54 protein-coding genes are annotated in these 56,218 nt (G+C 65.6%); 44 read left to right on the top strand and 10 right to left on the bottom strand.

Annotation, left to right across the window (positions count from 1 at the left end; all coding sequences use genetic code 11):
- From ACXJL8_RS00585 to ACXJL8_RS00575, 3 genes are all read right to left on the bottom strand, one after another.
- Positions 1-815: alanine racemase (locus ACXJL8_RS00585; RefSeq protein ID WP_456684466.1), on the bottom strand; the 815-nt coding region annotated here is incomplete at its 3' end.
- A 375-nt stretch (positions 816-1,190) separates the two neighbouring features.
- Positions 1,191-2,615 carry a methyl-accepting chemotaxis protein gene (locus ACXJL8_RS00580; protein WP_456620691.1) on the bottom strand — a complete coding sequence of 475 codons (1,425 nt, stop codon included), beginning with the start codon at positions 2,613-2,615 and terminating at the stop codon, positions 1,191-1,193.
- Between the two features lie 199 nt (positions 2,616-2,814).
- Entirely contained in the window at positions 2,815-4,563 is a 1,749-nt protein-coding gene (locus tag ACXJL8_RS00575) for a methyl-accepting chemotaxis protein (RefSeq protein ID WP_456620690.1), read from the bottom strand.
- Positions 4,564-4,771: 208 nt separating this feature from the next.
- On the opposite strand from ACXJL8_RS00575, the gene ACXJL8_RS00570 reads away from it, so the two are divergent.
- The 7 genes from ACXJL8_RS00570 to ACXJL8_RS00540 all read left to right on the top strand — a co-directional run bounded on the left by ACXJL8_RS00570 (position 4,772) and on the right by ACXJL8_RS00540 (position 10,197).
- Positions 4,772-5,518, top strand: a complete 747-nt coding sequence (locus tag ACXJL8_RS00570) for a YebC/PmpR family DNA-binding transcriptional regulator (protein WP_456620689.1) — start codon at positions 4,772-4,774, stop codon at positions 5,516-5,518.
- 250 nt (positions 5,519-5,768) lie between these two features.
- Entirely contained in the window at positions 5,769-6,296 is a 528-nt protein-coding gene (ruvC, locus tag ACXJL8_RS00565; protein ID WP_456620688.1) for a crossover junction endodeoxyribonuclease RuvC, read from the top strand.
- Positions 6,293-6,910, top strand: a complete 618-nt coding sequence (ruvA, locus tag ACXJL8_RS00560; protein WP_456620687.1) for a Holliday junction branch migration protein RuvA — start codon at positions 6,293-6,295, stop codon at positions 6,908-6,910. Before ruvC ends, ruvA begins: the two co-directional genes overlap by 4 nt.
- Positions 6,911-7,037: 127 nt before the next feature.
- Positions 7,038-8,087 (top strand): Holliday junction branch migration DNA helicase RuvB, encoded by a 1,050-nt coding sequence (ruvB, locus tag ACXJL8_RS00555; protein ID WP_456684465.1) that lies wholly within the window; start codon positions 7,038-7,040, stop codon positions 8,085-8,087.
- Between the two features lie 128 nt (positions 8,088-8,215).
- Positions 8,216-9,133: a metallophosphoesterase gene (locus ACXJL8_RS00550; protein ID WP_456684464.1), complete on the top strand. Its 918-nt coding sequence runs from the start codon at positions 8,216-8,218 to the stop codon at positions 9,131-9,133.
- A gap of 112 nt (positions 9,134-9,245) precedes the next feature.
- A complete protein-coding gene (gene ybgC / locus ACXJL8_RS00545; protein ID WP_244550181.1) occupies positions 9,246-9,650 on the top strand; it encodes a tol-pal system-associated acyl-CoA thioesterase in 405 nt (134 codons plus the stop codon).
- A gap of 79 nt (positions 9,651-9,729) precedes the next feature.
- The gene (locus ACXJL8_RS00540) at positions 9,730-10,197 is read left to right on the top strand and encodes a nuclear transport factor 2 family protein (protein ID WP_456620684.1); all 468 of its coding nucleotides are present in this window, start codon (positions 9,730-9,732) and stop codon (positions 10,195-10,197) included.
- A gap of 120 nt (positions 10,198-10,317) precedes the next feature.
- Here the strand turns inward: ACXJL8_RS00540 and ACXJL8_RS00535 are convergent, their stop codons facing one another.
- Positions 10,318-11,037 (bottom strand): type 1 glutamine amidotransferase, encoded by a 720-nt coding sequence (locus tag ACXJL8_RS00535; protein ID WP_456620683.1) that lies wholly within the window; start codon positions 11,035-11,037, stop codon positions 10,318-10,320.
- Between the two features lie 29 nt (positions 11,038-11,066).
- Positions 11,067-11,993, bottom strand: coding sequence for a LysR family transcriptional regulator (locus ACXJL8_RS00530; RefSeq protein ID WP_456684463.1), 927 nt, complete (start codon positions 11,991-11,993; stop codon positions 11,067-11,069).
- Positions 11,994-12,144: 151 nt separating this feature from the next.
- Between ACXJL8_RS00530 and ACXJL8_RS00525 the strand changes: the two genes are divergently transcribed.
- From ACXJL8_RS00525 to ACXJL8_RS00485, 9 genes are all read left to right on the top strand, one after another.
- A complete protein-coding gene (locus ACXJL8_RS00525) occupies positions 12,145-13,101 on the top strand; it encodes an N-carbamoyl-D-amino-acid hydrolase (RefSeq protein WP_456620681.1) in 957 nt (318 codons plus the stop codon).
- Positions 13,102-13,177: 76 nt separating this feature from the next.
- Positions 13,178-14,002, top strand: a complete 825-nt coding sequence (locus ACXJL8_RS00520) for an ABC transporter substrate-binding protein (RefSeq protein ID WP_456620680.1) — start codon at positions 13,178-13,180, stop codon at positions 14,000-14,002.
- A complete protein-coding gene (locus ACXJL8_RS00515; RefSeq protein ID WP_456684462.1) occupies positions 13,999-14,856 on the top strand; it encodes an amino acid ABC transporter permease in 858 nt (285 codons plus the stop codon). Before ACXJL8_RS00520 ends, ACXJL8_RS00515 begins: the two co-directional genes overlap by 4 nt.
- On the top strand, positions 14,853-15,617 hold the full coding sequence (locus ACXJL8_RS00510) for an amino acid ABC transporter ATP-binding protein (RefSeq protein ID WP_456620678.1): 765 nt from the start codon (positions 14,853-14,855) through the stop codon (positions 15,615-15,617). The genes ACXJL8_RS00515 and ACXJL8_RS00510 overlap by 4 nt, the downstream gene beginning before the upstream one ends.
- A 14-nt stretch (positions 15,618-15,631) precedes the next feature.
- Positions 15,632-16,447 carry an ABC transporter substrate-binding protein gene (locus tag ACXJL8_RS00505; RefSeq protein WP_456620677.1) on the top strand — a complete coding sequence of 272 codons (816 nt, stop codon included), beginning with the start codon at positions 15,632-15,634 and terminating at the stop codon, positions 16,445-16,447.
- Positions 16,434-17,318 (top strand): polysaccharide deacetylase family protein, encoded by an 885-nt coding sequence (locus tag ACXJL8_RS00500; protein ID WP_456620676.1) that lies wholly within the window; start codon positions 16,434-16,436, stop codon positions 17,316-17,318. The genes ACXJL8_RS00505 and ACXJL8_RS00500 overlap by 14 nt, the downstream gene beginning before the upstream one ends.
- 8 nt (positions 17,319-17,326) lie before the next feature.
- Complete coding sequence (locus ACXJL8_RS00495) at positions 17,327-17,977, top strand: aspartate/glutamate racemase family protein (RefSeq protein WP_456620675.1); 651 nt, start codon at positions 17,327-17,329, stop codon at positions 17,975-17,977.
- A 22-nt stretch (positions 17,978-17,999) separates the two neighbouring features.
- Positions 18,000-19,583 (top strand): ABC transporter substrate-binding protein, encoded by a 1,584-nt coding sequence (locus tag ACXJL8_RS00490; protein ID WP_456620674.1) that lies wholly within the window; start codon positions 18,000-18,002, stop codon positions 19,581-19,583.
- Positions 19,580-20,953, top strand: coding sequence for an amidohydrolase family protein (locus ACXJL8_RS00485; RefSeq protein ID WP_456620673.1), 1,374 nt, complete (start codon positions 19,580-19,582; stop codon positions 20,951-20,953). The genes ACXJL8_RS00490 and ACXJL8_RS00485 overlap by 4 nt, the downstream gene beginning before the upstream one ends.
- 254 nt (positions 20,954-21,207) lie before the next feature.
- Here the strand turns inward: ACXJL8_RS00485 and ACXJL8_RS00480 are convergent, their stop codons facing one another.
- Positions 21,208-22,107, bottom strand: a complete 900-nt coding sequence (locus ACXJL8_RS00480; protein ID WP_456620672.1) for a LysR substrate-binding domain-containing protein — start codon at positions 22,105-22,107, stop codon at positions 21,208-21,210.
- 276 nt (positions 22,108-22,383) lie between these two features.
- Between ACXJL8_RS00480 and ACXJL8_RS00475 the strand changes: the two genes are divergently transcribed.
- Genes ACXJL8_RS00475 through ACXJL8_RS00435 form a run of 9 tightly spaced genes read left to right on the top strand, consistent with a single transcriptional unit; the run spans position 22,384 to position 30,546 of the window.
- Positions 22,384-23,418 (top strand): ABC transporter substrate-binding protein, encoded by a 1,035-nt coding sequence (locus tag ACXJL8_RS00475; RefSeq protein ID WP_456620671.1) that lies wholly within the window; start codon positions 22,384-22,386, stop codon positions 23,416-23,418.
- 23 nt (positions 23,419-23,441) lie between these two features.
- Positions 23,442-24,482: an ABC transporter ATP-binding protein gene (locus ACXJL8_RS00470; RefSeq protein ID WP_456620670.1), complete on the top strand. Its 1,041-nt coding sequence runs from the start codon at positions 23,442-23,444 to the stop codon at positions 24,480-24,482.
- Positions 24,479-25,378, top strand: a complete 900-nt coding sequence (locus ACXJL8_RS00465) for an ABC transporter permease (RefSeq protein ID WP_456620669.1) — start codon at positions 24,479-24,481, stop codon at positions 25,376-25,378. The genes ACXJL8_RS00470 and ACXJL8_RS00465 overlap by 4 nt, the downstream gene beginning before the upstream one ends.
- Positions 25,375-26,181 (top strand): ABC transporter permease, encoded by an 807-nt coding sequence (locus ACXJL8_RS00460; RefSeq protein ID WP_456620668.1) that lies wholly within the window; start codon positions 25,375-25,377, stop codon positions 26,179-26,181. Before ACXJL8_RS00465 ends, ACXJL8_RS00460 begins: the two co-directional genes overlap by 4 nt.
- Before the next feature lie 8 nt (positions 26,182-26,189).
- The gene (locus ACXJL8_RS00455; protein WP_456620667.1) at positions 26,190-27,326 is read left to right on the top strand and encodes an NAD(P)/FAD-dependent oxidoreductase; all 1,137 of its coding nucleotides are present in this window, start codon (positions 26,190-26,192) and stop codon (positions 27,324-27,326) included.
- Positions 27,327-27,353: 27 nt separating this feature from the next.
- The gene (locus ACXJL8_RS00450) at positions 27,354-27,650 is read left to right on the top strand and encodes a (2Fe-2S)-binding protein (protein WP_456620666.1); all 297 of its coding nucleotides are present in this window, start codon (positions 27,354-27,356) and stop codon (positions 27,648-27,650) included.
- Positions 27,647-29,065: an FAD/NAD(P)-dependent oxidoreductase gene (locus ACXJL8_RS00445; RefSeq protein ID WP_456620665.1), complete on the top strand. Its 1,419-nt coding sequence runs from the start codon at positions 27,647-27,649 to the stop codon at positions 29,063-29,065. The genes ACXJL8_RS00450 and ACXJL8_RS00445 overlap by 4 nt, the downstream gene beginning before the upstream one ends.
- Complete coding sequence (locus ACXJL8_RS00440) at positions 29,062-30,183, top strand: NAD(P)/FAD-dependent oxidoreductase (RefSeq protein WP_456620664.1); 1,122 nt, start codon at positions 29,062-29,064, stop codon at positions 30,181-30,183. The genes ACXJL8_RS00445 and ACXJL8_RS00440 overlap by 4 nt, the downstream gene beginning before the upstream one ends.
- A gap of 15 nt (positions 30,184-30,198) precedes the next feature.
- The gene (locus ACXJL8_RS00435) at positions 30,199-30,546 is read left to right on the top strand and encodes a RidA family protein (RefSeq protein ID WP_038951035.1); all 348 of its coding nucleotides are present in this window, start codon (positions 30,199-30,201) and stop codon (positions 30,544-30,546) included.
- A 5-nt stretch (positions 30,547-30,551) separates the two neighbouring features.
- Here the strand turns inward: ACXJL8_RS00435 and ACXJL8_RS00430 are convergent, their stop codons facing one another.
- Positions 30,552-31,484, bottom strand: coding sequence for a LysR family transcriptional regulator (locus tag ACXJL8_RS00430; RefSeq protein WP_456620663.1), 933 nt, complete (start codon positions 31,482-31,484; stop codon positions 30,552-30,554).
- A 111-nt stretch (positions 31,485-31,595) separates the two neighbouring features.
- Here ACXJL8_RS00430 and ACXJL8_RS00425 point away from each other — a divergent pair, with 111 nt between their 5' ends.
- The 4 genes from ACXJL8_RS00425 to ACXJL8_RS00410 all read left to right on the top strand — a co-directional run bounded on the left by ACXJL8_RS00425 (position 31,596) and on the right by ACXJL8_RS00410 (position 36,471).
- Positions 31,596-32,954: an MFS transporter gene (locus ACXJL8_RS00425; RefSeq protein WP_456620662.1), complete on the top strand. Its 1,359-nt coding sequence runs from the start codon at positions 31,596-31,598 to the stop codon at positions 32,952-32,954.
- Complete coding sequence (locus ACXJL8_RS00420) at positions 32,951-33,448, top strand: GAF domain-containing protein (RefSeq protein ID WP_456620661.1); 498 nt, start codon at positions 32,951-32,953, stop codon at positions 33,446-33,448. The genes ACXJL8_RS00425 and ACXJL8_RS00420 overlap by 4 nt, the downstream gene beginning before the upstream one ends.
- 17 nt (positions 33,449-33,465) lie before the next feature.
- A complete protein-coding gene (locus tag ACXJL8_RS00415) occupies positions 33,466-34,713 on the top strand; it encodes an amidohydrolase family protein (RefSeq protein WP_456620660.1) in 1,248 nt (415 codons plus the stop codon).
- A 132-nt stretch (positions 34,714-34,845) separates the two neighbouring features.
- Positions 34,846-36,471 carry an ABC-F family ATP-binding cassette domain-containing protein gene (locus tag ACXJL8_RS00410; protein WP_456620659.1) on the top strand — a complete coding sequence of 542 codons (1,626 nt, stop codon included), beginning with the start codon at positions 34,846-34,848 and terminating at the stop codon, positions 36,469-36,471.
- Here ACXJL8_RS00410 and ACXJL8_RS00405 read toward each other — a convergent pair.
- Positions 36,466-37,359 carry a LysR family transcriptional regulator gene (locus ACXJL8_RS00405; protein ID WP_456620658.1) on the bottom strand — a complete coding sequence of 298 codons (894 nt, stop codon included), beginning with the start codon at positions 37,357-37,359 and terminating at the stop codon, positions 36,466-36,468. The two genes, ACXJL8_RS00410 and ACXJL8_RS00405, sit on opposite strands and share 6 nt — an antisense overlap.
- A 121-nt stretch (positions 37,360-37,480) precedes the next feature.
- Between ACXJL8_RS00405 and ACXJL8_RS00400 the strand changes: the two genes are divergently transcribed.
- Both ACXJL8_RS00400 and ACXJL8_RS00395 read left to right on the top strand, forming a co-directional pair.
- Positions 37,481-38,221, top strand: a complete 741-nt coding sequence (locus ACXJL8_RS00400; protein WP_456620657.1) for an SDR family oxidoreductase — start codon at positions 37,481-37,483, stop codon at positions 38,219-38,221.
- A 45-nt stretch (positions 38,222-38,266) separates the two neighbouring features.
- Positions 38,267-39,166, top strand: coding sequence for an SDR family oxidoreductase (locus ACXJL8_RS00395; RefSeq protein WP_456620656.1), 900 nt, complete (start codon positions 38,267-38,269; stop codon positions 39,164-39,166).
- Positions 39,167-39,344: 178 nt separating this feature from the next.
- Here ACXJL8_RS00395 and ACXJL8_RS00390 read toward each other — a convergent pair whose 3' ends face one another.
- Positions 39,345-40,679 carry a dicarboxylate/amino acid:cation symporter gene (locus ACXJL8_RS00390; protein ID WP_456684461.1) on the bottom strand — a complete coding sequence of 445 codons (1,335 nt, stop codon included), beginning with the start codon at positions 40,677-40,679 and terminating at the stop codon, positions 39,345-39,347.
- Between the two features lie 124 nt (positions 40,680-40,803).
- Between ACXJL8_RS00390 and ACXJL8_RS00385 the strand changes: the two genes are divergently transcribed.
- Both ACXJL8_RS00385 and ACXJL8_RS00380 read left to right on the top strand, forming a co-directional pair.
- Complete coding sequence (locus ACXJL8_RS00385; protein WP_456620654.1) at positions 40,804-42,123, top strand: solute carrier family 23 protein; 1,320 nt, start codon at positions 40,804-40,806, stop codon at positions 42,121-42,123.
- A 73-nt stretch (positions 42,124-42,196) separates the two neighbouring features.
- Positions 42,197-43,033 carry an SDR family oxidoreductase gene (locus tag ACXJL8_RS00380; RefSeq protein WP_456620653.1) on the top strand — a complete coding sequence of 279 codons (837 nt, stop codon included), beginning with the start codon at positions 42,197-42,199 and terminating at the stop codon, positions 43,031-43,033.
- A gap of 52 nt (positions 43,034-43,085) precedes the next feature.
- On the opposite strand, the gene ACXJL8_RS00375 is transcribed toward ACXJL8_RS00380, so the two are convergent.
- The gene (locus ACXJL8_RS00375) at positions 43,086-43,346 is read right to left on the bottom strand and encodes a DUF1488 domain-containing protein (RefSeq protein ID WP_456620652.1); all 261 of its coding nucleotides are present in this window, start codon (positions 43,344-43,346) and stop codon (positions 43,086-43,088) included.
- A gap of 565 nt (positions 43,347-43,911) precedes the next feature.
- Between ACXJL8_RS00375 and ACXJL8_RS00370 the strand changes: the two genes are divergently transcribed.
- The 11 genes from ACXJL8_RS00370 to ACXJL8_RS00320 all read left to right on the top strand — a co-directional run.
- Positions 43,912-44,688 carry a sensor histidine kinase gene (locus tag ACXJL8_RS00370; protein ID WP_456620651.1) on the top strand — a complete coding sequence of 259 codons (777 nt, stop codon included), beginning with the start codon at positions 43,912-43,914 and terminating at the stop codon, positions 44,686-44,688.
- Positions 44,689-44,776: 88 nt separating this feature from the next.
- Positions 44,777-45,181: a hypothetical protein gene (locus ACXJL8_RS00365; RefSeq protein WP_456620650.1), complete on the top strand. Its 405-nt coding sequence runs from the start codon at positions 44,777-44,779 to the stop codon at positions 45,179-45,181.
- A 189-nt stretch (positions 45,182-45,370) separates the two neighbouring features.
- Positions 45,371-46,177 (top strand): NAD-dependent protein deacetylase, encoded by an 807-nt coding sequence (locus ACXJL8_RS00360; RefSeq protein ID WP_456620649.1) that lies wholly within the window; start codon positions 45,371-45,373, stop codon positions 46,175-46,177.
- 141 nt (positions 46,178-46,318) lie between these two features.
- Positions 46,319-48,403, top strand: coding sequence for a hydantoinase/oxoprolinase family protein (locus ACXJL8_RS00355; protein ID WP_456620648.1), 2,085 nt, complete (start codon positions 46,319-46,321; stop codon positions 48,401-48,403).
- Between the two features lie 2 nt (positions 48,404-48,405).
- A complete protein-coding gene (locus ACXJL8_RS00350) occupies positions 48,406-50,064 on the top strand; it encodes a hydantoinase B/oxoprolinase family protein (RefSeq protein ID WP_456620647.1) in 1,659 nt (552 codons plus the stop codon).
- A 44-nt stretch (positions 50,065-50,108) separates the two neighbouring features.
- Positions 50,109-51,107, top strand: coding sequence for a TRAP transporter substrate-binding protein (locus ACXJL8_RS00345; RefSeq protein WP_456620646.1), 999 nt, complete (start codon positions 50,109-50,111; stop codon positions 51,105-51,107).
- Between the two features lie 9 nt (positions 51,108-51,116).
- A complete protein-coding gene (locus tag ACXJL8_RS00340; protein WP_456684460.1) occupies positions 51,117-51,710 on the top strand; it encodes a TRAP transporter small permease subunit in 594 nt (197 codons plus the stop codon).
- A gap of 34 nt (positions 51,711-51,744) precedes the next feature.
- Positions 51,745-53,049, top strand: a complete 1,305-nt coding sequence (locus tag ACXJL8_RS00335) for a TRAP transporter large permease (RefSeq protein ID WP_456684459.1) — start codon at positions 51,745-51,747, stop codon at positions 53,047-53,049.
- A gap of 335 nt (positions 53,050-53,384) precedes the next feature.
- A complete protein-coding gene (locus tag ACXJL8_RS00330) occupies positions 53,385-55,103 on the top strand; it encodes an outer membrane protein assembly factor BamB family protein (protein ID WP_456620643.1) in 1,719 nt (572 codons plus the stop codon).
- Between the two features lie 88 nt (positions 55,104-55,191).
- Positions 55,192-55,542 (top strand): c-type cytochrome, encoded by a 351-nt coding sequence (locus ACXJL8_RS00325; protein ID WP_456620642.1) that lies wholly within the window; start codon positions 55,192-55,194, stop codon positions 55,540-55,542.
- Positions 55,543-55,580: 38 nt separating this feature from the next.
- The coding region (locus tag ACXJL8_RS00320) for a substrate-binding periplasmic protein (protein WP_456684458.1) at positions 55,581-56,218 on the top strand (638 nt) is incomplete at its 3' end.

The following is a 56,218-nucleotide window of genomic DNA, read 5'->3' as shown; positions in this document are numbered from 1 at the left end:
ATCACGAACAGCGCATGCTCAAACAGGTTGGCATTGCGCGTCCCGTCGGCGACGTTTTTCGCGTAGTCGGCGTCCATGAAAATATAGGAGCCGGCCTGCAATTCGTTCCAGACGCCGCTAGCGCCTTCGAGTTCGAACGTCCCGGTTCCCGCGCCTCCAATCGTCCGGCATTGAAAGCCTGCCTCCTTGAGGACGCGAAGTGTTTCCATGGTCGCGTTCGCGGCACTGGCGATGGCAGCGCGCCGCTCCTCCGGCGTGCGCAAGTGCTGGGCGGAGCCGTGGTAGGCCTGTAAGCCGCCGAACGACAGGAAGCGCGAACCCGCCGCCTGCCGCGCCAGGCCGGCTGCGGCTGGCCCCGGCCTGACGCCGCAGCGACCGGCACCGACGTCGACCTCGACCAGGACTTCGATCTGCGAGCCGGCCCGTTCCGCGGCGAGCGCCAGTTGCTCAAGAACGATCGAATTGTCGACGCAAACGCTGATGCGCGCGTGGCGCGCGAGGGACGCGAGCCGTTCCAGCTTCCGCAGACCCACGACCTCATTGCTGACGAGGACGTCACTCACCCCGCCCGCCACCAGGATCTCGGCCTCGGCAACCTTCTGGCAACACATGCCAACCGCGCCGCGCGCGATCTGCTTGGCCGCGATGATCGGTGACTTATGGGTCTTCGCATGCGGACGCAACCGAACGCCGAGCTTGCCGACCGCTGTCGCCATCGTGTCGAGATTGCGCTCGAAGGCGTCGAGGTCGATGATCAGCGCCGGTGTATCGATCTCGGAAAGCGGCGCGCCGATTTGGGTGGGTGGAAGGGACATCGAAAACCAGCTGATTGTGTTCGGGCTCGCGCCCCGAATATGCGGCAGCCTTTCTATGGCAACAACGGCCGTCGCACCAGTGCTGGCGGCTTCGACGCTCGGCTGCAAAGGTCGACGAGCAACGTGAGAAGGGCTCGCACCAGGACCCGTCGCTGATCTGCTCCGGGGCAGACGCAGGACTCGTGCGGTGAGCAGCCCCTCTGCTGCAAGTACGATTTCGGAATATTGGTATTCTATCCCTGTTTTGCCCGACGGGTCAAGGGTTCGTCAGGCGCCTTGCGTGCGATGAGGCGCAAGCCATTGATTCCTCACGCCCCGGCTACTGTGCATGGGGTTGTTTTTCAGATTTTGATGTGAGGGCCGCAGGAGCGGTCGTCAGCTCTGCCGAAAACCCATGCGGAACGCGCCCCAGTGCCTGCCGCGGACCATGATCGGTGACGACAGGTCCTTCATCAGCACGAACTGCCCGCCGCCCATGTCTCGGCGATAGGTTTGCAGCAGGAAGGGTTTTGTGTTGGCCGCGACCTTCTTCACCGCGCGGTCGCTGAACAGGCGGCGGTTGCGGCAATTGGCGTTATTCCAGACCGGGTCCTTGCCCTGCGGCAGGCGGTAGTTCGGATTGTGGGTCGGCAGGTAGCCGCCCCTGGCCCAGGCGACGCAGAAAACGATGCGGGGGTCGGATTTCTGGATCGGGTCCTGGATGGCGGGCAGCACGCGGTCGGCGAAGTCGACGTAGCTGGTGAGATACTGCTTTGGATCGGTGCCGGGAATTTCCCGGTACTTCTCGTCCATGAGCTGGTCGAGCGTGATCTCGCCGCGATCGATCGCGGCCTCGAACTCGGCCGAGATCTGCCTGGCGGTCTCGACGACCGCGCGGATCAGCGGCGCGTCCGACGTCTCCACGCCGCTGTCGGCGATCATCGCGATCAGGCCTTCGGAGGTGTCGAGCAGCTTGGTCACCCGCTGGTCGGCGTTCTTGAGATCGCGCGAGGAGAGGTCGACGCCCTTGGCCAGCTCGTTGAGCTCTGTGATGACGGTGTCGCAATGGCCGAGATTGGAGGTCGCCGCGCGCGTGACGCTGTCGATCTCGGCTTCGACGGAGGCAAAGCCCTGCTGCACGCGCGAGATGATGCCGGAGATCTGCTGGGCGCCTTCGCCCGCGGTCTTTGCGCGCAGCGAGGCGTCGCTGCTCTCGCCGATCAGGCCTTCGATCTGGCCGTCGAGATCGCGCACGGTGTCGGAGATCTGATGCGTGGCCTGGCGGGTGGCTTCCGCGAGGTTCTTCACCTCGCTTGCCACCACCGCGAAGCCGCGTCCGGCATTGCCGGCGCGCGCGGCCTCGATGGTCGCGTTGAGCGCGAGCAGATTGGTCTGCTTCGCGATCGCTTCGATCGAGCCGGACACCTTTGCGACCTGCGCCAGCGCGGAGCCGACGGCGCTCAAGCGCGCCTCGATCCGGCCCACAGCGGCGACGAGCTCCGAGATGTGGCTGACCGCGGCGTCGACCGCGCCGCGCGACTGCGCGATCTCGCCGACGGCGGCCGAGGTGGTCGACTGCACCGCCTGCGACGCATTGGCGATGTCGTGGTTGGCCGAGACCATCGTCTCGGCCGTCTTCTGGAGGTGATGAAACCGTTCAGACTGGTTCGCGACGCGGCTTGCGACCTCCTGGACGTTGCCGGCGATGTCGGCAAGTTCCACGCCGAGGCCGCCGATGCGGTCGGCAAGCTGGTCGATGAGGCGCTCGGCCAGCGTCCGGTTCGATCCGGTGTCCAATACTGCAAGCTGCGCGACGGACATGTTTGGGCTTCCTCCAGTCAGAGCCGTGCGCCGGCCCTCCGCGGCATTCCCATTCCAATCCCGATTCTAAAGGATGATTCGCGTCCGGCGTCTTGCCTGAGCGTGCACTCAGGCGCGAAGAATTGTCATCGCGCTTTAGCTCCTTGTTTGCGCATGATCTTTTTGAAGAACCGCGGCACGCTTTTTTTCGGATTGCGCGCTAGAGCTTATAGGCCGTCCTGAATCCACCCCAGTGCCGGCCCTGCACGCGGACCGGGACGTCGATCTCGCGCATCATGACCGTGTTCCCGTTGCCCATGTCGCGCGCATAGCTCTGGATCAGATACGAGCGCAGGTTGTGCGCGGCCCCCAACCCCGCCGGATCGTTGAAAATCCGTCGGTTGCGGCAGTTGGCCGTATTCCAGGCGGCGTCGCCCGGCCGTTGCGGATGCGAGTAGATCTTGTTGTGCACCGGCAGGAAGCCGTTGCGGTCGACCATGGCGCAGAACGCCATGCGGGGCTCCTTGGCCAGGAACGCCTCCTGGAACGGCGGCAGCGCGCGGTCGGCCCAGTCCAGATATCTGGTGCGGTATTGCTGCGGATTGGTGCCGGCGATTTCGACGTAATCGGTATCGAAGAGATCGTCGATCTTGACTTCGCCGCGCGCAACCGCCTGCTCGAAGATCCTGGTCAGCGCGTTGCCCGCCTCCAGCGCACGGGTGACGAACTCCGTGTTCTCCTCGTGGATCGACCAGAGCTTGTCCTCGATCTTCTCGTTCAGCTCGGCGGTAGGGCCGACGAATTGGGTGCGGGCGCCGGCCTTGGACTGCTCGATGACACGCAGGCGGCACGAGCCGACATCTTCGAGGCTGCCGTCGATGATGCCCTGCGGCGCGAGCCGGCCTGCGTCCGCGCCGCCGATCAGCACGCCATCCATCGCGATTTCGTAGACCGGCATCAGCCCGCGCGCGGTCTCGAGCTTGAGATGGCAGGGCAGCCGCTCGGTCTTGCGGCGATCGTCGTGCTCGCTCTGCCGGAGCAGGATCGCGCAGCGCGATTTCAGCTTCTGCGCGAAGGTGGTGACGGCCTTGCCGGCACTGGCGACGCTCTCGCCGTGGGTCGCGGCGGCCTTGGTCGCGGCATCGATCTCGGCGGCGCTCTCGCCGACCGAGATGATGAACTGCGACGCGCTGGCCGCGTTGTTGGAGACCTCGCCGGTGGTCGCGTTCTGCTCGGCCACGGCGCCGTTGACGGTGTCGAACACCGGCCGGATCGCCTCGATCGCCTGCGAGATGCGATGGACCGCATCCGCCGATCCGGCCGCGTCACGCTGCAGCGCGTCGATCTTCCTGGTGATCTCTTCGGTCGCGCCCTGGGTCTGCACCGCGAGCGCTTTGACCTCGGTGGCGACGACCGCGAAGCCCTTGCCGGCCGCGCCGGCGCGCGCCGCCTCGATGGTCGAGTTGAGCGCGAGCAGCGTGGTCTGCCGCGCGATCTGCGCGATCAGATTGACGACATTGCCGATTGCGGCCGAGGACTCGCGCAGCCGGTCGACATTGGCGCGCGCCTCCTGCGCCGCGGCGCTGGCCTCGTCGGCGAGCTTGCCGGCCGCGCGGACCTGCGCGCCGATTCCCTGTGCGGACTGGGTGAACTTGTCGGCGGCCTGGGCGAAGGTGGAGGCGGTCGATTGCGCGGAATTGGTCCGGCCGGTCAGCGCGTCGGTGCGCAGGCGGATATCGGCAAGCGTCGCCGCGGTCGCCTCCGCGCCGCCGGCGACCGAATTGGCGGCACGCTCAAGCTGGCGAATCATCGCGCCCAGCTCGAGTTCCAGCAGTTCGAGGATTTCCCTGGCCGAATCGCTCTCGGCGGCCGGCGCGGGCTCGGCATTGACGGCAGGCGGCGCAGCTTGCGGGGCTGTCGCAGGCGCGGCCGAATCCGGCAGACGCTTCCGAAATAGTCCGAACGCCATCAGGTCACTCTTGTCGGGGGACGGGCGGTCGCTATTTTCGCAGGCCGGAATGAAGTCAGGGTTAACGATGCCTAACATCTGGACAGGGGGCCCTACGGTATTACCTTAAAGTATGAGAGACCCTTTCATTCCGGTGGGTTGGCGGCCTATAAGGCCGCGCTTCCCACTCTCGCTGGCGGACACTTCCCTAGAGACCAAGAGACCACGCATGGCCGGACATTCCCAATTCAAGAACATCATGCACCGCAAGGGGCGGCAGGATGCCCAGAAGTCGAAGCTGTTCGGCAAGCTGGCGCGGGAAATCACCGTTGCGGCCAAGTTGGGGACGCCCGATCCCAACATGAACCCGCGCCTGCGTGCGGCGATCACCGCGGCGCGCCAGGAGAACATGCCGAAGGACAATATCGAGCGCGCCGTCAAGAAGGCGCTCGGCAGCGACGGCGAGAACTATGACGAGATCCGCTACGAAGGCTATGGCCCGGGCGGCGTCGCCGTCATCGTCGAGGCGTTGACCGACAATCGCAACCGCGCCGCCTCCGACATCCGCTCCTTCTTCACCAAGTCGGGCGGCAACCTCGGCGAAACAGGCTCGGTCTCCTTCATGTTCGACCGCACCGGCATCATCGAATATGACCGCAGCGTCGCCTCCGACGATGCGGTGCTCGATGCCGCGATCGAGGCCGGCGCCGACGACGTCATCTCCGGCGAGGGCGGCCATGAGATCTACGCCTCGACCGAAAGCTATCGCGACGTCGCCAAGGCGCTGGAAGCCAAATTCGGCGAGCCGCGCAAGGCCGCGCTGATCTGGAAGCCGCAGAACACGGTCGCGGTCGACGACGAGACCGGCGAGAAGCTGCTGAAGCTGATGGACCTGCTCAACGAGCACGACGACGTCCAGCACGTCTACGCCAATTTCGAGGTCTCGGACGCGCTGATGGCGAAGATGGGCGGGTAGGGTTCGTTCCGCTTGGACGGTGCACCCCCTCGCCCCGCTCTTGCGGGGAGAGGGTCGGGGTGAGGGGCTGTTTCCGCGTAGACGCTGACAGACGGACTCGCGGAGAGTCCCCCTCACCCGGAATCCGCGCTTCGCGCGCATTCCGGCCTCTCCCCGCAAGCGGGGAGAGGCGAAGGGCCGACCCCACTTCCCCTGTTACTTTCGTTCTGTTTCTGTTTCCCCCACAGCGGCCAGCCGCTATCACTGGCCCATGACCGCGCTCCCGATTCGCGTCCCCGTTCGCATCATTGGCATCGACCCCGGCCTGCGCCGCACCGGTTGGGGCGTGATCGAGTCCGAGGGCAATCGGCTCGTCTACGTCGCCTGCGGCTCGGTGGAACCGCCGGACGACCTGCCGCTCGCAAGCCGCCTGCTCGCGATCCATGAAGGGCTCGCGGCCGTGCTCTCCGACCACAAGCCGATGGAAGCCGCGGTCGAGCAGACGTTCGTGAACAAGGACGGCGTCGCGACGCTGAAACTCGGCCAGGCCCGYGGCGTCGCCATGCTGGCGCCCGCAATGTTCGGCATCACGGTGGCCGAATACGCGCCGAACCAGGTGAAGAAGACCGTGGTCGGCGCCGGCCACGCCGACAAGCACCAGATCGCGATGATGCTGAAGATTTTGCTGCCCAAGGCCGAGCCGCCGTCCGCGGATGCCGCCGACGCGCTCGCCATCGCCATCACCCACGCCCATCACCGCCAGAGCACGGCGCTGCGGCTGAAGGTGGTTGGGATATGATCGGCAAGCTCAAGGGCCTGATCGATTCCTACGGCGAGGATTATGTGCTCCTCGACGTCGGCGGCGTCGGCTATCAGGTGCATTGCTCGACGCGGACGCTGCAGCATCTGCCGTCGCCGGGCGAAGCCGCCGTGTTGTCGATCGAGACCTATGTCCGCGAGGACCAAATCAAACTGTTCGGCTTTCGCACCGACCAGGAGCGCGAATGGTTTCGCCTGCTCCAGACCGTGCAGGGCGTCGGCGCAAAAGTCGCGCTCGCCGTGCTCGGGACGCTGGCGCCCTCCGATCTCGCCAACGCCATTGCGCTACGCGACAAGGCCGCGGTGGCGCGCACGCCCGGCGTCGGCCCCAAGGTCGCTGAGCGCATCGTCACCGAATTGAAGGACAAGGCGCCGGCGTTTGCCAATGTCGATCCGGCCGTTGTGCACCTCGCCGGCGCCGTCGACGACCAGCGTGCGCCGCGGCCCGTCGCGGATGCGATCTCCGCGCTGGTCAATCTCGGCTACGGCCAGCCGCAGGCGGCCGCCGCCATCGCGGCGGCATCGCGCAGTGCCGGCGAGACTGCCGAGACCGCGCAGCTCATTCGGCTCGGCCTGAAGGAGCTCTCGAAGTGAGCGCGTCGATGGTCAATCTCGTAGGGTGGGCAAAGCGAAGCGTGCCCACCATCTGTAGAATGATCGGAGATATGGTGGGCACGGCGCGAAGAGCGCCTTTGCCCACCCTACGATCAGGCTTATCCGCATGACCACGCCCCCCCGCATGGTCACGCCCGAGCGCCGCTCCGATGACGTCGGCGACACCGCGCTGCGCCCGCAGTCGCTGTCCGACTTCGTCGGCCAGCAGCAGGCGCGCAAGAATCTCTCGATCTTCATCGAGGCGGCGCGCAAGCGCGGCGAGGCGCTGGATCACGTGCTGTTCGTAGGCCCCCCGGGCCTCGGCAAGACCACGCTGGCGCAGATCGTGGCCAAGGAGCTCGGCGTCGGCTTTCGCGCGACGTCGGGCCCGGTGATCRCCAAGGCCGGCGATCTCGCCGCGCTCCTCACCAACCTCGAAGAGCGCGACGTACTCTTCATCGACGAGATCCATCGCCTCAGCCCGGCGGTGGAAGAGGTGCTCTATCCCGCGATGGAGGACTTTCAGCTCGATCTCATCATCGGCGAGGGCCCGGCGGCGCGCTCGGTCAAGATCGAATTGTCGAAATTCACGCTCGTCGGCGCCACCACGCGCGCCGGCCTGCTCACCAATCCGCTGCGCGATCGTTTCGGCATTCCGGTCCGGTTGAACTTCTACACCATCGAGGAGCTGGAAAGCATCGTCACCCGCGGCGCGCGGGTGCTCAATGTCGGCATGAGCGCGGACGGCGCCAACGAGATCGCGCGCCGCGCCCGCGGCACGCCGCGCATCGCCGGCCGCCTGTTGCGGCGCGTGCGCGATTTCGCCTCCGCCGCCGATGCCGCCTCGATCGACCGCAAGATCGCCGACCACGCGCTGAGCGCGCTCGAGGTCGACGCCGCAGGCTTAGATGCCATGGACCGCCGCTACCTTACGACCATCGCGCAGAACTATGGCGGCGGCCCGGTCGGCGTCGAGACGATGGCCGCCGCGCTGTCCGAGCCGCGCGACGCGATCGAGGACATCATCGAGCCCTATCTGATCCAGTGCGGCTACCTCCAGCGCACCCCGCGCGGCCGCCTGCTCACCTCGCACGCCTTCCGCCATCTCGGCATCGCAGAGCCCTCGCGCGACGCGGCGCAGTTCGGCCTGTTCGGCACGGACGAGAGCGACGATTGATTTGCGCCTCCAAAGCGCTCCTTCTATCATGAATTTCCGGTAATCTTGTGCAGACGGTCTGCACAAGCGCACCCCAATTCCGCTCCAATCGGGCCGCATTACGGAAAGCGCATCACGACCGGGCTTCCATGATCACGCGCCGTCATCTCATCCGTTCCATCGGCGGTCTGTCCGCCCTCGGCATCTCGACCGCCGCCTATGGCGTCGGCGTCGAGCCGGTGCTGCGCCTTCGCGTCACCCGCTATCATCCGACCCCGCGGCAATGGCCCGTGGACTTTCCGCTGAAGATCGCCGTGATCGCCGATATTCACGCCTGCGATCCCTGGATGTCGCTGGATCGGATCGAGGCCATCGTCGACCGTACCAACGCGCTGAACGCCGACCTCATCGTGCTGCTCGGCGACTATGTCGCCGGTCTCCACCAGGTCACCCGCATCATTCCGGCCAACGAATGGGCGAGGGTGCTGGCCGGCCTGAAGGCGCCGCTCGGCGTTCACGCCGTGATGGGCAATCACGATTATTGGGACGACAAGGTCGTGCAGCGGGCCGGGCACGGGCCGACGGTGGCGCATCGCGCGCTCGAGGTGGCCGGCATTCCCGTCTACGAGAACGACGCCGTGCGCTTGACCAAGGACGGCCGCTCCTTCTGGCTCGCCGGCCTCGGCGATCAGCTCGCCTATTTTCCAGCGCAGCGTTACKGCCGCGTGCAGCGCTTCGGCGCCGACGATCTCAATGCGACGCTGGCAAAGGTGACCGACGACGCGCCGATCATCCTGCTCGCGCATGAGCCCAACATCGCGCCGCGCGTGCCCGCGCGCGTCGCGCTGCAACTGTCCGGCCACACCCATGGCGGCCAGATCCGCCTGCTCGGCTGGTCGCCGGCCGTTTCGCGGCAGCATGGCCTCCGGCTCGCCTACGGCCATTTCCGGCTCAAATGCGACGTCATCGTTTCCGGCGGCCTCGGTTGCAGCCTCATGCCGATCCGCGTCGGCGTGCCGCCCGAGATCGTCGAGGTGACGCTGGGGCGAGGGCCTGTGGTGGCGTAGTTCGGCTTGCGCGTCCGGCCGTTTTTGCGCAAAACGGGCCTCTATCTGAAAAGAAGAGGCTCGCGACGTGACAGCTCATCTCGACGGCGAGATCCGCGACGGCCGCCACCACATGCAGGTCCGCGTCTATTACGAGGACACGGACTTTTCCGGCATCGTCTATCACGCCAATTATCTGCGCTTCATGGAGCGCGGGCGGACCAATCACCTTCGCCTGATGGGCGCCGAGCAGCAGGCATTGTTCGAGCAGCCCGCGACGGAGGATGCCGGATTCGCCTTCGTCGTGCGCTCGATGCATCTGGATTTCCTCAAGCCCGCGCGGATGGACGACGTGCTCGACGTCGTGACCTGGCCGGTCGCGGTGAAGGGCGCCTCGATCATGCTGGCGCAGGAGGTGCGGCGCGGCGAGGACGTGCTGGTGAAGGCCGAGGTGCGCGTCGCCTTCATCAGCGGCGGCCGCGCCCAGCCGATCCCGAAATCGATCCGGACATTGATGAAGGCCGATCTGATTTCGTGATCGCCCGATAGGCAATCGCCTCTCGACACCGCCGTGTGCGGCGATAGATTTGCGCTCCCGTCAACCGATGAGGCCAGCCATGTCGCGCCCGCCGCTTCCGCCGTTCACGAGAGAGACTGCCGCGCAAAAAGCCCGCATGGCCGAGGACGCCTGGAATTCACGCGATCCGGTGCGCGTCTCGCTCGCCTACACCGAGGACAGCCGCTGGCGCAATCGCTCGGTAGTGTTCCAGGGCCGCGAGGCCATCGTCGCGTTCCTCACCCGCAAATGGGAGAAGGAGCACGACTACCGCCTGATCAAGGACCTCTGGGCCTTCGACGGCAACCGCATCGCGGTGCGCTTCCAGTACGAATGGCACGACGCGTCCGGCCAGTGGTATCGCTCCTACGGCAACGAGCAGTGGGAGTTCGACGAGCACGGGCTGATGCGGCGGCGCGAAGCCTCGATCAACGACATCGCGATCGCAGAGAAGGACCGCCGCTTTCACTGGCCGGCGCCGGGGCCGCGGCCGGCGGATGTGGCGGGGCTGGGGACTGACCCGTTCTGAGGCGCGCAAGCAACTTTCGCCCCTCATGGTGAGGAGCCGCGAAGCGGCGTCTCGAACCATGCAGGCCCCGCTGCCGCATCTCGGCCTCTATCCTTCGAGACGCGCGCGAGAGCGCGCTCCTCAGGATGAGGGGATGGATTTGCGCGCCAAAAACCTCGTGATCGCGCCACCCAGCTTGGCGTTGTCCATCGGCTCTGCCAGCGACGCCCTCGCCGTCGCGACGACATCCTCCGGCGCCTTGCCGTCGCGGAGCTCGCAGCACACTTGCGCGAACTCCACGTCGAACTCCGGATGCGGCTGCACGGTCAGCGTGGCGCCGTTGGCGTAGAGCAGGCCGGCATGCGGGGTGAATTCGGACGAGAGGATCGTCAGCGCGTCGGTCGGCGGCTCGATCACCTGGTCCTGATGCGAGGCGGCGATCGCGACCGCTTCGCCTTCGACGACGCCGTTCTCCGGCAGCACCTGATAGACGTGGCGCCCGATGCCCCAGCCCTTCTCCGACTTGCGCACGGTGCCGCCGAGCGCCTGCGCGATCAGCTGATGGCCGAAGCAGACGCCGACCATGGGCGTCCTGTTTGCATAGGCGGTGCGAACGAATTCTTCCAGCGGCGCGATCCAGTCCAGCCCGTCATAGACGCCGGCGGCCGCGCCGGTGATCAGCACGGCCTCCAGCTTGCCCGGATCGGGGAGTGCGTCGCCATTCGGGATGCTGACCACGTCGACTGTGGCCGCCGGATCCTCGGCGCGGACCATGCGTTCGAACATGTCCGGAAACGAGCCGTGCCGCTCGCGATATTTTTGCGGGACTTTTCCCGTCTCGATGATGGTGATGCGTGCCATGTGCCCCCCGGGTCAAAAGGTTGCGAAGCTCAGTCGCTTTCTGCCCCATGTTGCTGGTGTGGTGCTGTGCGCTCCAGCAGCGCACTCTCCTTGCGAACCTCGTTGAGAAAGGCCTTGGCGAGGCGTGACAGGGGTTCGGCTTCCGACCACAGCATGTAGGCGACCGCGCGCGTTGTCGGCGCGAATGGCCTGACGACGAGGCCGAGGCCGCCATTCTGCCGCGGCGAGAACGGATCGACCACCGCGGCGCCGACGCCGGCGGCGGCGAGCACGCAGGCGGTGTTGCAGTAGCGCACCTCGACGGTCGGCTGGAACGGCGCGCCGGCCCGGGCAAAACTGTCGCGCACGGCTTCACCGAGTCGCGTGCCGCGCTCGAGCCCGATGAAGGGCAGGCCGGAGAGATCAGCGGCCGAGATCACGGGTCTGTCCGCGAGCGGGTGCTGCGGCGGCAGCACGCACACCATCTCGCCGGTGTGCACCACCTCATGCGCGATGCCGGGATGATGCGTCAGGCCGAGCGCGAAGMCGAGCTCGGCGACACGGCTGAGCACGCCCTCGATGATGCCCTCATAGCGGCGCACGTCGAAGAAGACGCGCGTCTCGGGACGGCGTCGCAGGAAGCCAGATAGCGCAGACGGGATGATGCTGTAGGCGAGCGGCGGCGTCGCCACGATGGCAAGATGGCCGGAGCGGTTCTCGCGCAAATCGCGCACGCGGTTCTCGAGCTTGGCATGCAGCGCGAAGATCGCCTCGCTCTCCTTGTAGAGCGCCATCGCTTCCGCGGTCGGGAACAGCCGGTTGTTGACGCGCTCGAACAGCGCGAATCCCGCCTGCGTCTCCATCGTCTTCAGCGCGTTGCTGACCGCGGGCTGCGACAGCGCCAGCTCGTCCGCCGCAGCAACCGTGGTGCGATGGCGGATGACGGCACGCAGGATCTCGAGCTGACGCAGGTTCATATCACCGCCGATTATACTCTGGGCCAAAAGATCATAGCAGAACGAATTGCTTTTGCAGCCCCGCTTGCGCGTAATGGCAGCGGATTTGCACGCTGGATCAATGGGTTCATCCGCCCATTGAGGCAGCACTGCGCACAGATTGGAGGCAATCTTGGTTCGTGTCCTTCGCGCCGCCGCCGCCCAGATGGGGCCGACGCAAAAAGCCGATACGCGCGAGCATACGCTGGGCCGCATGATCGACCTGCTGGAGCAAGCGGCCGGCCGTGGTGCCAGCCTCGTGGTGTTTCCCGAGCTTGCCTTCACGACCTTCTTTCCGCGCTGGCTGCTGGAGGGCGAGGCGCTCGACCAGTACTTCGAGCGCAGCATTCCGAACCCGGCCGTCGCCAAGCTGTTCGATCGGGCGCGGGCGCTGCGTGTCGGCTTCTATGTCGGCTATGCCGAGCTGACGCCGGACGGCCGCCGCTACAATTGCGCCATCCTGGTCGACCGCGACGGCGAGATTCTCGGCCGCTATCGCAAGGTGCATCTGCCCGGTTCGGTCGAGCCGCGCCCGGGTGCGCGCTATCAGCAACTCGAGAAGCGCTATTTCGAATATGGCGACCTCGGCTTCCCCGCCTTCCGCGCCGGCTCGGCCTGGGCCCACGCCATCATGGGCATGATGATCTGCAATGATCGCCGCTGGCCGGAATCCTGGCGCGTGCTCGGCCTGCAAGGCGTCGAGCTCGTCTGCATCGGCTACAATTCGGCGGCCTATGATCCCAATGGCGGCACGACGGAAGACGGGGCGCTCCGCACCTTCCACTCGACACTGGTGACGCAAGCCAACGCCTACATGAACGCGACCTGGGCGATCTCGGTGGCGAAGGCGGGCGAGGAGGATGGTTCCGGCCTGATCGGCGGCTCCTGCATCGTCGATCCCAACGGCCGCATCGTCGCGCAGGCCGAGACGCTGGCGGACGAGGTGGTCGTCGCCGACATCGATCTCGACCTCTGCCGCCAGGGCAAGGACAAGATGTTCAATTTCGCCGCCCATCGGCGGCCCGAGCAGTACCGGGTGATCACCGAGCGCGCCGGCGTCATCGAGCCGGCCGTCCTCGACGCCGACTGAGCAAGTGGCACGGCGCTGGCAAGCGTCGTCAAAAGGAAAAGATCGGCACAGGAAGAAGATTGGCAAAGGAGCTGACATGACACGCCTCTCGCTCTCTCTCGGTCTTGCAGCGCTGGCTGCCATTGCGTCCGCCAAAGCCGCCGAACTCCCGGCGGAGATCAAGCAGGCGGGCACCCTGCGGCTGACGGTCAACTCGACCTACGCCCCGATGGAATATCGCGATCCCGCCACCAGCGAGCTGGTCGGGCTCGACATCGACCTTGCGAACGAGCTCGCCAAGCGGCTCGGCGTGAAGATCGTCTGGAGCGAGACGCCGTTCGCCGAGCTGATCCCCTCGCTCCAGACCAAACGCGCCGACTTCATCATCTCCGGCATCTCGGACCGCGCCTCGCGGCGCGAGACGGCCGATTTCGTCGACTATCTCGCGACCGGCCCGCAGTTCTTCGTCATGGCGGAGAGCGTGACCAAGGCCGCGACCGATCTCTGCGGCAAGAAGGTCGGCACCACGCGCAGCACCAGTTTCCCGGTCGAGATCGAGAAGTGGAGCAAGCAGAATTGCGAGGCGGTCGGCAAGCCGGCCATCCAGTACGTCCCGGGCGAGAACTCGATCGACGTCCGCAACCAGCTCAAGCAGGGCCGCGTCGACGCCGCCGTGCAGGGCAGCGAGACGCTGCCTTATGCGCAGACGCAGGAGCCCGGCAAATACCGCGTCGTTGGCGAGCAGTTGTCCACCGGCTATCAAGGCATCATGTTCCGCAAGGACGATGCAGCCTTGCGCGAAGTGGTGACGGAGAAGCTCACCGGCATGATCGCCGACGGCTCCTACAAGGCCGTGCTCGACAAATGGGGTCTGGGGGCGAATGCGGTCGCCCAGCCCATGCTGAACGCGGCGCCGCAATGAAGCCGGCACCGGCACTCGCGGAGGGTTTTCCCGATCTGTCGGGGATGCGGATCGCGCGCGAGCCGCACTGGTTTCGCTGGCTCAGCGCAGCCCTGATCGTCCTGGTGCTGGCGGCGATCGGGCGCGCCTTTGCAGGCGGCCAGATCGAATGGTCCTATGTCAGCCGCTTCCTGACCGCCAAGGTGATCCTCGAAGGCATCGTCAACACCATGGTGATGGCCGTGCTGGCGATGGCGCTCGGCATCTTCCTCGGTATCGTCGTCGCGATCATGCGGTTGTCGCCCAATCCGGTGCTGAAGACGGTCGCGGCCGGCTACACCTGGCTGTTCCGCGGCACGCCGCTGATCCTGCAACTGCTGCTGTGGTTCAATCTCGCGCTGGTATTCCCGACCATCGGCATCCCCGGCCTGTGGAGCGCGCGCGCCGTCGACGTCATGACGCCATTCCTCGCCGCGCTGCTCGGACTCGGCATCAACCAGGGCGCCTATACCTCCGAGGTGATGCGTGCCGGCATGCTGTCGGTCGACATCGGGCAATATGAGGCGGCGCAGGCGATCGGCATGGGACGGCTGCGCGCGTTGCGCCGCATCATCCTGCCGCAGGCGATGCGCGTGGTGATCCCGCCGCTCGGCAACGAGTTCATCGGCATGGTGAAGGCGACCTCGCTCGCGAGCGTGATCCAGTATCCGGAAGTGCTGCATAACGCAGAGAACATCTACTRCGCCAATTCCCGCGTGATCGAGCTCCTGATCGTCGCCGGGCTCTGGTACCTGCTCGTCGTCTCGATCCTGACGCCGCTCCAGATGCTGCTCGAACGCCGTTTTGCACGCGGCACATTGCGGTTGGCGCGATGACAAAACCGCTCGTCGCGATCCGCTCCGTCAGCAAGAGTTTTGGAGAGTTTCAGGCTCTCAAGAACATCTCGCTCGACATCTGGCCCGGCGAGGTGATGTGTCTGATCGGCGCCTCCGGCTCGGGCAAGACCACGCTGCTCCGCTGCATCAACCAGCTCGCCGCGATCGATGCCGGCGGCATCTGGCTCGACGGCGAGCTGCTGGGGGTGCGCGAGCAGAACGGACGGCTGCATCGCCTGACCGAGCGCCAGATCGGTCGGCAGCGGCTGAAGACCGGCATGGTGTTCCAGCGCTTCAATTTGTTTCCGCACAAGACCGCGCTGGAGAACATCACCGAAGGCCCGCTCCAGGTGCAGGGCCGCAAATTCGATGAGGTGCGCGCCGAGGCGCTCGAGCTGCTCAGGCGCGTCGGGCTCGCGACCAAGGCAGACTCCTATCCCGCGCAACTCTCCGGCGGCCAGCAGCAGCGCGTGGCGATTGCCCGCGCGCTCGCCATGAAACCGATGCTGATGCTGTTCGACGAGCCGACCAGCGCACTCGACCCGGAGCTGGTCGGCGAGGTGCTCGCGGTGATGAAGGAGCTGGCGAAGAGCGGCATGACCATGATGGTGGTGACGCACGAGCTCGGCTTCGCCCGCGAGGTCGCCGACCGTGTCGTCTACATGGACCAGGGCGCGATCGTCGAGCAGGGCCGCGCCTCCGACGTGTTGGGCGCGCCGCGCGAGGAGCGCACCAGGGCATTTCTTTCGGCAGTGATCTGAATGGGGGCGTTTCGATGATCAGACTTCTTCTTGCGACGGCGCTGGCGTGCGCCACAACGGCTTCGGCAATGGCGATCGACTTGCCGGCCGAGATCGCCAAGCGCGGCAGCATCAAGGTCGCGATCGTGCCGAACTATCCGCCGATGGAGTTCCGCGATCCCGCCACCAGCGCGCTGTCCGGCTTCGATGTCGAGCTCGGCGAGGCGATCGGCCGCAAGCTCGGAGTCAAGATCGAGTGGCAGGAGACCAGCTTCGACCAGTTCATGCCGTCGATCTCGACCGGCCGCGTCGATGCGATCCTTTCGGGCTTCACGGACTACGCGAGCCGGCATGAGACGGCGAGCTTCATCGACTATCTCAAAAGCGGTCCGAACTTCTTCGTGCAGCAGTCGCGCGCGGCCGAGTTCAAGGACATGGCCGCGCTCTGCGGCAAGAAGGTTGGCGCCAGCCGTCGCACCAAGTTTCCGGCCGAGATCGCGGCCTGGAGCGAGAAGAACTGCGGTAGCGCTCCGATCGTCTTCGTCGGCACCGACGGCTCGGCCGATGCCCGCACCCAGCTCAAGCAGGGCCGCATCGACGCCGCCGTGCAGGGCAACGAGACGCTGCCTTACATCATGGACCTCGAGCCCGGCGCGTATGCGCCGGTCGGCACGCCGATCTCGCAGCAATTCACCGGCATCGCCCTGCCGGTCAAGGAAAAGGCGCTTCAGCAGGCCATGCTGGAGGCAGTCGACGCGCTGATTGCCGACGGCACCTATCGTACCCTGCTCGCCAAGTGGAAACTGAGCGACAACGCAATAGAGAAGGCGACCATCAATGCTGGACAGTAAGGCACTCCAGAGCATCCCGCTCGTTCCGGCCAACACTGCGGATCCCGCGCCGGAATACCCGTGGCCGAAGCCGTACAATTCGGCGATGTTCCTGTCGTTCGACGTGGACGCGGAAAGCGCCTGGACCAGCAAGGATGCGGTGCACGCGCAGCGGCTCATCACCATGAGCTATGGCGGCTACGAGGCGCGCGTCGGCACGCCGAAGCTGCTGGAGCTGCTCGACCAACTCGACCTCAAGGCGACGTTCTTCGTCACGGGATGGTCGGTCGATGCGCATCCGGCGATGGCCGAATCCATCCTCAAGGCCGGCCACGAGATCGGTCATCACGGCTATCACCATCTGCTGCCCGATCCCGGCGATCCCTGGATCGAGGAGGAACTGGAGCGCGGCTTCGAGGCGCTGAAGCGCCGGCTTGGCGTCAGGCCGACCGGCTATCGTGCGCCCTATGGCGAGTTCACGGAGGAGCTGCGCGCAGCACTGGTGCGCCATGGCATCGTCTACACCTCGTCGTTTCGCGACGACGTCAGGCCCTATCGCCATCGCCTCGCCGACGGCAAGCCCGGCACGATCGAGCTGCCGGTGACCGCGAGCTATGACGACTGGATGCACGGCCTCTCGGCCCGTTTCAGCCCGCGCTCGATCTTCCCCAAGGAGCATGTGCTCTCGATCTGGAAGGACGAACTCGATGAGGTGCGCGACTGGGGTGCGATGGTGACGACGGTGCTGCACCCGCAATGCAGCGGCCGTCCGATGCGGCTGCGCCTGCTGCGCGAATTCCTGACCTACGCAAAGTCGTGCCCTGACGTCTGGATCACCACCGGCGAGAAGATCGCGGAAAACTTCCTGCGCCACGAGGCCGGTAACCGCTAGGCAATGCCATGACCCGCATCCTCGTCATCAATCCGAACTCCTCCGCGTCGGTGACGGCGGCGATCGACGATGCGGTCACGCCGCTGCGAATCGCCGGCGGACCGGAGATCGAGGTGGTCGGCCTCGCCGAGGGGCCGCCCGGGATCAGCTCGCAACGCGATGCCGACAGCGTCGTGATGCCGCTGGTCAACCGCGTCACGCGCGATGATGCCGATGCCTTCGTGCTGGCCTGCTTCAGCGATCCCGGCCTGCATGCGGTGCGCGAGGCGGCAGGCCGCCGTCCGGTGATGGGGATCGCGGAATGCGGCATCTTTCGCGCGCTGATGCTGGGCGAACGTTTCGGTGTCATCGCGCTGTCGCCGTCGAGCATCCGCCGCCAGCAGCGCATGGCGCGGCTGATGGGCGTCGATAGCCGCTATGCCGGAAGCTGGTCGGTCGGCGCGAGCGCGGCGGAAACGGCGGGCGCGGACATCCGCGGCCGGTTGATCGAAGCCGGCCGCGCGCTGGTCACGCAATGCCGCGCCGACGTCGTGGTGATGGGCTGCGCCGGCATGGCGTCGCATCGCGCGGCGATTGCGGAGGCGATCGGCGTGCCGGTCGTCGAGCCGGCGCAGCAGGCCGTCGCAGCCGCGATCGGTGCAGTTTTGTTGAACACATAAGATCCTTCAGGAGCCTCTTGTAATGCCCGTCTCCCGCCGCTCGCTCCTCAAGGCCGCCGCAGCAATGCCGGCGCTGTCGTTCCCGGGCATCGTCCGCGCCGAATCCCAGACCACGCTGCGCTTCATCCCCGTCATCGATCTCGCCTTCGTCGATCCCATCTATTCGACCGCGCAGGTGTCGCGAAACCACGGCTTCATGGTCTACGACACGCTCTACGGCATGAGCTCCTCGCTCCAGGTCTCGCCGCAGATGCTGTCGGGCCAGGCCATCTCCGGCGACCAACTGCAATGGGACCTCACCCTGCGTGACAGCCTGTTCTGGCACGACGGCGAGCGCGTGCTGGCGCGCGATTGCGTTGCGAGCATCCGCCGCTGGGCCGCTCGCGACGGGTTTGGCGGCGAGCTGATCGAGGCGACGGCAGAACTGTCGGCCGCTGACGACCGCACCATCCGCTTCCGCCTCAAGCGTCCGTTCCCGCTGCTGCCGCAGGCGCTCGGCAAGGCCGCGATCAACCCCTGCTTCATGATGCCCGAGCGGCTGGCGAGCCAGGATCCGTTCAAGCCGTTGACCGAAGTGATCGGCAGCGGCCCGTTCCGCTATCTCGCCGACGAGCGCGTGCAGGGCGCCCGCAACGCCTATGCCAAGTTCGATCGCTATCAGCCGCGCAGCGACGGCAAGCCGGATTGGACCGCGGGCCCGAAGATCGTCCATTACGACCGGGTGGTCTGGACCACCACGCCCGATGCTGGCACCGGCGTCGCCGCGCTCCAGACCGGCGAGCAGGACTGGCAGGAAACCACGCCGCACGATCTGCTTCCCGTCATCAAGGCCGCCGGCGACATCGAGACGCGCATCCTCGACCCCCGCGGCTACGCCTGCATGCTGCGCCTCAATCACCTCCAGCCGCCGTTCGACAATCCCGCGATCCGCCGTGCGCTGCTGGGTGCGATCGATCAGTCCGCCTTCATGACCGCGGTTGCCGGCACCGATCCGGCCTTCCAGGTCTCGCCAATCGGCTACTTCGCGCCGGGCACGCCGATGGCCAGCGACGTCGGTCTCGACGTCTTCCGCGGGCCGCGCGATTACGCCAAGGTCAAGGCGGATCTGAAGGCCGCTGGCTACAACGGCGAGAAGATCGTGCTGCTCGTCCCCACCAATTCGCTGGCGCAAAAACCGCTCGGCGAGATCGCCGTCGACAGTCTGCGCAAGGCCGGCATGAACGTCGAATATGCCGGGCTCGATTTCGCCGTCGTGTTGCAGCGCCAGCTCAAGAAGGATCCGATCGGGCAGGGCGGCTGGAGCGCGGCGGTCGGCAACTGGCAGGGCATCGACTGGCTCAACCCGGCCGGCAACACCAACATCCGCGGCGAGGGCAAGGTCGCCGGCTGGTATGCGAGCGAGAAGATGGGGACCTTGCGCAGCCAGTGGCTGGCGGCCGCCGAGCTTGCCGAGCAGCAGCGCATCTGCCGCGAGATCCAGGCGGTGGCATTCGAGGAAATCCCCTATATTCCAATCGGCCTGTACAAGCAGCCGACCGCCTATCGCAAAGCCATCACCGGCATTCTCGACGGCACCGCCGTCTTCTGGAACGTACGCCCCGCATGAGCACCACAGCAATCTTCGGCAGCTATGTGCTGTCACGGAAAGACGGCGCGCAGGACGTGTTGCGCGACCATTGGGTCCTGGTCGAAGGCAAGAAGATCGCCGCGATCACGCGCGACAGGCCGCGTGCGGATCAAACTTACGACCGTCCCGGCCGCTTCGTTCTGCCGGGCCTGCTGAATCTGCACAATCACTGTTTCAGCGAGGCGGTGGCGCGCAGCCACAGCGAGGACGGCAACGGCCGCAAGAACAACCAGAGCATCGTCTACACAGTGCTGCTGCCGCTGACCAAGCGCGGCGCCGATATCTTGTCGGCGGAAGAACGCATGGCGGTCGCGCGGCTCGGCATCCTCCAGCTCCTCAAGGGCGGCGCCACCACGGTGATGGAGCCGTTCCGCAATTCGATCCCCGAGATGTTCGACGCGGCGGAAGAGATGGGCATCCGCTTCTACGGCGCGCCCTATCTCTTCTCCACCTCCGACGCCAAGGCCGGTCCGGACGGCGTGGTTCAGTACTCCGGCGACGACGGCGCCGCCGACATGGCGACGTGGGACGCGCTCTATCAGCGCTGGAACAATCGCGGCGACGGCCGCATCGGCCTCGCGATGAGCCCGCATGCGACCGACACCTGCGGCCCCGACCTGCTGAAGGCCTGCGCCACCCGGGCGCGCGAGCTCGGCGTGCCCATCACGACGCATATGGCGCAGAGCCGTGCCGAGGTCGAGACCATCGGCAAGCGCTATGGCGGCCGCACGCCGGCGCAATATCTCGACTGGCTCGGCCTGCTCGCGCCCGATCTCATGGCGGCGCATTGCATGTTCAGCACCGACGACGACCTCAAGCTGATGGCCGCGCGCGGCATGACCGTGCTGAACTGCCCGCGGGTGTTCGCGCGCGCCGGAATCACCGCGGCGTTCAGCCGGTTCGCAGAGCACGGCGTGCGCACCGTGGTCGGCACCGACGGCTACAACATGGACCTGCTCGGCGAGCTCAACGCCGCCTCGTTGATCTCCAAGGTCACATCCCAGCGTGCCGACGTCGCCAACTCGCCCGAACTGATCGAGGCGAATACGGCGATTGCCGCCGACGTCATCAGGCGGCCGGACCTCGGCCGGATCGAGCCGGGCGCGACCGCCGATCTCACCGTGGTCGATCTCACCCATCCGCATCTCCAGCCGCTGTTCGATCCGCGCCGCGCGCTGATCGCGCTCGCCAACCGCGCCAATATCGACCAGGTCGTGGTCGACGGCCGCGTGCTGGTCGATGCCGGCCGCTATGTCGGCGCGGATGAGGCGGCGATCACAGCGGCAGGCAGCGCTGCGATCGGCAAGATCTGGGACCTGCCGGAGGCGCAGGCCGCGTTCAACGGCTGAGGGTYGCCTTGTAGCTGGCTTTGCGAGCCGGATGGCGTCCGATCTTGGCAGCACAGTGCCCGGCCCCTCACCCGGATTGCTTCGCAATCCGACCTCTCCCCGCGACAGGGCGGGGAGAGGTTAAGACTCGCGGCACGCGACACCCGTTCAGCTGGCCTTTGGAGTGAGGGACGCGCCGCTCTCTCACTCCCTCGCCCCGTTCTTACGGCGAGAGGGTGGGGTGAGGGGCTGTCTCCGCAATCGAAACTCTCGATCTAATCCTCAAACTCCGCGAGCGACTTGCGCATGGTCTCGACCAGATCCAGCGCCACCGGCGAGGGGCTGCGCTGCGCCGGAAAGACCGCGGAGAATTCGAAGTCGATGCGCGGCAGGAAGCGGCGCACGACGACGCCGCGGGTGGAAAATTCCTGCGCGGTGAAGGGATCGCAGATGGCGACGCCAAGGCCTGACGACACCATGCCGCACATGATCTCCGACAGCGTGGTCTCGACCCTGAGCACGCGGCGGACATCGTGGCGATGGAAAACCTGGTCGACCAGGTGCCGGCTCGACGACCCCGCAGACAGCGAGATGAACGTCTCGCCCTCGAAGTCGCGCGGCTCCAGCACTTCCTTCTCCGTGAGGCGGTGACCGGTCGGCAGCACCGCGACGCGCGCCGGCGCTGGCAGCCTTTGGCTCGGCAGGCCGGAATGCGCGATCGGCACCTCGGCAAAGCCGACGTCGCACTGATTGTTCAGCACCCAGTCGACCACGATCGGCGAGATCACGCCGAAGAAGGCAAGGTTGAGGTTCGGCCGCTCCTTCAGAAAGTGACCGGTAAGCCGTGGCAGATAGCCGTTCGACAGCGCTGGCAGTGCTGCAATTCGCAATGAGCCGGTGCGGCGGCCGCGGATTTCTTCCGCCGCTGCGGTGATGCGTTCGAGTCCGACGAAGGAGCGCTCCACTTCGGTATAGAGCGCCATCGCCGCGGCGGTCGGCACGAGGCCGGTGCCGCGCCGTTCGAACAACTCCATCTTCAACAGCGCCTGGAGGTCGCGCAGCAACCGGCTGACCGCCGGCTGCGTCACGGTCATCAGCGCCGCCGCCTCGGTCACGCTGCCGGTCAGCATCGTCGCGCGGAAGGCCTCCACCTGCCGGGAATTGATCCGGGCCATCCCAAATTCCATTCATAACATTTAGGCATGCAGAGGGTGCCATTATTCATTGGACGATGGAAGCTCGGGTTTGCGATCTTTTTCATCAGGACTGGAGACAGCCCGCTTTTTCGGCAGATTGGAGGGGTTCAAACCTCCGGATCGCGTCAAAACCGCCGACCAGGGGCCGGAGCCCTGATCGGGGAGGCGTTTGCGCGGAAGGAAATGCGGCAACGCGCTTCAGCCAGCGAGACTCGTCGGCACGTCAGCTCATTCCGGTATTGGAGATCGGTCCACATGAAGACTCTTCGCCTTCTGACAGCGGTCAGCATCGCGGCGCTCATTGCCGCCCCGTCGGTCGCCTCGGCCCAGCAGAAAACCCTCTATGTCGCCGGCTACGGCGGCTCGTTCGAGAAGACCATCCGCGACGAGGTGATCCCCGCCTTCGAGAAGCAAAACGGCGTCAAGGTCGAATACGTCGCCGGCAACTCCACCGACACGCTGGCAAAGCTCCAGGCCCAGAAGGGCAACCAGCAGATCGACGTCGCCATTGTCGATGACGGCCCGATGTACCAGGCGATCCAGCTCGGCTTCTGCGGCAAGCTCGACGGGGTGCCGGCCGACCTCTACGACACCGCACGCTTCAAGGACGATCGCGCGGTGGCGATCGGCATCGTCGCCACCGGCCTGATGTACAACACCAAGGTGTTTGCCGAGAAGGGCTGGGCGCCGCCGACCTCGTGGAACGATCTGAAGGACACGAAATACGCCAAGCAGCTCGTCATCCCGCCGATCAACAACACCTACGGTCTCGAAGCGCTGGTCATGCTGTCGAAGATGAATGGCGGCGGCGAGTCCAACGTCGATTCCGGTTTCAAGATCTTCAAGGAGCAGATCAATCCGAACGTGCTCGCCTATGAGCCGTCACCCGGCAAGATGACCGAGCTGTTCCAGTCCGGCCAGGCCGTGATCGCGGTGTGGGGCACCGGCCGCGTGCAGAGCTTTGCCAATACCGGCTTCCCCGTCGACTTCGTCTACCCGAAGGAAGGCGCCGCGACGCTGCTGACGACGGCGTGTCCGATCACGAAGCCCAATGCCTCGCCGCTTGCCGGGAGCTTCATCAAGATGCTGCTCGACCCAAAAATCCAGCTCGTGCTGCTGAAGGACTACGGCTACGGCCCGGTGCTGAAATCGCTGGTGGTACCGCCGGAGCTCGGCAAGATGGCGCCGATCGGCGAGCGCGCGGCAAAGCTCTATAATCCGGACTGGACGGTCATCAACGAGAAGCGCGAGGAGTGGACCAAGCGCTGGAACCGCGAGGTCGAACGCTGATCGGTCATAGCGGAGACAGTGCCATGGCCTATCTCGAGCTCGATCGGGTCGGCAAGCAGTTCGGGGCGCAGACTGTGGTCGACGACTTCAGTCTGGCGGTGGGGAAGGGGGAATTCGTCTCCTTCCTCGGCCCCTCCGGCTGCGGCAAGACCACGACCCTTCAGATGATCGCGGGCTTCCTCGATCCCACGCGCGGCGCGATCCGGCTGGAGGGCAAGGACCTGGCCGCGATCCATCCCGCCAAGCGCGGGCTCGGCATCGTGTTCCAGAGCTACGCGCTGTTTCCGCACATGACCGCGGCCGAGAACGTCGCCTTTGGCCTCGAGATGCGGAACGTGCCACGCGCCGAGCGGACCGAGCGCGTCCGCTCCGCGCTCGCGATGGTCGGCCTCGCCGGCTATGAGGACCGCCATCCGCGCCGCATGTCCGGCGGACAGCAGCAGCGCGTGGCGCTGGCGCGCGCGCTGGTGATCAAGCCGAGCGTGCTGCTGCTCGACGAGCCGCTGTCCAACCTCGACGCCAAGCTGCGTGAGGAGATGCAGATCGAGCTGCGCCAGATCCAGCGCACCATCGGCACCACCACGATCCTGGTCACCCACGACCAGAACGAGGCGATGTCGCTGTCCGACCGCATCGTGGTGATGAGCCAGGGCAAGATCGAGCAGATCGGCACGCCGCAGGAGACCTACGAGCGTCCGGCCTCGGCCTTCGTCTCGCAGTTCTTGGGCAAGACCAACGATTTTGCCGCGACGGTCGATCGGACCGCGACGCCCGCGAAGCTGGTGGCGGGCTCCTGGAGCGCGCCGGCGCCGGCCGGTCTCAGTGGCCCCGTGACGGTCAGCATTCGCCCTGAACGTATTGGCTTTGGCGACGCGGGGCTCAACGCAAAAATCGTCATGCGCATCTTCCAGGGCAATCATTGGCTATTCCAGTGCGACAGCGAATGCGGCCCGGCGATCGTGATCCGCCAGAATGACGGTGAGCGGCAGCCGGCCGAAGGCGAGGCGGTCCGCCTTGCCTGGCGGCCGGAGGACATGAGCGTGCGCACTGGGGTTGCCGCATGAGCGCGGTCGCGGCCACGGCTCCGCAGGGTACCGCCGAGAAGCGCAATGCGCGCGCGCCATGGGCGCTCACCGCACCCGCCTTGATGCTGTTCGTCGGCGTGCTGCTGATCCCGCTGGCGATGACGGTGATGCTGTCGTTCCACGATTGGGGCCAGTACAAGGGCATCGAGCCGGTCTTCATCCTCAAGAACTGGCGCGAGATCGCGACCGATCCCTACTACGCCGAGATGTTCGGGCGGACCTTTCGCATCGCGATCCTGACCACGCTGCTCACCGCATTGTTGGGCGCGCCCGAAGCCTACATCCTCAACCGCATGAGCGGTCGCTGGAAGAGCTTCTTCCTGCTCGTGATCCTCGGGCCGCTCCTGATCTCCGTGGTGGCGCGCACGCTCGGCTGGGCGTTGCTGTTCGGCGGCAACAACGGCCTCGTTAACAAGCTCCTGATGTCGGCCGGGATGATTCGTGCGCCGATTCCGTTCATGTTCACCGAGACCGGCATGGTGATCGCGCTGGCGCATGTGATGATGCCGTTCATGGTGCTGTCGGTGTGGGCGGCGCTGCAGCGTCTCGATCCGCAGATCGAGAACGCCGCGATGTCGCTCGGCGCCGGACCTGTGACCATCATCCGCCGCATCATCATGCCGCAGATCATGCCGGGCGTGCTGTCGGGCGCGATCATCGTGTTCTCGCTCTCGGCCAGTGCCTTCGCGACGCCTGCGATCATCGGCGGCCGCCGGCTCAAGGTCGCGGCGACGCTCGCCTATGACGAGTTTCTCAACACGCTGGACTGGCCGCTTGGTGCTGCGGTCGCCACGCTGCTGCTGGTGGCGCTGGTTCTGATCGTGGTCGGCAGCAATGCGCTGATCGAGCGGCGCTATGCCGAGGTGTTCCGATGAGAAGGAACGGACCGCTGGCTCTGATCTTCCACACCATCTTCGTCATCGTCATGGTGGCGCCGATCCTGGTGGTCTGCCTCGTCGCCTTCACGCCCGAGGGCTATCTGTCGCTGCCGACCAACGGCTTCTCGCTGCGCTGGTTCAGGACCATCGCCAACTACCCCGAATTCATCCATGCCTTCTGGGTCAGCCTGGGGCTCGGGGCGCTGTCCTCCTTCGTCGCGCTGCTGTTCGCGGTGCCGGCGGCGCTGGCGATCGCGCGCTATCGCTTCCGCGGCCGCGATGCGCTTGCAGCTCTCTTCCTGTCGCCGCTGATGATTCCGCATGTCGTGCTCGGCATCGCCTTCCTGCGCTTCTTCACCTCGGCCGGGATGGGTGGCAGCTTCGCGGCGCTGATCATCGCGCATGTCATCATCGTGTTTCCGTTCGCGCTGCGGCTGACGCTGGCGGCCGCGACCGGCATGGACCTCTCGGTCGAGATGGCCGCGGTCTCGCTCGGCGCCGGCGGCTGGACGCTGTTCCGCCGCGTCACGCTGCCGCTGATCCTGCCCGGCGTCATCAGCGGCTGGGCGCTCGCCTTCATCCAGTCCTTCGACGATTTGACCATGACCGTCTTCCTTGCAGCACCCGGCACCGAGACGCTGCCGGTGCGCATGTTCCTCTATATCCAGGACAACATCGATCCGCTGGTGACGTCGGTCTCGGCCTGCGTGATCGCGATCACCATGACCGCCCTCATTCTGCTCGACCGCTTCTACGGGCTCGACCGTGTGCTCGCCGGCAAGGGCGATACGGGACGATAGGAGAACTCATGTCAGGGGATTACGACGTCGCCGTCGTCGGCGGCGGATTGCTCGGCTCCGCCATTGCCTGGGGCCTCGGCCGGCTCGGCAAGAGCGTCGCCGTGCTCGACGAAGGCGACATCACCAAGCGCGCCTCGCGCGCGAACTTTGCGCTGGTCTGGGTGCAGAGCAAGGGGCTGGGCATGCCGGCCTATACGGTCTGGACCGTGCAGGCGTCACAGGCGTGGAGCCGGCTTGCCGCGGAGCTGAAGCAACAGACCGGCCTCGATGTCTCGCTCCAACAGAACGGCGGCTTTCATCTCACGCTCGGCGAGGACGAATTCGGCCAGCGCACTGAACTCGTCAAGCGCATGCACAACCAGGCCGGTGCGGCCGACTACAAGATGGAGATGCTCTCCGCATCCGAGGTGAAGAAGGCGTTGCCGCTGATCGGGCCGGAAGTCTCCGGCGGCAGTTTTTGTCCGCTCGATGGTCACGTCAATTCGCTGCGCACGTTTCGTGCTTTCCACACCGGCTTTAGGGCATTCGGCATCGATTATTTTCCGGAGCGTCCGGTTTCGGCGATCAGCAAGAGCGGCGGTGAGTTCCACCTCACCACGCCGAAGGGCGAGCTCCGCGCCGCCAAGATCGTGCTCGCGGCCGGCAATGCCAACCAGACGTTGGCGCCGAAGGTCGGCCTCTACGCGCCGATGGGGCCGACCCGCGGCCAGATCGTGGTGACCGAACGCACCATGCCGTTCCTGCCGCATCCTTTGACCACGATCCGCCAGACCGACGAGGGCACGGTGATGATCGGCGACAGCAAGGAAGATGAGCTCGACGACCGCGCGCTGAAGCATTCGATCAGCGGCGTGATGGCCGATCGCGCGCAGCGCATGTTCCCGCATCTGGCGCGGCTCAACGTGGTCAGGAGCTGGGCCGGCATCCGCGTCATGCCGCAGGACGGCTTTCCGATCTATGACCAGTCGGAGACGCATCCCGGTGCCTTCGTCGCCTGCTGCCATTCCGGCGTGACGCTCGCCTCCAACCACGCCTTCGAGATCGCGCGCATGGTCGCAGCTGGCGCGCTCGAGCCGGAGCTGGTCGGGGCGTTCTCGGCAAGCCGTTTTGCGAGCGATCGCGCTGCGAACAACAGCGGCTACTAGAGATATCAAGGAGCCAAGAGGCATCCCATGTTTAGACGATCCGAACAGGACAAACGCCCGCAAGTGCAGATCTTCGTCGATGGCGTTGCCGTCGCGGCGCGACAGGGCGACACCGTTTCCGCTGCGCTGCTGGCCTCGAGCTGCGACGCACGGCGTTCGACCGCGGTGAGCGGCGCGCCGCGGCTGCCCTATTGCATGATGGGCGTGTGCTTCGACTGCCTCGTCACCATCGATGGCGTCGGCAATCGCCAGGGCTGCCTGGTGCCGGTCGCCGAGGGCATGCAGATCGAGATCCAGAAGGGCAAGCGGGAGATCGGAAAATGACCATGGCTCCCAAGCGCGAAGATTACGATGTGGTGGTGATTGGCGCCGGTCCCGCTGGGCTTGCTGCTGCCGCGACATCCGCCGAAGCCGGCTTGTCGACGCTGCTGCTCGACGAGAACATCGGCCCTGGCGGCCAGGTGTTCCGCGCCATTTCTTCGACGCCGGTGACCGAGCGCGATCAGCTCGGCGCCGACTATTGGGTCGGTGCTGACCTCGTGCAGTCGCTGCGCGCGAGCAATGCCGAGGTCATTCATCGCGCCACGGTCTGGAGCCTCGACCGCAATCTCGACATCGCCGTCTCCATCGGCGGCGCCTCGGCCTTCGTCAAGGCGAAGCGAGTGATCCTTGCGACCGGCGCGCTGGAGCGGCCGTTCCCGATTCCCGGTTGGACGCTGCCGGGCGTGATGACCGCGGGTGCCGCGCAGACCATGCTGAAATCGTCGGCGCTGGTGCCGGACGGACGCACCGTGATCGCGGGGCAGGGGCCGCTGCTCTGGCTGCTTGCCGCGCAGATCCTTCGTCTCGGCGGCCGCATCGACCGCATCCTCGACACCACCGAGCGCGGGAATTATTTTGCAGCGCTGCCGCACGCCTTCGCCTTCCTGACTTCGCCTTATTTCACCAAGGGCCTGTCGATGATGCGCGAGGTGAAGGCGAAGGTGCAGGTCGTCTCCGGCGTCACCGAGCTTGCAGCGTCCGGTGACGGCCAGCTCGCGAGCGTGAGCTATGTCGCGGGCGGCAAGCGTGAGACCATTCCTGCGGATCTGTTGCTGCTGCATCAGGGCGTCGTGCCCAACGTCAATCTGGCGATGGCGGCCGGAATCGAACACCGCTGGGACGAGCTGCAATTGTGCTGGTCGCCGGTGCTCGATGCGAGCGGCAATTCGTCGGTCGCCGGCATTGCGATTGCCGGCGATGGCGCCGGCATCGGCGGTGCCAATGCCGCCGTCGTCCGCGGCCGCGTCGCGGCGCGCGCGGCGGTGGAGGCGTTGGCGCCCGCGGCTGCTGCGAAGCTCCCGGCAATGGCGGCGCTCCGCGCCGATCTTGCCAAGGCCGAGCGCGGCCGCGTCTTCCTCGACACGCTGTTCCGCCCCGCGCCGCAGTTCCGCATTCCCTCGGGCAACACTATTGTCTGCCGCTGCGAGGAAGTGACAGCAAAGGACGTTCTCGATTCTGTCGCGATCGGTGCGACCGGGCCGAACCAGCTCAAGGCCTATCGCCGCACCGGCATGGGGCCGTGCCAGGGCCGGCTCTGCGGCCTCACCGTCACCGAGCTGATGGCGCAGGCGCGGGCCAAGAGCCCGCAGGAGATCGGCTATTACCGGCTGCGCGCGCCGGTGAAGCCGATCACGCTCGCCGAACTCGCCGCCGTTCCGAAGAGCGAAGACGACATCAAGGCGGTGGTGCGCGGATGACCAAAAACGTGGATGCGATCGTCATTGGCGGCGGCATCCACGGATGCTCGACGGCGCTGCATCTGTGCCTTGCCGGCCTGAAGCCGGTGCTGATCGAGAAGGACTATGCCGGCCGGCACGCCTCCGGCGTCAACGCCGGCGGTGTGCGCCAACTCGCACGCCACATCCCCGAAATTCCGCTCTCGATCCGCTCGATGGGAATCTGGGAGAAGATTTCAGAGCTCGTCGACGACGATTGCAGCTTTGAGAGCTATGGCCAGGTCCTGGTTGCGGAGAACGAGGACGAGCTTGCGGTCTGCCGCGCCCGCGTCGCCGAGCTGAACGCGCTCGGCTTCACCCACGAGGAACTGATCGACGCGACTGAACTACGTCGGCTGGTGCCGGCGGTGGCCGAGACCTGTCCGGGCGGCGTGGTGTCGCGCCGCGACGGCGCGGCCAATCCGGCGCAGACCACGACCGCGTTCCGGCGCAAGGCCGAACAGCTCGGTGCCAGTGTTCGCGAGGGCGTGGCCGCCAGCAACATCCGGTACAGCGATGGCCTCTGGCACGTCGATGTCGGCACCGAGAGTTTTGCCGCGCCGGTGCTGGTCAACGCGGCCGGCGCCTGGGCCGGAAAGATCGCGGCTGCGCTCGGCGAGCCGGTGCCGGTCGAGACCGTGGCGCCGATGCTGATGATCACCTCGCGCGTGCCGCACTTCATCGATCCCGTCGTGATCCTGCGCGGGCGAAAGCTCTCCTTCAAGCAATTCAAGAACGGCACCGTGCTGATCGGCGGCGGCCATCTGGCGACGCCCTATCAGGACCGCAACGAGACTGTGCTGGACTGGAAGAGCCTTGCGACCAGCGCCCGCACCGTGTTCGAGCTGTTTCCGGTGATGCGCAGCGCGACGATCGTGCGCGCCTGGGCCGGCATCGAAGCCAAGATGAAGGACGATATCCCCGTGTTCGGGCCGAGCTCCCGTCACAAGGGCCTCTATCACCAGTTCGGCTTCTCGCTGCACGGCTTCCAGCTCGGCCCCGGCGCCGGCGCCGTGATGGCGGAGCTGATCGTCAACGGCGGCACCCAGACCCGCGTCAGCGATCTCGGCATCGACCGCTTCCATCCCTCCACGCTCTAGCAACAAGAGGACATCATGAGCATCACCCGCAGCATCCGCACGCCCATCATGCACCGCGCCGTCGAAGCCAACGGCTTCGTCTTCCTCGGCGGCACCATCGCCGACGACACCTCGGTCTCGATGGGCGACCAGACCCGCAACATCCTCGGCAAGATCGCCGGCTATCTGAAGGAAGCCGGCACCGACAAGTCCCGAATCGTCAGCGCCTCGATCTTCGTCACGGATCTTTCCAAGAAGAAGGAGATGGACGCGGCCTGGACCGAATTCTTCGGCGACAATCTGCCCACCCGCGCCACCGTCGGCGTCGCCGATCTCGGCGGCAGTGCGCTGATCGAGGTGGTGGTCACCGCGCTCAAGGGCTGACCCGGTCAGTCCGATCTGGCGAACATCCCGACCAGGGTCTCGCGCAGCCAGCGCTGCGCGGGCACCGTGTCGTTGCGCTGGTGCCAGAACAGGCTGACGATGCGCGGCGGCGCCTGGAGCGGAAGCGGCATCGCGTGCAGCAACGGCGCATGGCGGGACTGCGAGCGCAGATCGCGCGGCAGCACGGCGATAAGGTCGGACTGCCGCACGATCTCGTAGGCGGCGCTGTAATGATTGACGGTCGCGACCACGTTACGCGACAGCCCGCGCGAGGCGAGGAACAGGTCGTAGGACGGCAGGGTCTTTCCGGCGAGGCTCACGTCGACATGCCCTGCGTTGAGGAAGGCGCGTGTGCTCAGCCGCTTGTTGACGGCGAGCGGATGATGGCGCCGCATGAAGCAGGCATAGTCGACGGTCCACAGCGAGCGTGAGCGAATGGCGGCCGGCTGCTGCGCCTCGTTGACATAGACGCTCAACACGCAGTCGACCCGGTTGTCCTCGAGCTGGTCGGCGATCTCCAGGATGGTGTTGGGTACGGTATGAACGCGTGCCTTCGGCGCCGTCTCACTGAGATGGTTCAGCAGGTTCGGCATCACCAGCGAGGCCACATAATCCGACATCGACAGGGTGAACTCGGTCTGCGCGCGGCCGGGATCGAACACCTGTCCGTCGAGCGCTCCGCGCACGCTCTCGAGCGCCTCGCCGATCGGCTCCCACAGCACCACGGCGCGCTGGGTCGGACGGATCCCGGTGCCCGACCTCACGAACAGGGGATCGCCGAGCGCGTCCCGCAACCGCGCCAGCGCGTTGCTGACCGCGGGCTGCGTCATCGTCAGCGCGTTGGCGGCGCGGGTGACGCTGCCCTCGGTCATCAGTGCCTCGAAGACTTTCAGGAGGTTGAGGTCGAGCGCGCGGAACGACACGAGATCATTCACCATGGTGATATATTAGATCATCATTATAAATTATGACGATAATGTCACTTTGTCTATGGTTCCCTCCCGAACGACACGCGGCGCGCCGGGGCCGTCAAATCGAGGGGGACTTTCATGTCGATGATATCGGCGCGCATCGAGCGCCTTCCGTTCGCACGCTTCCACAAGCATCTGCTGCTGATGGGCGGGCTCGGCTACATGTTCGACGCGATGGACGCGGCGGTGCTGGCCTTCATCCTGCCGGTGCTGCGCACCGCATGGAATCTGTCGAGCGTCCAGATCGGCGTGCTCGGCAGCAGCACCTATATCGGCTTCCTGTTCGGCGCCTTGCTGGCGGGCACGCTGGGCGACCTGATCGGCCGCCGCGCGGTGATGATGTCGGCGCTGGCGCTCTACTGCGCAGCATCGATCGTGAGTGCGATGGTCGATACCTGGCCGTCCTTCTTCGTCGCCCGCGTCGTTGCCGGCATGGGCACCGGCGCGGAGAGCGCGATCATCGCGCCCTATCTGGCTGAATTCGTGGCGCGGCGCTTCCGCGGCAGCTTTACCGGCGCGCTGGCCGGCTTCTTCTCCTTCGGTTTCGTCGCTGCCGCCTTGCTCGGTTACTTCATCGTTCCCGCCTACGAGAACGGCTGGCGCATCGTGCTGGTGATCACGGCGGTGCCGGTCGTCATGCTGTTGTGGTGGCGGAGGGCCTTGCCGGAATCGCCGCGCTGGCTCGAAACCCGGGGACGGGAGAAGGAAGCCGAAGCCGTGCTGGACAGGATCGAGGCCGGCTTTGCGCGCGAGGGCCATGTCCTGCCGCAGCCGGTCGTCGAGGCCACGGCACCCGCCGGGTCTGCCGGAACACTGCTCGCCAATTTCGCGGCGCTGCTGGCAGGCCGGCAGGCGCGCATCACCATCATGACCTGGATCATGTGGCTTGCGATCACCTTCAGCTATTATTCCTTCTTCGTCTGGATCCCAGGCCTGCTGGTCCAGAACGGCATGAGCATCACCAAGAGCTTCGCCTATTCGATCGCGATCTATTGCGCGCAGATTCCCGGCTATTTCAGCGCCGCGTATTTCAACGAGCGCATCGGCCGGCAGGCGACGATTGCGACCTACATGGTGCTCGGCGGCGCCAGCGCGCTCGGGCTCGCCTTCGCGCAGAGCGACCAGCACATCATGATGGCGGGAATCCTGCTGTCCTTCTTCATGAACGGCACCTATGCGGGCGTCTATGCCTATACCGCCGAAGTGTTTCCGACGGCGGTCAGGACCACTGGCGCCGGGCTCGCTTCCGCGATCGGCCGCATCGGTGCGATCGTCTCGCCGATCCTGGTCGGCTACCTCTATCCCAATTTCGGCTTCGCCGGCGTGTTCGGCCTGACCACCAGTGTGCTGCTGCTAGGCGCGCTCACTGTCGTGCTGATGGGCGTGCCGACGCGCGGCCGTTCGCTGGAAGAGATTGCGGCGGGTGAGGTCGCATGATGCGGACGCAACACCGCGCCGATCCCCTTCTCTGCGCCGTCGCGACCGCGCAGGGCAGGCCGGATCAGCCGGAGGCGCTGTTTGCGGCGCTCGACGAAGCCTTGAAGTCGGCGATCGGGCACAAGCTGTTCACCATCCTGACCTATGACGACGACAGCGGCGAAGCGGCGCGGGTCTATTCCAATCTCCCCGGCCCGTACCCTCCCGGCGGACGCAAGCGCCTGGCGCCAGGCCCGTGGACCGAGGCCGTTCTCGATCGCGGCGACGCCTATATCGGCCGCACGCCGGACGATCTGCGCAACGTCTTTTCCGACCACGCGCTGATCGCCTCGCTCGGCTGCGCCAGCGTGCTCAACATGCCCGTGCGCTGGCGTGGCCGCACGCTCGGCTCGCTCAACCTGCTCCACGAGGCGGAGTGGTACGGCGAGGACGACGTCGCCGCGTGTCTCCCGTTCGCCCAGCTCGCCTTGCCCGCGCTGCTCACACCGTCCTGACCAGACAGGAAATCGCCATGCCCAGCATCCTCCTCAAGAACGCCGCTCTGCTCGATCCGCTCCAGCCGGACTTGTTGGAGGGACATCATGTGCTGGTCGAGGACAATCTGATCAAGGAGGTCTCGGACCGGCCGCTATCGGCGTCCGCGGACCGGACCATCGATCTGAAGGGCAAGACGCTGATGCCCGGCCTGATCGATCTGCATGTGCATGCGGTCGCGGTCGAGCTCAATCTGGCGCAGCAGGTGCACATGCCGAACGTGCTGGTCACGCTGCGCTCGACGCTGCTGTTGCGCGGCATGCTGCGGCGAGGCTTTACCACCGTCCGCGACGCGGGCGGTGCCGGCCATGCGCTGAAGCAGGCCATCGAGACCGGCCTGACCGACGGTCCGCGGCTGTTCGTCTCCGGCCGCGCGCTCAGCCAGACCGGCGGGCACGGCGACATGCGGGCGCGCTCGGATTACCTCGCCAGCGACGCGCCCTGTCCCTGCTGCGTGCGCGTCGGCGCGCTGGCGCGCGTCGCCGACGGTGTCGACGGCGTGCGCAGGGCCGCGCGCGAGGAGCTCCAGATGGGCGCCGACCAGATCAAGATCATGGCGTCCGGCGGCGTCGCATCGCCGACCGATCCGGTCGGCGCCTTCGGCTACTCCGAGGACGAGATCCGCGCCATCGTCGAGGAGGCGCGGGGCCGCCAGACCTACGTGCTCGCCCATGCCTATACCGCGGCGGCGATCGCGCGCGCGGTCCGCTGCGGCGTGCGCACCATCGAGCACGGCAATCTCGTCGACGAGCCGACCGCGCGCCTGATGGCCGAGCAGGGCGCCTATGTGGTGCCGACGCTCGTCACCTATGAGGCGCTGGCCAACGAGGGCGCCCAGTACGGCCTGCCGCCCGAAAGCGTCGCCAAGATCGCTGACGTGCGCGATGCCGGCCTGCGCTCGCTCGAGATCTATCGCAAGGCCGGGGTAAAAATGGGTTTTGGCAGCGATCTGCTTGGACCGTCGCAACGCCTCCAGAGCGACGAGTTCCGCATCCGCGCCGAAATTCTCGGGAGCCGCGAGGTCATCGCCAGCGCGACCGTGGTCGGTGCCGAGGTGCTCGGCATGGAGGGCAAGCTTGGCCGGATCGTGCCCGAGGCTTTTGCCGACCTGCTGGTGGTCGATGGCAACCCGTTGCGTGACGTTGCGTGCCTGCTCGGTCAAGGCGAGCGCATTCCGCTGGTGATGAAGGCGGGCAAGATCCAGTTCGACAGGCTGGCCGCGTAGCGGCGCGCCGTGTCAGATGCCGCTTGATCTCCTGCTTCGGCAGGATTACTGAGCAGCTCCCAATCAGGACATTCGCAGCCATGGACATGACCCCGACCGCAAAGCCGACCTGCCTTGCTCACGGGGAACTCCATGCCTGCTTCGATCATCCTGTCACGCCTGTCATTGTCCACGCCTGACGGCCGCTCTCTCCTTTCCGACATCGACCTGACATTCGGCGCCGAGCGAACCGGCCTGGTCGGTCGCAATGGCGTTGGAAAATCCACGCTGCTCGCCTCTATCACGAGAGAGCACGTTCCTCAGTCAGGACGCGTTCTCGTCAACGGAACCGTTGGCCTGCTGCGCCAGGACGTCCAGCTCCCGGCGGACGCGACGGTGATCGACCTGTTCGGCGCGCGACGAGCGTTGGCGTTGCTTCGACGAGCGGAGCGCGGCGATGCCTCGGCCGAGGACATCGCCGACGTCGACTGGACTCTCGAAACGCGGCTCGCGTCCACGCTCGCGCGCGTGGGGTTCGATCTCGCGCCTGACACGGAGCTGTCCTGCCTGTCGGGCGGCCAGGTCACGCGGGTTCGTCTGGCCGCGCTGGTCTTCGCGCAGCCGGATTTTCTGCTGCTGGACGAGCCCACCAACAATCTCGACCGCGACGGACGCAAGGCCGTGGTCGAGCTGCTCGCCGCCTGGCGCGGCGGCGCGATCGTGGTCAGCCATGACCGGGCATTGCTCGAGACCATGGACGCCATCGTCGAGCTGACGTCGCTCGAGGCTACACGATATGGCGGCAACTGGCGCAGGTACCGCGAACAGAAAGCCGTCGAACTCAGCGCTATCAGGCACGACCTCGCGCATGCCGAAAAGCGCCTGGTCGAGATCGACGGACGGGCGCAGGAGGCAACTGAGCGGAAAGCGCGCAAGGACAGCGGCGGGAAGAAGAAGCGCGCCAAGGGCGACTTGCCGCGCATTCTGGCCGGCGCGCGCAAGGACCGCAGCGAGGATAGCGGCGGAAAGAATGCGCAGATCGCCGAAAGGCGGCGCACGGAGGCGCTTGAGGCGGTCGACGCGGCGCGCCGGCGCATCGAAATTCTTCAGCCGCTATCGGTCAAATTGCCCTCCACGCATCTGCCGGCGGGCAGGGAGGTGCTTTGGCTCGACCGGGTCAGTGCCGGCTATCAGCCGGAGCGGCCGGTCTTGCGCGATCTGTCGCTTGCCATCGTCGGGCCTGAGCGCGTTGCCGTCGTCGGGCCAAACGGCTCCGGCAAGACGACACTGCTGAAACTGATCGCAGGCGAGATGCTTGCTCTGTCGGGCACCGTGCGGGTCAAGCCCGGTTTGGCGCTGTTCGATCAGAGGGTCAGCCTGCTCGATCCCGCGATCTCCATCCTGGAGAATTTTGGGCGTCTCAATCCAAGGGCGGGTGCGAATGAGTGCCATGCCGCACTGGCGCGTTTCATGTTTCGCGCCGATGCGGCACGACAGACTGTCGGAAGCCTGAGCGGCGGGCAGCTGTTTCGTGCAGGCCTGGCTTGCGTGCTGGGCGGCTCAACGCCGCCGTCCCTGCTGATCCTGGACGAGCCGACCAATCATCTGGACATCGAGTCCATCGAAGCCGTCGAGGCGGGCCTGAGGGCCTATGACGGCGCGCTGCTCGTCGTCAGTCATGACGAGGCGTTCTTGCAGGCCATAGGGATCACGCGCCGGCTCGATCTCGCAGGTGACCTTGCGAGGCACCCTGCAAGCGACACGACGCGAATATCATGAGCCGTCTTTGCGAAATTCCTGCGCCAGCCAGTCGCTGAAGGCGCGCACGCGCGGGGTGAGCTGGCGATTCTGGGCATACATCAGCGAAACCGGCGCCGAAGGCGGCGGGCTATCCGGGAGCAAAGCGACCAGGCTTCCACGCGCGAGGTCGTCGGCAATGTGGAAACGCGGCATCTGGGCGATACCCAGGCCCAGCTGTGTCCCCACCAGATAGCTCTCCGGCCCCGTGACCGAGAATGGCGCGGGTAGCGAAAGGTCGTGCAGCTTGCCGTCGATGGCAAACCGCAACGGCTCGATGTCGCCGCTGGACAGCCGGCGCAGCCCGACCATCTGGTGGCGCGCGAGATCGTCGACCGATTTCGGCCGTCCCATGCGTTTCAGATAGGCGGGCGCGGCGCAGGTGATGCGATCGAGCACCGCGAGCCGGCGCGCGATCAGGCCGCTGTCGGCGAGCTCGCCCCAGCGCAGCGCGCAGTCGACGCCTTCGTGGACCAGATCGACCCAGCGGTCGCTTTCGCTCATCGCGATCTCGATGTCGGGATATTGCGCGAAGAACTTTGGCAGGTTCGGCATCAGGAAGTGTCGCGCCAGCGTGCCCTGCACCTCGATGCGCAGCATGCCTCTCGGCTTGGTCCCCGAAAAAGCCCCCTCGGCATCCTCGACGTCCTGGAGAATGGCAAGGCAGCGGCGGTAATAGGCCTCGCCATCAAGCGTCGGGCGGACCACTCGCGTCGTGCGCTGGAGCAGCCGCACGCCGAGCCGGTGCTCCAGCTGGTGGATCACCTGCGTCGCGCTCGAGCGCGGCAGGCCGATGTCGTTTGCGGCTTGGGTGAAGCTGCGGCGCTCGACCACCCGGGTGAACAGCCGCATCGCGTCCAGGCGGTCCATGGCTATTGTTCGCGATGTCAGAACAATGATGCCAATCTATGCCAGATTATCTTTGGCCGCGCAAAGGGCAATTTCCTCCGTGTCAGCCGCAAGGAGCGGCTCGGAACCACGGAGAACGCAAATGTCCAACGCAAACGGAAAAGTCGCAATCGTCACCGGTGGCTCGCGCGGCATTGGCGCTGCGATCGCCGAACGGCTCGCGGGCGACGGCTTTACGGTCGTCATCAACTACGCGGGCGGCGCGGCCGAGGCGGAAGCGCTGGCCGGCAAGATCGAGAAGGCCGGCGGCCGGGCCATCACCGCGCAGGCCGACGTCAGCAACCCCGCCGCGGTTGCGCGCCTGTTCGACATGGCGGACGCCGCTTTCGGTGGTGTCGACGTCCTCGTCAACAATGCCGGCATCATGCGGCTCGCCGCGATCGCCGAGGCCGACGACGCCCTGTTCGACAGCCAGATGGCGATCAACCTGAAGGGCACCTTCAACACGCTGCGTGAGGCCGCGCGCCGGCTGCGCACTGGCGGCCGCATCGTCAACCTGTCCTCGAGCCAGACCGCAATGCTGTCCCCGAGCTATGGCCTCTATGCCGCGACCAAGGCGGCGGTCGAAGCCATGACGCATGTGCTCTCCAAGGAGCTGCGCGGCCGCAACATCACCGTGAATGCCGTAGCGCCGGGACCGACTGCAACAAAGCTGTTTCTCGACGGCAAGACCAAACAGGTGATCGACCACCTCACCAAGCTGGCGCCGCTGGAGCGGCTCGGCCAGCCCACGGACGTCGCTGCCGCAGTCTCGTTCCTCGCCGGTCCCGATGGCGCATGGATCAACGGCCAGGTGCTGCGCACCAATGGCGGGATCATCTGATCCCGCCACACCAGACATCAGCTACGACATCAAAGGAGATATCCCATGACCAAGATTGTTCTGATCACCGGCGCATCCAGCGGCTTTGGCCGCCTCACGGCTGAAGCCTTGGCCAAGGCGGGCCACACCATCTACGGCTCGATGCGCCAGACGAAATCCCGCAACGCAGCCGTCGTGGAGCAGATGGCGGCATTTTCGCGCGACAACAGTGCCGATCTTCGCGCGCTGGAGCTCGACGTGCAATCGCAGGACTCGGTCGATGCCGCGGTCGCGCAAGTGATCGCGGAAGCGGGGAGGATCGACGTCCTGATCCACAATGCCGGCCACATGGTGTTCGGCCCGGCGGAGGCGTTCACGCCGGAGCAATATGCCGAACTCTACGACGTCAACGTGCTGAGCACGCAGCGCGTCAACCGCGCGGTGCTGCCGCATATGCGCCGTCAGAAGCAAGGCCTGCTGGTCTGGATCTCCTCGTCCAGTTCCGCCGGCGGAACGCCGCCCTTTCTCGCGCCTTACTTTGCGGCCAAGGCGGCGATGGATTCGATCGCCGTGCAATATGCCCGCGAGCTGTCGCGCTGGGGCATCGAGACCTCGATCATCGTGCCCGGCGCCTTCACCTCCGGCACCAATCATTTTGCCCATTCGGGCCGTCCCGCCGATGCAGCGCGCGCCGCGGAATACGAGGCCGGTCCGTATCAGGGCTTTGGCGAGCAGGTGCAGAAGGCGTTTGCGGCGATCGTGCCTGAAGATGCCAACGTCGACCTCGTAGCCGAGGCGGTCGTGAATGTCGTCGGCGCACCGTTCGGGAAGCGGCCGTTCCGCGTCCACATCGATCCCACGGAAGACGGCGCCGATGTCGGCTTCACCGTGCTCGACCGCGTCCGCGCCGAGATGCTGCACCGGGTGGGCCTCAGCGATCTCCTGAAGCCCAAAAAGCTGGCCTGACGCGTCAGCCCGCCGCGAGAATTTTCAAAAACCCGACGCCCTGCCCCCAGCGCGTCGGGTGGAATGAATGAGTATCAATCCGTGATCCCAACGCGATTGTTGTGACGCGTGCCGCACCAATTGACCACTCCGGGAAACTACCGCGTCGGAACCGGACTGCGCCGAACTTACGCGCGGCTTATGAAGACGCGCCGCCGCCCGGCTCCAGCGCCTCGCCCATCTCCAGCGGATGGGCCATGGTCTCGTGCAGCGCGTCGCGGTCGAGCTCGCCTTCGGAGATGCTGATGACGACGCAGGCGACGCCGTTGCCGATCAGATTGGTCAGCGCGCGGCATTCGCTCATGAACTTGTCGATGCCGACCAGGATCGCGATCGACTGGATCGGGATATCAGGCACGATCGAGAGCGTGGCGGCGAGCGTGATGAAGCCGGCGCCGGTCACCCCCGAGGCGCCCTTCGAGGTGATCATGGCGATGCCCAAGACGCCGAGCTCCTGCCAGATGGTCAGATGGGTGTTGGTCGCCTGCGCCAGGAACAGCGTCGCCAGCGTCATGTAGATGTTGGTGCCGTCGAGATTGAAGCTGTAGCCGGTCGGGATGACGAGGCCGACCACCGAGCGCGAGGCGCCGAGATGCTCCATCTTCTGGATCATCTGCGGCAGCACCGTCTCCGACGACGAGGTGCCGAGCACGATCAAAAGCTCGTCCTTGATGTAGGCGATGAAACGCAGGATCGAGAAGCCGGCGAGCCGCGCGATCGAGCCCAGCACGATCAGCACGAACAGCATGCTGGTCAGGTAGAACGTGCCGATCAGCGCGGCGAGGTTGAGCAGCGAGCCGAGGCCGTAGGCGCCGACCGTGAATGCCATCGCGCCGAAGGCCCCGACGGGCGCGACACGCACGATGATGCGGATGATGCCGAAGAACATCTTCGCGGCCTTGTCGACGGCGTCGGCGATCGGCTCGCCGGCCTTGCCGAGGAAGGCGATGGCAAAGCCCGACAGGATCGAGATCAGGAGCACCTGGAGCAAATCGCCGCGCGCGATCGCGCCGAGATAGCTGTCGGGGATGATCGCCATCAGATGGGCGACGATGCCTTGCTCCTTGGCCTGTGTGACGTAGGTCGCCACCGACTTCGGATCGATCGTCGCGGGATCGATGTTGAAGCCGTGCCCGGGCTGGAGCACCTCGCCGACCAGCAGGCCGACCGCGAGCGCAACGGTGGAGACCGTCTCGAAATAGATCAGCGACTTCAGGCCGACCCGGCCGACGCGCTTGAGGTCGCCCATCGACGAGATGCCGTGCACCACGGTGCAGAAGATCACCGGCGCGATCATCATCTTGATCAGCGCGATGAAGCCGTCGCCGAGCGGCTTCAGTTCCTTGCCGAGATCGGGATAGAAATAGCCGATGAGCACGCCGAGCGCGATCGCGATCAGGACCTGGATGTAGAGGATCTTGTACCAGGGCTGATGCCGCCGGTGGACGGCTGGCTGGATCGCAATCTGTGTCATAATGTAGGCCCCGGAACGTATTGATCTTGCACGATTTGCATCATGTGACGGGCGCCGCAGAAGCGACAATCACATTTTTGTCTGTTCGCACGAAGATCGATCGCTGCACCGCAATGGGGGGAACATGTCGACGGCAACGGGCTCAGAAGAGCAAGCACGAGGCTATTTTCCGGATTGGAAACTGAAGACCTCCGGCGTGATCATGCCCGAGGAGCGGTTGCCGCTGGGCCAGACCATCGTCGCCGGACTCCAGCACGGCGTCGCGATGTCGGGCGGCACCATCATCGCGCCGCTGCTGATGGGGTTCGATCCGAATGTTGCGGTGCTGTTCTCCGGCATCGGCACGCTGATCTTCTTCGTGGCCGTGGCGGGACGCGTGCCGAGCTATCTCGGCTCGAGCTTCGCCTTCATCGCCGTGGTCATCGCCGCGACCGGCTATGCCGGGCACGGGCCCAACCCGAACCTGCCGATCGCACTCGGCGGCATCATCGGCGCGGGCGTGCTGTACGGCCTGATCGCGCTGATCGTGATGTGGTCGGGCGTCAGTTGGATCGAGCGATTGATGCCGCCAATCGTCACCGGCGCCGTGGTCGCGGCCATCGGCCTCAACCTGGCGCCGGTCGCCGTCAAATCGGTGAGCGCAAGTCCATTCGATACCTGGATCGGGCTGTTGACCGTGCTGATCATCGGCGTGGTCGCCGTGGCGGCGCCGGGGCTCTGGCGGCGCCTGCCGATCATCCTGGGCGCGATCGGCGGATATCTCCTGTATTGGCTCTGCGCCAACGGCCTTGGCTTGGGCAAGCCGATCGACTTCACCCAGCTCTCGGCCGCGCCATGGGTCGGCCTGCCGAGCTTCACCGCGCCCAGCTTCCAGGCCGATGCGATCGTCCTGATCGCGCCGGTCGCGATCATCCTCGTCGCGGAGAATCTCGGTCACATCAAGGCCATCGGCGCGATGACGGGACGGAGCCTCGACGGCTTTCTCGGTCGCGCGCTGCTCGGCGACAGTCTCGCGACCATCGTGTCGGCTTGCGGCGGCGGCACCGGTGTCACCACCTACGCCGAGAACATCGGCGTCATGGCGGCGACGAAGGTCTATTCCACGCTGCTGTTTGCCTTCGCAGCCACAGTATCGATCCTGCTCGGCTTCTCGCCGAAATTCGGCGCGCTGATCCTGTCGATCCCCGGACCCGTCATTGGCGGCCTCTCGATCGTGCTGTTCGGGTTGATCGCCGCGATGGCAGGCCGGATCTGGGTCGAGAACAAGGTGGACTTCGCGAACCCCGCAAACCTGATCACCGTCGCCGTGGCGCTCACCGCCGGCGCCGGCGACCTCACCCTCAAATTCGGCGCGTTCACGATTGGCGGGATCGGCACCGCCACCTTCGGCGCCATCATCCTCTACCAGATCCTGACCTCGCCGCTGGCGCGCCGCGCGGAATGAATCCCAGGGATGCGCCGAGGGGATGGAACAAAACCCGCCTTCCGTCGATGATGAGGCACTCCGGAGAAAAACCATGCCACAAACCGCTCGCTCGACCCAGTTTCCTTCGCGCCTTATCGGGCGATATGTGCTGGTGACCGGTGCCTCCCAGGGCATTGGCCGTGCCGTCGCCATCCGGCTCGCCCAGGAAGGGGCGACGGTTGGCATCAATTATTTCGGTCATCCCGAGCAGGCCGAGGAGACGCTCGTGCTCGCGCGGACCGCGTCGAGCGACCGCGGCCACGGCAAGCTCGATCATGTCGTCGTGCAAGCCGACGTCGGGGTCGAGAAGGAGATCGCATCGATGTTCGAGATGGTCCTGGCCCGCTGGGGGCGTCTCGACTGTCTCGTCAACAATGCCGGCTTCCAGCGGGAATCGCCGAGCGATGCGCTCGACGTCGAAACCTATCGCCGCATCATCGATGTCAATCTCAACGGCGCCGTGCTCTGCGCACAGAAGGCGCTGGCGCATTTCGTCGCGCGCGGCGGAGGCGGCAGCATCATCAACTGCTCGAGCGTGCACCAGATCATTCCGAAGCCTGGCTATCTCGCTTATTCGATCAGCAAGGGCGGCATGGCCAATCTCACGCGCACGCTGGCGCTTGAATTCGCCAGCCGCGGCATCCGCGTCAATGCGGTAGGTCCCGGTGCGATCGACACGCCGATCAATGCGGCATGGACCGGCGATCCCGACAAGCGCGCCAACGTCGCAAGCCATATCCCGCTCGGACGCGTCGGGACGCCGGACGAGATCGCCGCGGTGTTCGCCTTCCTCGCCTCGGATGATGCGAGCTACATCACCGGGCAGACCATCTACGCCTGTGGAGGCCTGACGCTGTTTCCCGAGTTTCGCGAGAACTGGGCGAGCTAGAACGTGGACTTATGGAGGTGTCGCCGACTCAGGCATGTCCGGGCGGACTGTTTCAAAAGTCTGCTGCGACCAGGTCGTAAGACCCTCTGCTGCCGCGGACATACTTCCTGGCCGCGGCGGCACATATCAAGTCGCGGTTGGAATCGAACGCGTTGAGAAAGCTCGATTCGCTCGAATGAGCGCCGGGTTGGATATGTTCCAATGCGCCTTCATTTATGAAAAATGAGGCCTCAATGGCACTGTCGTGTCCCCAAAAATGCACGGCACGCCGCGTCCGGTCATATGAGCGGCTGTGATTTGGAAAATCAATCATGGTTCGAGCCGATCGAGTTGCGTGGCGACATTCGGCTTGCGTAGGTCAGGAACACGGACGCTTCGTCGAGACGCTGACAAGATCCAGCGTCGGAAAATTCTGCGGCGAAGGCAGAAGCGGTGGAGCGATCCGGTCAGGCTTCTCTCAGATGATGATTGGGCAACCGGTTTACAACCCGGTTCGACGCCGATCGTGACAAATAGTTTTTGCCCGGCCTCGCTATTCGGCAGAAGATGACTATATCCAACCATCACCGCGCGCCCCTCGGCTGTTATCGGTGACTGAGAGCATTGCGCTCCCGCCGCGACCAAGAGGCGGTCAATATGTCGGGTTTCCCCGGATCCAGCTTTCGCGAGTGGCTCGTACCCCCGGTGTTGCTGCCGATCTTCTTCGTGCTGCTGATCGCCGTTTCGATGCTCGTTCAATGGTAGTCGGGTTCGGTGCGCCTTCGGATCATTCACGACTCCGGTGCATCAGCATGATGCGTCGCGTGAAGCCTGTGGTCTTGGCGTTGAGCGTTCCGCCGAAATCAGGTCCGGCAGAAACCCAGGTGAGATAGTCGCCAATGCTCGAGATCGATCTCCGCACAGGCCAGCGCCCCGGCAGCACGGAATCGCACGAGGATGCTCTTGCGGCGGAGAATGTCAGCCTGCGGCTGCTCCTGGCGCAGGCCGAGATCAATACGCGGAGTCTGCTTGCCAGGGCGGGCATCGACGCCAAGGCGCGCGAGACGTCCGACAAGCTGCAGCAACTGATCCTTGAAGAGCTGCACCACCGCATCAAGAACACGCTTGCGATCGTCTCCGCCATCGTCTCCCAGAGCCTGCGCAACGTGCAGGGCGTCGAGCAGGCGCAGCAGGCCATCGAGGGCCGGCTGCTGGCACTCGGCCGGGCACATGATCTCCTTGTGCAGGCGAGCTGGTCGAGCGCCGGTCTCGGCGCGGTCGTGCGCAGCGCGGTCAGACCTTTCGACGACCCCGATCAGTCGAAATTCTCGATCTCGGGGCCCGATGTCCAGACGAATTCGGCCGCCGTCATCGCCATCGCGATGACGCTCAATGAGCTTTGCACGAACACAACGAAATATGGCGCCCTTTCGGTCCCGAAGGGGCGCGTCGACCTCGCCTGGACTATCGATCCGCAGACGCAACGCTTGCACCTGACCTGGACTGAAAAGGACGGTCCGCTGGTCCAGCCACCCGCAAAGCGCAGCTTCGGAACCAGGTTGATCGAGACGCTTGGCCGGCAACTCCGGGGCAACGTGCAATTGAGCTACGCGTCCACGGGTTTCGTATACATGTTCGACGCGCCATCGGCTTCTCTCAGTGTCCCGACGGCGTAGCCGGCGTGTGGCAGCGTGAGCGGATCGGTTTCTGCGGTCTGAGGGGCCTCGTTGGAATGCGCGAAAGAGCTGCAGCAAGGGAGCCCTGATGTTCAAATTTCTACAATATCGTGCAAAGGCGGCCGCATATGGCGAACTGGCCAGGAGTTCGCCCGGCAAGGATGACACCCGCAGATTCGAGAAACTACAGGACAGCCTTGCGTCTCGCGCCGATAACGAGCAGGTCCTCGCGGACAATTACGTGGAGGCAGTGAACACCGCGCAGTCGGAACGATCGCGCGGATCGACCCTTGCAATCGAGGAGGAACGTGTTTTGCGCTGTCTCGGCGCGGCCATCATCATGCAATGGAATACGTTGCCGACGACGCTGCAGCGGGAGATCTTCGACACCGCCGGGTCGGTCGGAACACTGCTGGAGACAGCGGCGCTCCGCGGGCAGATCGCCCGATTTCTGCACAAGCACAAGCATGACGTCGGTCCCAACAAGATCTGACGGGTGTCGTGCTTGGGGGCAGGGCAAGCCCGTGCGTGAGCCTTGGCTGCCGGCATTTTTGCACTGACACTCTTCTCATGCCGACCAACTGGCGGCCGGCCGCTCGAAGTCCGCTATCAATTTCACCAGTTCGCTCTGCCGTGCGGCCGTGATCTGGCAAAAACCGGCGGCGCAGACTACATCTGCGCCATGGCAAACCATCCGCTCCAGGATTTCGTCGCCCGGCACGAAAATCTGTTCGTGCTCACCGGGGCCGGCTGCAGCACGAATTCCGGCATTCCCGATTATCGCGACAGCCACGGCAACTGGAAGCGGACCCAGCCGGTCAATTTCCAGGCCTTCATGTCGGAGGAGCACACGCGCCGGCGCTACTGGGCGCGTAGCCTGATCGGATGGCGGCGGTTCGGCCAGGCCCGCCCGAACGCTGCCCATCATGCGCTGGCCCGTCTCGAGGCGAGCGGGCGGTGCGGCATGCTGCTGACCCAGAACGTCGACCGGCTGCACCAATCCGCCGGCCATCGGCAGGTGATCGACCTGCACGGCCGGCTCGATCTGGTCCGCTGCATGGGCTGCGGGGCGAAGACGCCGCGCAACGAATTCCAGGATACGCTTGGCCGCGCCAATGCAGAATGGCTCGCGCTCGATGCCGCGGATGCGCCCGACGGTGACGCCGATCTCGATCACGCGGATTTTTCGTCGTTCAATGTGCCATCTTGCGAATCCTGCGGCGGCATCCTCAAGCCCGACGTCGTGTTCTTCGGCGAGAACGTCCCGCGCGAAATCGTCGCGACCGCGCAGGACCATCTGTCGCAGGCCGACGCCATGCTGGTCGTCGGCTCCTCGCTGATGGTCTATTCCGGCTTCCGCTTCGTGCAGACGGCCGCGCGCCGGGAAATTCCCATCGCGGCGGTCAATCTCGGACGCACCCGCGCCGACGATCTCCTCACGCTCAAGGTCGAGGAGCGCTGCGAAGCGGCGCTTGCATTCCTGCTCTGATCGCGTGCGAGGCGAACACGCCTTGCGTATTGCATGGGTGCCAAGCAGAATAGCCGGGCGCGGCGTTGCCGGCATGCCTGATGGCACGGAAATYGCTGCGTTTTTGTCCCCAGTCTTGACGATCAGCCGGAGAATTTTGGAATGCTTGAGGGAGCCGAGGTGCGGCTTGCCGTCGATATCGGTGGCACGTTCACCGACATCGTTCTGGACATGGGCGAGGTGCGCAAGACGCGCAAGGTGCTGACGACGCCGCAGCGGCCGGAACAGGCGGTGCTGGATGGAATGCGTCTCATTCTGGCCGATGCGCGTGCCCATATCAGCGATATCGACGTCTTCATTCACGGCACCACGCTCGCGACCAACGCCATCATCGAGCGGCGTGGCGCGAAGACGGCGCTGGTCGCGACCGAGGGCTTTCGCGACGTGCTCGATATCGGCACCGAGAGCCGCTACGACCAATACGATCTCACCATCGACAAGCCGAGGCCGCTGGCGCCGCGATCCCTGCGTTTCACCGTGCCCGAGCGCATCGACGCGCACGGCGCCGTCCGTCTCCCGCTCGACGAAGCAGCGGTGCGCGCACTCGCGCCGAAATTGCGCGCGCTGAATGTCGAGAGCGTCGCGATCGCCTTCCTGCACTCCTACGCCAATCCCGAGCATGAGCGGCGTACCGCGGCGATCCTCGGCGAGGAAATGCCCGGCGTTTCGGTTACGATTTCGTCGGCGGTGTGTCCGGAGATCCGCGAATATGAGCGCACCTCCACCGCGGTCGCCAACGCCTATGTGCAACCCCTGATCGACGGCTATCTCGCGCGCATGGCCGAGGCGTTGCTGGTCGAGCAGTTTCGCGGCGCGATCTATCTCGTGACCTCCGGCGGCGGCGTCACCTCGATCGAGACGGCGCGGCGCTTTCCGGTGCGCCTGGTCGAATCCGGGCCGGCCGGCGGCGCGATCTTCGCGGCACAGATCGCCGCGCGCCTCGGTGAGAGCAAGGTGCTGTCCTTCGACATGGGCGGCACCACCGCCAAGATCTGCCTGATCGAGAAATACCAGCCTGAGACCTCGCGCGTGTTCGAGGTCGATCGCGCTGCGCGCTTCCTCAAGGGCTCGGGCCTGCCGGTACGCATTCCCGTGATCGAGATGGTCGAGATCGGCGCCGGCGGCGGTTCGATCGCCCATGTCGACGCGATGAAGCGCGTCACCGTCGGTCCCGAGAGCGCCTCGTCCGAGCCCGGGCCTGCCTGTTACGGCCGCGGCGGCCTGCGCCCGGCCGTGACGGATGCCGATGTCGCGCTCGGCATGATCGATCCCGACGCCTTTGCGGGTGGCACGATCAAGCTCAGCCCGGAGCTGTCGAAACAGGCGCTGCTGCGTGCCGTCGGCGAGCCGCTGGGTCTATCGGCGGAAACCGCGGCCTATGCCGTGCACGAGGTCGTTTGCGAGAACATGGCGAGCGCGGCGCGCGTGCATGCGGTCGAGCGCGGCGCCGTGGTCGGCCAGCACACGCTGATCGCCTTCGGTGGCGCCGCGCCGCTGCACGCAGCGCGCGTTGCCGAGAAGATCGGCGTCTCCCGGGTGATCGTGCCGTCGAACGCCGGTGTCGGCTCGGCCGTCGGCTTCCTCGCGGCCCCGATCGCGTATGAGCTGGTGCGCAGCCGTCACGTCCGGCTCGACGATTTCGACACCGAGGCGGTCTCCGATCTCCTGCAGGAGATGGCGACCGAGGCGCGCGCGCTGGTCGAACCGGGTGCCGCCGGTGCCCCGGTGCGCGAGCGCCGCGCCGCTTTCATGCGCTATGTCGGCCAGGGCCATGAGATCTCGGTCGAGCTGCCGAACCGGCGGCTGACGACGGACGATCTTGCCGGCCTGCGCCAACAGTTCGAGGCCGACTATGCCGGGATGTTCGAGCGGTCAATCCCGGGCGCCGCGATCGAGGTGTTGAGCTGGTCGGTGCTCGCGACCACCGAGGCGCGCAATCCGCCGCGCGTTGCCGACGTGACGCGCAAGCCCGCCGGCAAGGCGTCCGGCAGCCGCAAGTTCTTCGACGGCCGCGCCGGGGAAGTGATCGAGATCCCGCTCTACCGCCGCGAGGACATGGCGCCGGGGGCGACCATTGCGGGCCCTGCGGTGATCGCCGAGGACGAAACCTCGACCTTCGTCTCCACCAGTTTTGACGCCCATATCGACGGTGCCGGCAGCATCGTCATGGAACGGAAGGCGGCCTGACCATGAGCAAGCCAAGTGGCGCGAGCCTGATCGACCTCCAGATCATGTGGCACCGGCTGATCGCCGTGGTCGAGGAGCAGGCGCAGGTGCTGTTGCGCACCGCGTTCAGCCCGATCGTGCGCGAATGCGGGGACCTCTCGGCCGGCGTGTTCGACCTCAGGGGACGGATGCTGGCGCAGGCGGTGACGGGCACGCCCGGCCACGTCAACTCGATGGCGGAATCGGTCAAGCACTTCATCGCCCGCTTCCCGATCGAGACGATGAAGGAGGGCGACGCCTACATCACCAACGATCCCTGGATGGGCACCGGCCATCTCAACGACTTCGTCGTCACCACGCCGTGCTTCAAGGACGGCAAGCCGGTGGCGCTGTTCTCCTGCACCAGCCATCTGATGGACATCGGCGGCATCGGCTTCGGACCCGACGCCACCGACGTGTTCATGGAGGGGCTCTACATCCCCATGCTGAAGCTGATCGACCAGGGCGTCGTCAACGAGACGCTGATGGCGATGATCCGCACCAACACGAGGCTGCCGATCGACACCGAGGGTGACACCTATTCGCTGGCCGGCTGCAACGACGTCGGCTGCGAGCGCCTGGTCGAGATGATGACCGAGTTCGGCATCGACACGCTCGACGAGCTCGGCGACTACGTCTGCGACCGCTCCCGCGAGGCGGTGCTCGCCGAGATCGCGAAACTGCCGAAGGGAAGCTGGCGCAACACCATGGTCGTCGACGGCTATGACGCGCCGGTCACGCTGGCCGCGACGCTGACGATCTCGGAGACCGGCATCCATGTCGATTTCGACGGCACCTCGGCCGCCTCGAAGTTCGGTATCAACGTGCCGCTGTCCTACACCACGGCCTACACCGTGTTCGGCCTCGGCTGCGTCGTCGCCTCGCAGATTCCGAACAATGCCGGCTCGCTCTCGCCGTTGACGGTGTCGGCGCCTGCGGGCGCGATCCTCAATGCGCCGAAGCCCGCGCCGGTGGCGTCGCGCCATATCATCGGCCAGATGCTGCCCGACGTCGTGTTCGGCTGCCTGCGCCAGATCATTCCCGAGGACGTGCCGGCCGAAGGCACCTCCTGCCTGTGGAATCTCAACGTGCGCGGACAGACCCGCTCGGGTGCCGGCGGCAATTACGGATTCTCGATGGCGGTGACCAGCAATGGCGGCACCGGCGCGCGGTTCGGCAAGGACGGGTTGTCGGCGACCGCCTATCCCAGCGGCGTGCGCGGCACCCCGGTCGAGATCGCGGAGACGCAGACGCCGCTGATCTTCTGGCGCAAGGAGCTGCGCCCGGATTCCGGCGGGGCAGGGCGCACCCGCGGCGGCCTCGGCCAGATCATCGAGGTCGGCAGCGGCGTCGATGCGCCGTTCGACATTCTGGCGGCGTTCGACCGCATCGACCATCCGCCGCGCGGCCGCGACGGCGGCCGTGACGGCGAGGCCGGCTATGTCGGTCTCAAATCCGGAAAGAAGCTGCGCGGCAAGGGCTTTCAGCAGGTGCCGCCGGACGACCGGCTGGTGGTGCTGACGCCGGGCGGCGCCGGCATCGGCGATCCCGGGGAACGCGCGCGGTCGGCCGTCAACGATGACGTCGAGAGCGGGCTGGTGTCTTCGGACAATGCAGTTGCGGTTTATGGGCGTGCGCGGTGACGAGAAGGATACCGCGCGTCGATATCAGTAGAACGGAGGGGCGAATGATCACGCGACGGAGCTTCACCGCGGGGGCAGCGACGCTGCTCGCCGCCGGCCACATCTCGACCCGCGCGCGAGCGGCGACGGTGAGCTGGGACATGTCGACGGTCTGGCCCGACGGCAATTTCCACACCCAGAACGCCTTTGCCTTCGCCGAAGAAGTGAAGAAGCAGAGCGGCGGCACGGTCGCGATCACCGTGAAGGCCGGCGGCCAGCTCGGCTTCAAGGGACCCGAGCACTTACGCGCCGTGCGCGACGGCCTGGTGCCGCTCGCCGACGTCCTCAACATCCAGCAGGTCGGCGACGAGCCTTTCATGGGCGTCGAGAGCATCCCCTTCCTGTGCAGCTCGATGGACGAATTGAAGCTGCTGCACAAATATGTGCGGCCCGAATACGAGACGGTCGCCGCGCGCAACAACCAGAAGATCCTCTACATCGTGCCCTGGCCGACGCAATATCTGCACCTCAAGGTGAAGGTCGCCGATGTCGACGGGCTGAAGAACATCAAGATCCGCGTGCCCGACAAGAACGCCGTCGACATGCTGGCCGTGGTCGGCATGGCGCCGGTGATGATCCCCTGGGGCGAGACGATTCCCGCGTTGGCCTCCGGCGCAGTCTCCGGCGTCTCGACCTCGGCGGTGTCGGGCGTCGACGGCAAGTTCTGGGAGTTCCTGAAATTCATCTACCCGACCAATCACGTCTGGTCGTCGCAGATGCTCACCGTCAATCTCGATTCGTGGAAGGCGCTCTCTGGCGATCAACAGCAGCTCGTCTCCGGCATCGCCGCGAAGATGGAGCCCGGTTTCTGGGCGAACTCGCTCAAGGCCGACGTCGACAGCCTCAATCGGCTGAAGGAGGGCGGCATGGAGGTGGTGCCGGTCTCGGATGCGATGATGACCGACATTCGCGGCAAGACCGCGCCGCAGCTCGACGCTTTCCTCAAGCGCGTGCCGGCGGCCGACAAGCCGGTGCGGGCCTATCTCGCCGAAATGAAGCGCTGAGGTCGGGCCGTGGTCAGCGTTTCGCCCGCAGCTCCGCAAAGTCTCAACGCAGCGGCGCCGGCGCCGCTGCGGATTCTGCTCGACGGCATCGACCGGCTCGGCCGGCTCGATGGCTGGATCGGCGGCGGCTGCCTGCTGACGCTGACGCTGTTGATGCTGTGCGAGGTCGCAACCCGCTTCCTCTCGAACTTCCTGCCGTTCTTTCCGCCGACGATCTCGATCGCCTGGGAATATTCCTCCTATCTGATGGCGGCGTCCTTCACCTTCGGCGCTGCGATGACGCTGCGCGTCGGCGGCCACATCCGCGTCGTGCTGCTGTTGAAGAACGTGCCGCCTCCGGTGCAGCGCGCGATCGAGATCCTCTCGGCGGCCGCCGGCYTCGCCTTCATGGCCTTCCTGACTTACGCCATGGCAAAATTCGCCTGGGGCGCGTTCGCCCGCGGCCAGCTGTCGACCTCGAGCGACACCCCGCTGTGGTTTCCGCAGGCCGTCGTCACCTTCGGCATGCTGCTGCTCACCCTTCAGTTCCTTGCGCGCGCGATCCAGGCCACGCTCGGCCTGCCGCTGGAGGATCACCGCATGAAGGCCTCTCCCGTCGAATGACCGCGCTCGCGCCCGCTACCGGATACAGGATTCCATGACCATCGAAGTCGTCGCCTTGTTCGTGATCCTGTTTGCGCTCCTGGCGGGAGGCTTGTGGATCGGCCTGACGCTCGCGCTCACCGCGACGCTGCTGCTCGCGATGTTCCGCTCGATCCCGCTCGACAAGCTGTTGCCGCAATACGCCTGGAAYATCCTGACGACGCAGGAGTTGCTGGCGCTGCCGCTGTTCATCCTGATGGGCGAGCTTTTGTTTCGCACGCGGCTGTCGCGCTCGCTGTTCCAGGGGCTCGCGCCCTGGGCCGGTCTGCTGCCGGGCCGGCTGCTGCATGTGAACGTGATCGGCTGCACCATCTTCGCGGCGATCTCGGGCTCGTCGGCTGCGACCACGCAGGTGATCGGCCGGATGTCGCTCAACGAGCTGTTGCGCCGCGGCTATTCACGCGACATCGCGATCGGCTCGCTCGCCGGCGCCGGCACGCTCGGCTTCCTGATCCCGCCGTCCAACATCATGATCATCTACGGCGTGCTCGGCGACGTTTCCATTCTCAAGCTCTTTACGGCGGGCGTGCTGCCCGGCCTACTGCTCGCCGCCACCTTCATGGGCTGGGTGATGCTGCACACGACCCTCAAGCCCGCGATGGTGCCGGAGACGGAGGCAAAGCTGTCGCAGGTGCCGTGGGGCGAACGCTTTGCCGCACTGAAAGACCTCGCACCGGCGCTGTTCCTGATCGCCTGCGTGCTGGGCTCGATGTATGGCGGGCTGGCGACGCCGTCCGAGGCCGCAGCCGTCGGCGTGCTCGGCGCTGGCCTGGTCGCCTGGGCGCAAGGCTCGATGTCGCAGCAGGTGATGCGCGACGTGCTGATCGGCTCGGTCGTAACCTGCTCGATGATTGCGCTGATCGTGCTCGGCGCCTCGATCCTCGGCAATGCGGCCGCCTTCCTCGGCATCCCGCAGGCGGTTGCCGCCTTCGTCAAGGGCCTCGGCCTGTCGCCCTTCATGCTGATCGTCGTGTTGATCATCTTCTATCTGGTCCTCGGCTGCTTCCTCGACGGCTTCTCGATGATCGTGATGACGCTGCCGATCGTGCTGCCGATCGTGAAGGGCGCGGGCTTCGACGAGATCTGGTTCGGCATCTTTCTCGTGCTCGCCGTCGAGATGGCGCAAATCACCCCGCCGGTCGGCTTCAACCTGTTCGTCATCCAGGGCCTGACCGACGACGGCCTCGGCTACATCGCGCGCGTCACGTTGCCCTATCTCGTCATCATGGTCGGCTTCGTGCTGCTGCTGACGCTCTGGCCCGGCATCGTCACCATCMTGCCAAGGGTGCTGTACGGGTAATTGGTCGTTGGCGACGCCCCTTCGACATCCTGACGCGCCGAACGGTAAGCGTAACTGACGTTTTCAGTTCGCGCCGCGCGTCAAATTCGCGCCGGGCGCGCATTCCATCTTTGCGCTCCCTCGCATCCGGCGTACGCTATGAGAGCGAGCAGGAGTGCAACAGCAACCAATCCAGTGAATGTAGCTCCTTTTGGCGATGTCCGCCGAGAGAGATCGAGAACTGTTGGCAGCTCATATGCGATGGAGAGGAACCGACACATAGCGAGCTGCTGACATCCCTCGCGGCGACGTTTGTAAGATGCAAATTCGACAAACAATAAAAGCGGGAGGAACGGATGAAGAGGCGGTGGAGTAATTCTGGTCTAGCTCTTGTTGCCGGCGCGACATTGATCGCGACGTCAGCGTTGGCCCAAACCGTGGATACTGCGCGGATCGAGGGTGCCGGTCAGAACGATTGGCTGACTTATCACGGTTCATACAAGTCCTATCATTACAGCCCGCTCGCGCAGATCAATGCGAGCAATGTCGGCAATCTGGGCGTTGCCTGGATCCATATTCCCGGACGCTCGACCCGTGGCCTGCAATCGATGCCGCTCGCGGCTGATGGCATGCTTTACTACACGGGTTCCTACAGCCGGGTTTTTGCGCTCAACGGCGCGACGGGCGAGGTGATCTGGACCCATTTTCCGGAACTGGACGAGGTGCTGATCGCCCGCCAGACCCATTCTCCCTACAATCGCGGCGTGGCGCTCGGCGAGGGCAAGGTCTTCGTCGGCACCATGGATGGCAGGCTGCTTGGCCTGGACATGAAGTCGGGGAAGGTCCTCTGGGAAACCAGGCTGATCGACTCGCAGAAGCTCACGGTCGGTTTCACCGGTGCGCCGCTTTACGCGAAGGGGACGGTGATCATCGGCGCGCAAGGCGGTGAATGGCCGGGCCGCGGCCCGATCTTCGCCGTGGATGCCACCACTGGAAAGAAGAAGTGGGAGTTCCTGACGGTTGCAGGCACCGACGAGGCCATGAAGACGTGGGGAAACGATTCCTGGCGCACGGGCGGGGGCGGCGGCTGGATGCCGGGCACCTACGATTCCGAGACCAACACCATCCTGTGGGGCACCGCGAATCCGGCGCCGCTCTACGATTGGTCGGGCGCCGATTACAAGACGCAAGGTGCGCGTCCCGGCGACAATCTCTATACGAGTTCAGTGATCGGTCTCGACATCGATACCGGCAAGCTGAAATTCTATCATCAGGAATTGCCGCACGACGCTTGGGACTTCGACAGCGCCGTCGGCGAGTTCGTGATGCTGGAGCGCGACGGCCAGAAATACGTGGTTCATCCGAACAAGGGCGGCTTCGTCTTCGTCTACGACCGCAATCTCGGCGTGAAGAACGTCTGGCGGCTGGTTGAGAACATCAATTTCGTCAAGGATATCGACCCCAAGACCGGCGCCCTGATCGGTCGTCGCGACTTCACCGCGGGGAAGGTCACCGAACCGCCGCTGTGCCCATTYATCGGCGGCGGCATCAGTTGGAACGCCGGATCATACAGCCCGAAGACGGGCCTCTACTACAAGATCGGCCAGGAATGGTGCATGACGCTCGACGTCCAGAAGACGACGCCGGTCACCGCGCCCCAGGTCCAGCTCAACATCGGCGCCGATTTCAAGATGGCTCCGCCTCCGGGCGGCGAGATCTATGGACATCTCGACGCGCGCGATCCCATCACCGGGGCCAAGAAGTGGGAGGTTCGCTATCCCGAGCCGCCGCTTGGGAGTGTGCTGTCGACCGCGGGCAATCTCGTGTTCGTGCCGGACTCCCGCGGCATCCTCCATGCCTACGATGCTGAAACCGGGGCCGAGCTGTGGAATCACAACAACGGCACCGGCCATCAGGGCGGCATCGTCAGCTATTCCGTCAACGGCAAACAGTACGTTGCCGTCGCCGCAGGCTTTGGCGGCATGCTGGCGGACGAGTACGCGCCAAACTTCGGCGGCGTCTACAAGAGCATGCCGCGTGACGACGGCGCGCTTGTCGTCTTCAGCCTGAAATAGGTCATCGCAGATTGCCGGGGAGCAGGCGCAAGCTTGCTCCCCGTGCATTGAGGTTGCGGGCGTGCTTCAGGATATGGAGCTCATTACCTTGAAATTGCGTTTGAAGAAGTCCGCCGCGCTGCTATCGGCGGTGCTGGGCGCCTCGTTGCTCTCTGCCGCACCGGTTCGAGCGCAGTCTGCCACCCCTGCACCCGACAACGGGACATTCGACGTCGAGCAGTTGTTCGCGGGGACCTGCGGCTTTTGTCACTCCGCCGGCGGCCGGGCCGCCGGCAAGGGACCGCAGCTGATGAATTCGCCGCGCGACGACGAGTTTCTGCACAGCCGCATCAAGAACGGCAAGTCGGGTGCGATGCCGGCCTTCGGCGGGGCCTTCACCGACGCGCAGATCGACCAGATCGTGAAATATATCCGCGCCTTGAAGCCGCGCGAGGGATGAATCGCCAAGGCCCCGATCCGTCGATACGAGGACGCGGAATGAAGACAGTTCTCCCGCTTTTGGTCGGCGCCGTCATCGGACTGTCCGGTCCGGCGCAGGCGCGAACCCTGGACGCGATCCGTTCGTCCGGCGCGCTCGGATTATGCGCCCATCCCAACTCGCTTCCCTTCGCGAGCAAGGCCGGCGATCCTCCCGGCTTTCAGATTGAATTGGGCCAGACGCTGGCACGCGAGCTCGGCGTGTCGCTGCGGCTCGACTGGATCATCACCCAGTACCAGATGCGGAGCGCCGGCTGTGACATTCTTCTCGATGTCATCGCCGACCGCGAGGCGCAAGGCGAAACCCGTTTGAGGATCTCAAAACCGTATTATCGCACGGGCGTCGCGCTCGCCGTGCCGTCATCCAGCACGCTGGCCTCGTTCCAGGGCCTCAACGCGCAGACCAAGGTGGGGGTGCAGGTCGGATCCGTCGCAGCCATGATCATCGGTCAACGGCACGTGCCTATGTCGACCTTCGGCTTCGAGAGCGACAGCCTCGACGCCCTGTCAAATCATGAGATCGATGCCGCTGCGGTCACGCCCACGGCGGCGAGTTATTTCAATCTGACGCATCCGGACAAGGCGCTCCGCATCCTGGATCGCGACGAGAGCGTGGCCGACCTCAACTGGAACGTCGC

The sequence above is a fragment of the Bradyrhizobium sp. P5_C11_2 genome, assembly GCF_054049755.1.
The sequence above is the reverse complement of the archived record's forward strand: the minus strand, read 5'-3'. Positions and strand labels throughout refer to the sequence as shown.

Excerpts from the sequence above, each read along its gene's own strand:
- ACXJL8_RS00580 (WP_456620691.1), bottom strand. The coding sequence starts at position 2,615 with ATGTCCGTCGCGCAGCTTGCAGTATTGGACACCGGATCGAACCGGACG.
- ACXJL8_RS00575 (WP_456620690.1), bottom strand. The coding sequence starts at position 4,563 with ATGGCGTTCGGACTATTTCGGAAGCGTCTGCCGGATTCGGCCGCGCCT.
- ACXJL8_RS00570 (WP_456620689.1), top strand. The coding sequence starts at position 4,772 with ATGGCCGGACATTCCCAATTCAAGAACATCATGCACCGCAAGGGGCGG.
- ruvA (WP_456620687.1), top strand. The coding sequence starts at position 6,293 with ATGATCGGCAAGCTCAAGGGCCTGATCGATTCCTACGGCGAGGATTAT.
- ybgC (WP_244550181.1), top strand. The coding sequence starts at position 9,246 with ATGCAGGTCCGCGTCTATTACGAGGACACGGACTTTTCCGGCATCGTC.
- ACXJL8_RS00540 (WP_456620684.1), top strand. The coding sequence starts at position 9,730 with ATGTCGCGCCCGCCGCTTCCGCCGTTCACGAGAGAGACTGCCGCGCAA.
- ACXJL8_RS00535 (WP_456620683.1), bottom strand. The coding sequence starts at position 11,037 with ATGGCACGCATCACCATCATCGAGACGGGAAAAGTCCCGCAAAAATAT.
- ACXJL8_RS00520 (WP_456620680.1), top strand. The coding sequence starts at position 13,178 with ATGACACGCCTCTCGCTCTCTCTCGGTCTTGCAGCGCTGGCTGCCATT.
- ACXJL8_RS00510 (WP_456620678.1), top strand. The coding sequence starts at position 14,853 with ATGACAAAACCGCTCGTCGCGATCCGCTCCGTCAGCAAGAGTTTTGGA.
- ACXJL8_RS00505 (WP_456620677.1), top strand. The coding sequence starts at position 15,632 with ATGATCAGACTTCTTCTTGCGACGGCGCTGGCGTGCGCCACAACGGCT.
- ACXJL8_RS00500 (WP_456620676.1), top strand. The coding sequence starts at position 16,434 with ATGCTGGACAGTAAGGCACTCCAGAGCATCCCGCTCGTTCCGGCCAAC.
- ACXJL8_RS00495 (WP_456620675.1), top strand. The coding sequence starts at position 17,327 with ATGACCCGCATCCTCGTCATCAATCCGAACTCCTCCGCGTCGGTGACG.
- ACXJL8_RS00490 (WP_456620674.1), top strand. The coding sequence starts at position 18,000 with ATGCCCGTCTCCCGCCGCTCGCTCCTCAAGGCCGCCGCAGCAATGCCG.
- ACXJL8_RS00485 (WP_456620673.1), top strand. The coding sequence starts at position 19,580 with ATGAGCACCACAGCAATCTTCGGCAGCTATGTGCTGTCACGGAAAGAC.
- ACXJL8_RS00480 (WP_456620672.1), bottom strand. The coding sequence starts at position 22,107 with ATGGCCCGGATCAATTCCCGGCAGGTGGAGGCCTTCCGCGCGACGATG.
- ACXJL8_RS00475 (WP_456620671.1), top strand. The coding sequence starts at position 22,384 with ATGAAGACTCTTCGCCTTCTGACAGCGGTCAGCATCGCGGCGCTCATT.
- ACXJL8_RS00470 (WP_456620670.1), top strand. The coding sequence starts at position 23,442 with ATGGCCTATCTCGAGCTCGATCGGGTCGGCAAGCAGTTCGGGGCGCAG.
- ACXJL8_RS00465 (WP_456620669.1), top strand. The coding sequence starts at position 24,479 with ATGAGCGCGGTCGCGGCCACGGCTCCGCAGGGTACCGCCGAGAAGCGC.
- ACXJL8_RS00460 (WP_456620668.1), top strand. The coding sequence starts at position 25,375 with ATGAGAAGGAACGGACCGCTGGCTCTGATCTTCCACACCATCTTCGTC.
- ACXJL8_RS00455 (WP_456620667.1), top strand. The coding sequence starts at position 26,190 with ATGTCAGGGGATTACGACGTCGCCGTCGTCGGCGGCGGATTGCTCGGC.
- ACXJL8_RS00450 (WP_456620666.1), top strand. The coding sequence starts at position 27,354 with ATGTTTAGACGATCCGAACAGGACAAACGCCCGCAAGTGCAGATCTTC.
- ACXJL8_RS00445 (WP_456620665.1), top strand. The coding sequence starts at position 27,647 with ATGACCATGGCTCCCAAGCGCGAAGATTACGATGTGGTGGTGATTGGC.
- ACXJL8_RS00440 (WP_456620664.1), top strand. The coding sequence starts at position 29,062 with ATGACCAAAAACGTGGATGCGATCGTCATTGGCGGCGGCATCCACGGA.
- ACXJL8_RS00435 (WP_038951035.1), top strand. The coding sequence starts at position 30,199 with ATGAGCATCACCCGCAGCATCCGCACGCCCATCATGCACCGCGCCGTC.
- ACXJL8_RS00430 (WP_456620663.1), bottom strand. The coding sequence starts at position 31,484 with ATGGTGAATGATCTCGTGTCGTTCCGCGCGCTCGACCTCAACCTCCTG.
- ACXJL8_RS00425 (WP_456620662.1), top strand. The coding sequence starts at position 31,596 with ATGTCGATGATATCGGCGCGCATCGAGCGCCTTCCGTTCGCACGCTTC.
- ACXJL8_RS00420 (WP_456620661.1), top strand. The coding sequence starts at position 32,951 with ATGATGCGGACGCAACACCGCGCCGATCCCCTTCTCTGCGCCGTCGCG.
- ACXJL8_RS00415 (WP_456620660.1), top strand. The coding sequence starts at position 33,466 with ATGCCCAGCATCCTCCTCAAGAACGCCGCTCTGCTCGATCCGCTCCAG.
- ACXJL8_RS00410 (WP_456620659.1), top strand. The coding sequence starts at position 34,846 with ATGCCTGCTTCGATCATCCTGTCACGCCTGTCATTGTCCACGCCTGAC.
- ACXJL8_RS00405 (WP_456620658.1), bottom strand. The coding sequence starts at position 37,359 with ATGGACCGCCTGGACGCGATGCGGCTGTTCACCCGGGTGGTCGAGCGC.
- ACXJL8_RS00400 (WP_456620657.1), top strand. The coding sequence starts at position 37,481 with ATGTCCAACGCAAACGGAAAAGTCGCAATCGTCACCGGTGGCTCGCGC.
- ACXJL8_RS00395 (WP_456620656.1), top strand. The coding sequence starts at position 38,267 with ATGACCAAGATTGTTCTGATCACCGGCGCATCCAGCGGCTTTGGCCGC.
- ACXJL8_RS00390 (WP_456684461.1), bottom strand. The coding sequence starts at position 40,679 with ATGACACAGATTGCGATCCAGCCAGCCGTCCACCGGCGGCATCAGCCC.
- ACXJL8_RS00385 (WP_456620654.1), top strand. The coding sequence starts at position 40,804 with ATGTCGACGGCAACGGGCTCAGAAGAGCAAGCACGAGGCTATTTTCCG.
- ACXJL8_RS00380 (WP_456620653.1), top strand. The coding sequence starts at position 42,197 with ATGCCACAAACCGCTCGCTCGACCCAGTTTCCTTCGCGCCTTATCGGG.
- ACXJL8_RS00375 (WP_456620652.1), bottom strand. The coding sequence starts at position 43,346 with ATGATTGATTTTCCAAATCACAGCCGCTCATATGACCGGACGCGGCGT.
- ACXJL8_RS00370 (WP_456620651.1), top strand. The coding sequence starts at position 43,912 with ATGCTCGAGATCGATCTCCGCACAGGCCAGCGCCCCGGCAGCACGGAA.
- ACXJL8_RS00365 (WP_456620650.1), top strand. The coding sequence starts at position 44,777 with ATGTTCAAATTTCTACAATATCGTGCAAAGGCGGCCGCATATGGCGAA.
- ACXJL8_RS00360 (WP_456620649.1), top strand. The coding sequence starts at position 45,371 with ATGGCAAACCATCCGCTCCAGGATTTCGTCGCCCGGCACGAAAATCTG.
- ACXJL8_RS00355 (WP_456620648.1), top strand. The coding sequence starts at position 46,319 with ATGCTTGAGGGAGCCGAGGTGCGGCTTGCCGTCGATATCGGTGGCACG.
- ACXJL8_RS00350 (WP_456620647.1), top strand. The coding sequence starts at position 48,406 with ATGAGCAAGCCAAGTGGCGCGAGCCTGATCGACCTCCAGATCATGTGG.
- ACXJL8_RS00345 (WP_456620646.1), top strand. The coding sequence starts at position 50,109 with ATGATCACGCGACGGAGCTTCACCGCGGGGGCAGCGACGCTGCTCGCC.